We start from the raw sequence: 45019 nt of genomic DNA, 5'->3' as shown, positions 1-45019 counted from the left end.
GGCTTCGGCTCGCTGGTCGGTTTCTCCGTGGTGGGCTTGGGCTCGCTCGTGGGCTTGTTCGGGGTCGGGGTGGTCTCCGCCGGGGTGGTGGGATCCTCGCTGGCGATGGGGCCGGGCTTGATCTCCGGCTTGCGGGACAGCGTCACCGTGTCAATGACCGCGCCTGTTGCCACATCGCGAGTGGTCACCGTGAGCTCCTCCGGGGTCACATCGACGGTGGTGTAATCCGGAGTGCCATCCTGGGCGGTCTTGGCAAAGGTTGCGGGATCGTTGGCGGGGTTCTGCCGGCCCATATCCGCGGGGGCGTTGAGGGAGACAAAGAGCGTCTGCACGTCCTTCGGGTGTACCGTGGGTCCTGCTGCCTTGTCCACGCCGGTGGCGTTCAATAGGTAGGAGCGGCTGTAGTAGCCCGTCCCGCCGCTCAAGATGAGGTCCACACCGGCTTGGCTAGCGATCTTCTGTAGCTCGGGGGTGAGCTTCTGCATCCCGTACAGCACGATCCAGTCCGTGCTGGCGGAAAGGCGCTGCGCCTCACTGGTGATGAAGCTCTCCAGGTCCGCACCGGACACAGCGGTAGCCACGTTGATGAAGCCGACGTTGTTGTGCGTGAACGAGGTGGTCAGCTTCTGGTCACCGGGGAACGAGAAGTGCCAGCTGGTGTCGGCCGCTGTGGCGGTGTCGTCTGTGTGGTAGCCGACTGCCGTGGGAATCAAGTCGGTGCGCATGGTGTCCGTGAACGTGTCGCGCTCTTCGTTGGACTTCTTGTTGGACATCGCGTTGCCGGTAACTACCAGGAGCTCAGGGTGAGTCGCGGCAGCGGCGGCGACCGTGTCGGCCCACGTCGCGTCGTCGACAAGCACATCGGGAGCGCCCGTCGCAGCGAAGGACCAGGAGCTGGACGCAGTGCCCGCCGTGAACGTCATCTCGGGGGACCAAGTGAGGTCAGTGCCCAGCCGGAACGTGTACTGCTGGCCCGGGTTCAAGCCCGTGACCACGGCTTTCTTATGGTAAAAAACGCCGAAACGAGTGGAGAGGGTAGATGACCCGAGGCGCTTGGAGGAAAAATCTTTCTTGGAATCCCCGTTGAAGTCAACGCCCGTGGGGAGTAGATGGGTCTCATCCCACGTGATAGTGGCCGAGGATTCGTCGGTGCCCGGGCCGACGACGACGTTGTAGAAGCCGTTGCCGTTGTCGCCCGCGGAGGCAAAGCTCGGGGCAACCACGAGCGAGGCGGCCATAGCCACAGCTGTGAGAAGGGCGGTTTTACGCATGATGTCTGGTCCTTACTTGATGGTAAAACGCGGAGTGTGAAGTTCTAAGAAACGTTCACTGGTTTCTAAGTAAAACTTAGAATAGCTTATTTTTTCCTGAGTGTCCAGTAAGCCTTGCAGTCTCCTAAAATTTCTAGCTTGAACGCTATAGGTGCAGGTAAACGTGTCAGTGGGGGTAGGGAAAACGCCGCAAACGGGGGTGGTGGGGCGCTTGGTGCACGTGCCAGGGCGTAGAGGGTGTAAAGCGAGTGGGCTCCAGGCGATAAGATGGCTACCGTGACTGATAACCGGGAAAATCGCGAGCTCCCCAGCAAGTGGGAGCCGAAAGAGCATGAAGCAAAACTGTACGAATCGTGGGTAGACAGGGGATACTTCACGCCCGACGCCCACTCGGCCAAGCCTGCCTTCTCCGTGGTGCTACCGCCACCGAACGTTACCGGTCAGCTCCACATGGGGCACGCACTAGACCACACGCTCATCGATTCCATCGTGCGCCGCAAGCGTATGCAGGGCTACGAGGTGCTGTGGCTGCCAGGCATGGACCACGCGGGCATCGCCACCCAAACCAAGGTGGAAGCCAAACTCCAGGAGGAGGAAGGCAAACGCCGCTGGGATTACGAGCGCGACGAGTTCGTGGACAAGGTCTGGGAATGGAAAGAAGAATACGGCGGACGCATCCTCAAGCAGATGCGCGCCATCGGTGATTCCGTCGACTGGACCCGCGAGCGCTTCACCATGGACGAGGGCCTCTCCCGCGCCGTGCAGACCATCTTTAAGAAGATGTACGACGAGGGCATGATCTACCAGGATTACCGCCTGGTCAACTGGTCGCCCGTGCTGGAGACCGCCGTCTCCGATATCGAGGTTGTGTACAAGGATGTCGAGGGCGAGCTCGTCAGCTTCCGCTACGGCTCCATGAACGACGATGAGCCGCACATCGTGGTGGCCACCACCCGTATCGAGACGATGCTCGGCGACGTGGCCGTGGCCGTCCACCCCGACGACGAGCGCTACACCGATCTCGTGGGGCAGGAGTTCCCGCACCCGTTCCGCGACGACCTTACTATTAAGGTCATCGCCGACGACTACGTAGACATGGAGTTCGGAACCGGCGCGGTGAAGATCACCCCGGCCCACGATCCCAACGACTACGCCATGGGGCAGCGCCACAACCTGGACATGCCCATCATCCTCGATTCCACCGCCCACATCTGCAACACGGGCACCCGGTTCGACGGCATGACCCGCGAGGAAGCCCGCCACGAGATCTGCGAGGCGCTGCGCGAGCAGGGCCGCATTGTGAAGGAAATCCGCCCCTACGTGCACTCCGTGGGCCACTCCGAGCGCTCCGGCGAGCCCATCGAGCCCCGCCTGTCCCTCCAGTGGTTTGTCAAGGTGGACAAGCTGGCCAAGATGGCCGGCGACGCCATCCGCGAGGGCAAGACCAAGATCCATCCGCAGGCGCTCGAGCCCCGGTACTTCGAATGGGTGGACAACATGCACGATTGGACGATCTCCCGGCAGCTGTGGTGGGGCCACCGCATCCCGATCTGGTACGGCCCCGAGCCCGCCGACGGTTCAGAGCGCGACGTGGTGTGCTGCGGCCCCGACGACGTCCCGCCGGAGGGCTACACGCAGGACCCCGACGTGCTGGACACGTGGTTTAGCTCCGCGCTGTTCCCGTTCTCCACGATGGGCTGGCCGGATTCTGCCGACGACCTGAAGAAGTTCTACCCCACGAGCGTCCTCGTCACCGCCTACGACATCCTCTTCTTCTGGGTGGCCCGCATGATGATGTTTGGCACCTACGCCGGCGAAATGACCCCCGGCCTTGGCGAGGTTCCGTTCACGGACCTGTTCCTCCACGGGCTTGTCCGCGACGAACGCGGCCGCAAGATGAGCAAGTCCCTGGGCAACGGCATCAACCCCATGGATTGGGTGGAGGAGTACGGCGCGGATGCGCTGCGCTTCGCCCTCGCCCGCGGTGCCAACCCCGGCGTCGACCTCCCGCTCGGTACCGACGCCGGCTCCTCGGCCCGCAACTTTGTTACCAAGCTGTTCAACGCCGCCCGCTTCGCGCTGTCCCGCGGTGCTGAGGTCTCCGGCCCGTCGCCCGCGGCCGTGGGCGACGCCGACCGGTGGATCCTCGACCGTCTCAACGAGGTCACCCGCGACGTCAATGAGCTTCTCGACGATTACCAGTTCGCCAAAGCTAATGAGGAAATGTTCCACTTCGTGTGGGACGAGCTGTGCGACTGGTACCTCGAGCTGTCAAAAACCAACTTCCAGCCCTCCGTCATGGGGCACGTGCTGGACCAGGTCCTCCGCCTCCTCCACCCGACGATGCCGTTCGTCACCGAAACCCTATGGACCGCGCTCACCGGTGAGGAGACCATCACCTTCGCGCAGTGGCCCGAGGCCACCGACGAACCGAAGGATGGGGTTGCCGCTCGCCGCATCGCCGACGTGCATAAGCTCGTCACCGAGGTCCGCCGCTTCCGCTCCGACCAGGGTGTCAAGCCCTCCCAAAAGGTGCCGGCACGTATCGATTTTGCGGCAGCCGACCTCGCCGGCCTAGAAGAGGCCGTGCGCGACCTCGTGCGGCTGACACCCCCGGAGGGCGATTTCACCCCCACAGCCTCCATCGAGATTCGCCTGGCAGAGAAGACCGTGCTCGTGGAGGTGGATACGTCCGGCACCATCGACGTGGCCGCGGAGATCAAGCGCTGCCAGAAAGACATTGCCAAGCAGGAGAAAGAGCTGGACACCACCGGCAAGAAGCTCGGCAACGAGGCGTTCTTGTCCAAGGCCCCCGAGGCCGTTGTGGACAAGATCAAGAAGCGCCGCGAGGTGGCCCAGGCCGAAAAGGAGCGCCTGGAGGCCCGCCTCGCCCAATTGGAGAACATGCGATGAGCCTTGAGTTCAACGATTCCGGCCTCACCCTCAACCTTTCAGAGAAGAAGGAGCACGAGGAGAAACGGCCGGTAACCAAGGAAGACCTGGCGCGCCTGGCGGAGGTAGACGCCGAGCACAACGAGCGGTGGAGCGAGATCCACATCGATCCCTCGCTTTCCCGGATCGCCAAGCTCATGGATCTGCTCGGCCACCCCGAGCAGGCCAGCCCGATGATCCACGTCGCCGGCACCAACGGCAAGACCTCCACGGTGCGGATGATCGAGTCGTTGCTGCGTGCCTTCTCGCGCCGCACCGGCCGCACGACGAGCCCGCACCTGCAGCTTGTCACCGAGCGCATCGGCATCGACGGCGAACCCATCCATCCGGCCGATTACGTGCGCATCTGGGAAGAGATCAAGCCCTACGTGGAGATGGTCGACGCCGAGGCCGAGTACCCGATGAGCAAGTTCGAGGTGCTCACCGCCATGGCTTTCGCCGCCTTTGCCGACGCCCCCGTGGACGTGGGAGTGGTGGAAGTGGGCATGGGCGGCCGCTGGGATGCCACCAACGTTGTCCACGCCGATGTCAGCGTCATCTGCCCGGTGGGTCTCGATCACCAGGGAATGCTCGGCGATACCATCGCCGAGATCGCCGGGGAGAAGGCAGGCATTATCAAGCCCAAGTGGGATCCCACCGATCTGCTGCGCCCGGGGCCGGTCACCGTTATTGGCAAGCAAGACCCGGACGCCATGCGGGTAATCCTGGAAAAGGCCGTGGAGGAGGACAACTCCGTGGCCCGGCTGGGGCAAGAGTTCGGCGTCACAGAATCCACCGTCGCCGTCGGTGGCCAGCAGCTCACCATCCAGGGGCTCGGTGGCACGTACGAGGACATCTTCCTGCCGCTGTCCGGTGCCCACCAGGCGGAAAACGCCGCCGTGGCGCTGGCAGCCGTCGAGGTGTTCTTTGGCGCGGGAACCGGCCACCAGCTCGACCTCGAGACGGTCAAGCGCGGTTTCGCGCAGGTGCAGTCTCCCGGTCGCCTCGAGCGCGTCCGCGCCACGCCGACCACTTTCATCGATGCCGCCCACAACCCGCACGGCGCGAAGGCGCTGGCAAAGGCCATCGACCGAGATTTCACCTTCCGCCGCCTCATCGGCGTGATGGCGTGCCTGGGCGATAAGGACGTGGACGGGGTGCTGCGCGAACTCGAGCCCGTCTTGGACGAGGTCGTGTGCACCGTGAACACGTCGCCGCGCTGCCTGCCCGCCGAGGAACTGGCGGAAAAGGCCCGCGCGATCTTCGGCGAGGAACGCGTTCACCTGGCAGAGACGCTGCCGGGAGCGGTGGAGCTCGCCGTCGAGCTTGCCGAGGATCCCACCGAGGGTGATACGGTTTCCGGCGGAGGCATCCTCATCACCGGTTCGGTTGTCACCGCGGGTGAGGCCAGGACCTTGTTTGGAAAGGACCCAGCATGACCGACAAGCAAGAATACGGCCCCCTGGGGCCAGGCCACGAGCCCGCGAAGGATCCCATCAAGGGCCTGCGCGGCGTGATGAGCGGCGTGCTCATCGCCGAGGCGATCACCCTGGGGCTCGTCCTTACCGTGATCTCCAAGTTTGGTGACCTGTGGACCCCGGCCAACATCTGGTTTGTCTCTATCGTCACCGTTGCCCACGTGGTGGCCGCCTTCCTGCAGCGCTTCAGCTGGGCGATCTGGATGAACATCGCACTTCAGGTGGTGGCCCTGGGAGGATTCTTCATCCACTGGTCGATGGGGGCCGCGGTCATCATCTTCATCCTCGTGTGGGTGTTCGTGTTCTACCTGCGCAACGTCATCATAGAGAGGCAGAAGCGTGGACTTCTCACCACGCAGCACACATAAATGAAGTTTATTTACGGTTTTGCAACACTGTGTTTCCTGCTCACCGCCGTCACCTACTACATGGGTGGCCGGTGGGGATGGGGTACCGCCATCCTCATTTTGGGAATCGGCACGGCCATCCTCACCTATGTGGAGTTCAAGAAGCCGCCGCGCGTGGAGTTCACCGCCTCGGTGGCTAATTCCATCCCGGATGACACGAAGGTGGAGGTCGCCCGCCTCAAGCGCGACGGCGACACCGTCTCCGCCACCAGGTGCCTGCGCGAGGCCGTCCCCGGTCTCAGTCTTCCGGATGCCAAGGATGCTGTGGAGAGGTTCTTTTAGTCCCAGCAGCCGTGCCGTCTTTGACGCTATCTAGTAGAGTTGTGCACCATGACTGAACGTACACTCATTCTGATCAAGCCTGACGGCGTCAAGAACGGCCACGTCGGCGAAATTATCTCCCGCATCGAGCGCAAGGGACTCAAGCTCGTCGCCCTCGACCTGCGGGTTGCTGACAAGGCAACTGCCGAGAAGCACTACGCCGAGCACGAGGGTAAGCCCTTCTACGGCGAGCTCGTTGATTTCATCACCTCCGCACCGCTCATCGCCGGTGTCATCGAGGGTGAGCGCGCCATCGAGGCATGGCGTCAGCTCGCCGGCGGCACCGACCCGGTGTCCAAGGCTACCCCCGGCTCCATCCGTGGCGATTTCGCCCTCACCGTTGGCGAGAACGTTGTCCACGGCTCGGATTCCCCCGAGTCCGCCGAGCGCGAAATCAAGATCTGGTTCCCGAACCTCTAATCGCGGCGGCCAAACCGCTGGCAGTAAGCTCCACGTTCCATTCGTGGGGCTTATTTTTATACCCGATGGAGTAGATAGCGATGGTCCCCTTATCCCGCATCCGCTTGCACAGCTCCACGGCCTCGTCCTTACTTATGCCCAGTTTTTTGGCGAGCGTTTTGACCTTCATCCGCCAGCCGCCGGTGGCACCGCCGTCCCTGAGAACGTACATTGCCCTTTGCTCCACGTCACTCGTGGCAGGTGGCAAGGCCTTGATTGGCTGTTTCAATACACGCTTCATGCGGTTGAGGCGCCTCTTGTGCAGCCGCCTGGCATCGGCGATCATTCCCAGGCTGAGCGTCACGGACCACAGCCCGAACAGGCCGTATTCAGCCACCGCCTGGGGGATATCAAAATGCGGGGTGAACGCGTCGCCGGTGGCATCAAAAAACATCGCGGTGACTAGCGCGATGATGGTTCCGCTCGCGCTCTTGTACACGGCATCCTCTTCGTGGTCGTATACTGCGAAAACCCCTCGCGTTCCCTGGTCGCGGAAGGTCACCACAAAAGCCAGTACCGTGAGCACCGCGAAGATCGCAGCCCACGCGAGGTTCTCGTAGTTGAGCGCGACGCGGGTGGCGGCAAACGATACGCCCGCGGCCACGTAGGGAAGCGGTCGAAACTGGGGCAGTCCGGGTGTCGGTTCCACCGGTAGTTGAGGCATGACAAAAGGCTACATTATTGCCGGTGGGCTCCTCGCTGTGCAACAATAGGTGCATGGTGCGTTCGCCCGGAAGAATTCTGGATCGCTGAACCGCCCGATAAGACTTTCACATACCCCGAGAGGCGGCGGCACGACATGTCAGCGCCCGGGGACAAACAAATAAAAGGAGAACCCGTGGCACGTACCACCGGTGAATTAACGCCCGTGAACCCAGATGATCTGGGGGAGAAGGTTCGAGTTTACGATCTGGCTCGGATGCTTAACACCGATTCCAAGACTGTCCTGGCAGGACTCGACGAAATCGGTGTGACTGGTAAGAAGGCCCAGAGCTCGATCCTCAAGGCCGAGGCCGAGCAGCTTCTTTCGCACCTGTTCCCCCAGGAGAAGTCCGCCAAACTAAAGAAGTCGACTAAGAAATCGGCCAAGAAGACGGCGAAGCAAACCAAGAAGGCTGCAAAGAAGGCCACCAAGCTGGAGAAGGCGAAGAAGAAGGGTGCGAGCGACGAGGAAAAGCTTCGCTACCGGGTGACCAAGAACGTCGAAAACGAAATCCACCAGATTGAAGACAAGGTGGAAAAGCAGCTGGAGGAGCGGCTCGAAAGCACCTCAGAGCCGGAGGCAACCGACGAGCCCGTTGAAGAGGTTGTCATCACCCCGGCGCCGGAGCAGCCGGAGGAGAACCCCGCGCTGACACCGACGTTTGTCGCCCCCACGTTCATCGCCCCCCAGCCCATCATCGAGGAGCCAGACGCCGAGGACGACGGTGCCGACGAGCCCGAGGAAGAAGAGGCTCCCCGCCCCGAGCAGTCCACCCGCAAACGTCGCCGCGGGCGCCGTGGCACAGGTCGCGGCCGCAAGGAAGAACCGGTGCGCGAGGAACCCGTCGAGCAGATCACCGAGCCGAAGGCCATCAAGGGGTCGACCCGCCTCGAAGCGCAGCGTCGCCGCCGTCACGAGCGTCGCGCGGAGGATCGCAACAACAGGCACATCGTCACCGAGGCGGAGTTCTTGGCGCGCCGGGAATCGGTGGAGCGCACCATGGTCGTCCGCGAGCGTGAGCGCACGGACCACGGCGGCCTGATCACCCAGATCGGCGTGCTCGAGGACGACATGCTGGTGGAGCACTTTGTCACGTCGAATACCGCGGCTTCGCAGGTGGGGAACATTTACCTGGGCCGTGTCCAAAACGTGCTGGATTCCATGGAGGCTGCGTTCATCGATATCGGAACCGGCCGCAATGGCGTTTTGTACTCCGCCGATATTGATTGGCGGCAGATGGGGCTCGGCGGCCGGAAGCGCCGCATCGATCAGGCGTTGAAGTCCGGCGACCAGGTTCTCGTCCAGGTGTCCAAGGACATCGTGGGCCACAAGGGTGCCCGCCTCACCATGCAGATTTCGCTGGCCGGCCGCTACCTGGTGTACGTGCCGCGTGGCCACAACGCCGGTATCTCGCGCAAGCTGCCGGAGCCGGAGCGCAAGCGCCTCAAGTCCATCCTCAACGACGTCATCCCCAACGAGGGTGGTGCCATCGTGCGCACCGCCGCCGAGGGCGTGTCCGAGAAGGAGATTGCCGCCGACGTTGAGCGCCTGCACACGCTGTGGGAGGACATCGCGCGCCGCACGGAGGAGGAAAAGGCCTCCAAGGGTGCAAAGCCTGTCACCATGTACGAGGAGCCGGACGTTCTCATCCGGGTTGTCCGCGACCTGTTCAACGAGGATTTCTCCACGCTCGTTGTGGAAGGCGATCGTGCGTACTCCACGGTGTCCGATTACGTGGATAAGGTCGCCCCCGACCTTGCCGACCGCGTGGTCAAGTACAACGCCGAGGATAACGATGGCGAGGACGTGTTCGCCCACTACCGAATCGACGAGCAGCTGCAGAAGGCGCTCGGCCGGAAGGTGTGGCTGCCCTCGGGCGGCACCCTTATCATCGACCGCACGGAGGCGATGACCGTCATCGACGTGAACACCGGCAAGTTCACAGGTTCTGGCGGCAACCTTGAGGAGACAGTGACCAAGAACAACCTGGAGGCGGCCGAGGAGATCGTGCGCCAGATGCGCCTGCGCGATCTGGGCGGCATGATCGTGGTGGACTTCATCGACATGGTGTTGCCCGAAAACCGCGACCTTGTCCTGCGTCGCCTGAAGGAGGCGCTGGGTCGCGACCGCACTCGCCACCAGGTGTCCGAGGTGACCTCGCTGGGCCTCGTCCAGATGACGCGCAAGAAGCTCGGCACCGGCCTGTTGGAGACGTTCGCCACCACGTGCGAGGCGTGCGAGGGTCGCGGGATCATCCTCCACGAGGATCCCGTGGAGCAGCCGGAGAAGCGCCCGGTGTACGGCCGCAACAAGAAGCGCCGTTCCAAGCCGGAGCACGACCCGCGCCAGCACCCGGCCGCACTCGCCATGCACCATGACGAGGAAGCCGATCAGACCGAGGACTCCCACGAGGTAGAGGAGCAGTACGACGATCACGAGGTTCACGAGGATCGCTCGCATGGTCGTCGCCGTCGCCGCAGCTCCAAGCGGAATGGCGATGACAAGCCGTTGCGGAAGGACCGCGCTCAGGAAAACGTCGACAAGCCCGCAGAGGAACCAGAGGAGGGCCGTAAGCCTGCGGAGGACACCCTCACCTACGAGGAGGCGAAGAAGCGGTTCGACGAGTCGCCGCGCCGTCGCCGTCGCACGCGTGGCAACTCCGTGAGTGACCACGAGCCGAAGCCGGAGGACTTTGACAAGCCCGCTCGCGACGCTCACGACGCTCGCGACGTGAACGATGCCCCGGAGCCGGAACAACCGACGCAGCAGCCCGAGCCGAAGGAAGCGCCGAAGAAGTCGATTGGCAGGCGCCGTCGCGCGGTGCGCCGGGCCACCACCAAGACGGCGGCGGAACCGAAGAAGCGGACGCGGAAGCCCGCGGCACAGTCGCCGGAGGCGAAGGCTGAGGAAGCAAAGCCGGCACCGCAGAAGAAGTCGAGGCGTCGCCGCGTGGCGCGTCGACAAGCGAAATCCTAAGGGATTTGGTAAAACGGCGACTGTCGGGGTAGTCTTTGACAGTCGCTGTTTTAGGCGCGCGGTTTGGTGCGCGACTAGCAGGAAAGTAACTGTAAGCATTTCGCGGGTGCCGTAGTGTGCCCGCCACGAGTTTTAAGAAATGGGGTAACCCTCAGATGTACGCGATCGTCAAGACCGGCGGGAAGCAGTACAAGGTTGCCGAAGGCGACCTCGTCAAGGTCGAGAAGATCGAGGGTGAGCCGGGGACGTCCGTGGCTCTCACCCCCGTTCTGCTCGTTGACGGTGCTAACGTCACTACCAAGGCCGATGACCTCGCAAAGGTGAAGGTTGACGCCGAGATCGTCGAGCACGTTAAGGGCCCGAAGATCAAGATTTTGAAGTACAAGAACAAGACTGGCTACAAGAAGCGTCAGGGCCACCGCCAGAAGCTTACCGTGGTCAAGATCAACGGGATTAAGTAAAAGGAGGCGAATCCCACATGGCACACAAGAAGGGCGCATCTAGCTCTAGCAACGGTCGCGACTCACAGGCACAACGCCTTGGTGTGAAGCGTTTCGGCGGTCAGCAGGTGAAGGCAGGAGAGATCCTCGTTCGCCAGCGTGGCACCAAGTTCCACCCCGGTGAGAACGTCGGACGCGGCGGTGACGACACCCTGTTCGCTCTCGCAGCGGGCGCGGTCGAGTTCACCACCAAGCGTAACCGCAAGCTCGTGAACATCGTCCCCGCAGAGGCCGAGGTTCAGACCGCGTAACCTACGCGTTTGAGACTTTTTCCCCCGTACACACTGTTTTGTGTGCGGGGGTTTTCTCATGCCTGTTTTTGGGTTGCCGAGGTCCTGTGCCTGCGTACATTCGCCGTCACGGTGCCGGAGGGTAGCCGCTGCGAGGTGTGACGGGGCCGGAGAGGATAGGGTCCGAAACTTTCGGACCCGATCAGTGTTTGAGTTTCGCGTTTCTCCAGGTGATCAAATTTGCGGCAAAAAATTGGGTCCGAAAGTTTCGGACCCGAGTTCTGGGGACCTGGCAAATGCTAAGAGTGTTGGGAGTTGCTGGTCTCAAACGCGGTGTAGTCTCGCCTGGCCTGGCGTGGTTTGCCAAAAGTGGGCACTGAACAAAGTAGCAGATGTGACCACCTGGAGTTTTGGAAGGGGGCGATGTGGTTCAGTGGACAGTTTTCGCAAAAGCCCCGGAAAATCGGCGTGTCCGCGGCGTGCCCGCAGCGGCCCACGGCCCGCGGCCCCAGCCCCAAGTAGCAGTCATCGGTACCCTGGTAGGTATGAAATTCACAATGCTGCCCCATGTATGGAAAGAAACTATCGATCAGCTGACCGAGCGCGGACACGAGTACGTGCCCTACGAGGGGCACGTACCGGAGGGAACCGAATTCATCGTGTTCAACGGCACGGCGGCGGACTTCCCGGAGGAGCTGCCGGAATCTGTCGGCTTCGTGCACACCCACTTCGCCGGCGTGGACAGTCTGGTCAAGGCCGGGTACCTCACGCCGGGGAAGCTGCGCTGGTCCAACGCGCAGGGCCTGTACGCGGACACAGTGGCGGAATCCACGCTTGGGCTGCTGCTCGGGGTGACGCAGATGCTGAAGACGGCGATCACCACGGCCTCGTGGGATGCCGCCGAGGAGATGCACGAGAATAAGGTGTGGCTTTTTAACTCGAAGGTGGCAGTCGTCGGCGCGGGTGGAATTGGCTCGGCCATCGTGCCGCTGCTCAAGTCGTTCGGAGCGACGGTGCAGGCCGTCACGCACTCGGGGCGGGAGATCGAGGGTGCGGACGAGTCGCTGGCAATGGGTGAATTCAACTGGGGTGAGCCAGACATCATTATTACGGTGACGCCGCTGACCAAGGAGACGCACCACATGGTCAACGCGGAGACGCTAAAGAAAATGAAGGACACCGCCATCGTCATCAACGTGGGCCGTGGGCCGCTTGTGGATACCGATGCTCTGACGGAGGCGCTCACAAGCGGCACGATCGCCGCCGCCGGGCTGGACGTGCTCGAGCCGGAGCCTCTTCCCGCCGATCATCCATTGTGGAAGCTCAACAATTGCCTTATTACGCCGCACGTGGCCAACACCAACCCGGTGATCCGGCACCGCACGGGGCTAGCCGCGGCGGCGAGCGCCGAGGCGTTTGAAAAGGGTGAGAGGATGCCCACCGAGGTCGATCCTCAGCGGGGTTACTAATTCGCCTGTGCGTCCAGGCTGGCCGAGAGCGTTTTCGCCTCGGCTTCCCCGATTTCTGAGTAGCGTGTGCCCCACGTGATGAGGAAGTCTCCGGAGGGGGCTGGCCGCCAGTAGCCGCCGCGCCGTTCCTCGTCACTGGCGGGGATGTAGCGCTCGTAGTACTCGCCACCCCGGCGGAGTAAGTTCTGCTTGCCGTCAGTGTAAAACCTCATACTGCAACCCTAATGATATTTGGTGGTTGGTGCTGTAAACTATCCTCCTCATGCGATTAAAGGAGAGTTCGTGGCTAATCGTTTCATAGATCGTGTCGTCTTGCACCTCACCGCCGGCAACGGTGGCAACGGGTGCTCTTCTGTGCACCGCGAAAAGTTCAAGCCACTCGGCGGGCCCGATGGTGGCAACGGCGGGCACGGTGGCGATATCATCCTGCGCGCCTCCACCCAGGTTCATACCCTCCTGGATCTGCACTTCCGCCCGCACCTCACGGCGTCGCGTGGCGCTAACGGTGCTGGTGATCACCGCAACGGTGCGCGCGGGGAGGATCTCATCCTCGAGGTTCCCGCCGGCACCGTTGTCTCCACCACCGACGGGGAGGTGCTCGCCGATCTCACCGATCCGGGCATGTCGCTCATCGCCGCGGCCGGCGGTCACGGTGGGTTGGGCAACGCCGCGCTGGCGTCCCGGGCCCGCAAGGCCCCAGGGTTTGCTTTGAACGGCGAGCCGGGGGAGTCCCTCGATGTGGTGGTTGAGCTCAAGTCGCTTGCCGACGTCGGTTTGCTCGGCTTCCCGTCGGCCGGTAAGTCCTCGCTGGTGTCAGTGCTTTCGGCGGCGAAACCGAAGATCGCCGATTACCCCTTCACCACGCTGCAGCCGAACCTCGGCGTGGTCAACGTGGGCCACGATGCGTTCACCATCGCCGACGTGCCGGGCCTCATCCCTGGCGCCTCCGAGGGCAAGGGCCTGGGGCTCGACTTCCTGCGCCACATCGAGCGCTGCGCCGTCCTCGTTCACGTGGTGGACGTGGCGACTCTGGAGCCGGGGCGCGACCCGGTGAGCGACATCGAGGCGCTGGAGAAGGAGCTAGCCGCCTACCGCGAGATCCTGCCCGCCGATTCCGACCTGCTGGAGCGCCCCCGCTTCATCGTCTTGAACAAGACCGACGTTCCGGAGGCCCACGACCTGGCCGAGTTCGTCATCGACGAGCTGAAGGAAAAGTTCGGCTGGCCGATCTTCATCATCTCCACCGTCGCGCGCAAGGGGTTGGATCCCCTGCGGTATGCCCTGATGGAGGCCGTCAATAAACGTCGACAAGCGGAACCCAAGCGCAAGCGCGTGGATACCGTACTGGTCAAGCCCCAGCGCAACGAAACCCACGTGGAGCGCGACGGCGAGGGCTGGCTCGTCACCGGCGACAAGGTGGAACGCTGGGTGCTGCAGACCGACTTCGAAAACGATGAGGCCGTGGGCTACCTGGGCGACAGGTTTGCCAAGGCCGGCGTGGAGGAACTGCTGTACAAGGCGGGAGCCAACGCCGGCGACCCGGTCACCATCGGCGGCATCACCTTCGAGTGGGACCCGCTCACCGCCGCCGGCATCGACCCGGTCCTCACCGGCCGCGGCACGGATATCCGCCTCGAGCAGACCGGACGCGCCTCCGCCGCCGAGCGCAAGCGCGCCTCCCAGGTGCGCCGCGGCCTCATCGAGGCGGAGGATTACGGCCAGGAGGCCGATACGGAGCGCTGGGAGGGATAGATGGATCTCCGGCAGCAGATTTCCGATGCCCGCAAGATCGTGGTCAAGGTGGGGTCGAGCTCCATCTCCACCACCGAGCACCGCGTGGACACCAAGGCGATCGACCGGATCGTCGATGCCATCGCCGCCCGGGCCGAGGTCAGCGACGTTGTCCTCGTCACCTCCGGTGCTATTGCCGTGGGCCGGGCGCCGCTGGGGCTCACCACCACTCCCACCGACCTCGCTACCCGGCAGGCCGCCGCGTCCGTGGGGCAGGTCGAGCTCGCCTACGCGTGGGGGCAGAGCTTCGCCCGCCACGGCATCACCGTGGGCCAGGTGCTCCTCACCGCAGCCGATGCCGGGCAGCGCGACCGCGCCCGCAACATCCAGTCCACCATCTCCCGCCTGCACAAGCTGGGCTGTGTCCCCGTCATCAACGAAAACGATACGGTGGCAACAACCGAGGTCCGCTTCGGCGATAACGATCGGCTCGCCGCCATCGTCGCAAACCTCGTGGCCGCCGACGCGCTCGTCCTGCTCTCCGATGTGGACGGCCTGTACACCGCGAACCCCTCGACGCCGGGGGCGACGTTTATCGCCCAAGTAAGCGGTCAGGCTGATCTTGACGGCGTGGTCGCAGGCGGCGGGGGAGAAGTGGGCACCGGCGGCATGGCCACCAAGGTGTCCGCAGCCGAGCTCGCCACCCGCGTGGGTATCCCCGTGCTGCTCGCCGCCGCGACGCGAGTGAGCGACGCGTTGAGCGACGCCTCCGTGGGGACGGTCTTCGCGCCGCGCCGAGGGCTCAACGCGTGGAAATCATGGGCCCTGTACGCCGCCGAGGTCGCCGGGAACATCGTCGTGGATGCCGGCGCCATGGCGGCACTCGCGGAGCCGGGAACCTCGCTGCTCGCCGTTGGCATCACCGCCATTGACGGCGATTTCCACGCCGGCGACATCGTCGAGGTACACGGCCCCTCCGGGGAGATCCTCGGCCGCGGCGAGGTCAACTACTCCTCCGGGGCGCTGCAGCGGATGCGCGGCAAGCACTCTGACGAGCTTCCCGATAAGCGTCCCGTTGTGCACGCAGACTACTTTTCTCACCTGGAATGAGGCACTCCATGACCGTTGTCACAGAACTAGCCACCAAGGCGCGCGCAGCCTCGCGCACCATCCGCACCCTGCCACGCACCAAGAAAGACGAGGTGCTGCGGGCGGCTGCCGTCGCCCTGCGCAACCACAGCGAGGAGATCCTCGCCGCCAACGAGGTTGACCTCGTGGTGGACGATGACCGGCTGCTCCTCACCCCCGAACGCATCGAGGGGATCGCTGGCGGCCTGGAGCAGGTGGCGAGCCTGCCGGATCCCGTGGGCGAGGTCATTGAGGGCCACACCATGTACAACGGCATCCACATGACCAAGCGCCGGGTGCCCATCGGGGTAATCGGCATGGTGTACGAGGCCCGCCCCAACGTCACCGTCGACGCGTTCGGCATCGCTTTCAAGGCGGGCAACGCCGTCCTGCTGCGCGGCTCGAAGACAGCGCGGAACACCAACGAAGCGCTCGTGGCGCTGCTGCGGTCGGTGCTCGCCGCCCACGGGCTGCCGGAAGATGCCGTCAGCCTCCTGCCCAGCGATGACCACAGCTCCGTCACGGAGCTCGTTACCGCGCGGGGGCTTGTTGATCTCGTCATCCCGCGCGGCGGTGCGGGGCTCATCAACGCCGTGGTGACGCAAGCGACGGTGCCCACCATTGAGACGGGCACGGGCAACTGCCACGTGTACGTGGATGCCACCGCCGATCCGGCCAAGGCTCGCGACATCGTGCTCAACGGCAAGACGCGCCGGGTCTCCGTGTGTAACGCAACCGAGACGCTGCTTGTCAGCGCCTTTTACGCGCACACCGAGGAGCTGCTGCGCGCCCTCGTAGACGCGGGCGTCACGCTCCACGGCGACGGCCTGCCCGTCGAGTCCGTTCCGGCGACGGAAAAGGATTGGGCCGAGGAGTACCTCTCCATGGATCTCGCCGTGAAGATCGTCCGTGGCGTGGACGAGGCCATCGAGCACATCGCCCGGTACAGTTCCGGGCACACCGATGCCATCGTCGCCCAGGATGCGGACACCATCGATACCTTCGTCGACGGTGTGGATTCCGCCGTCGTCATGGTCAACGCGTCCACCGCGTTCACCGACGGGGAACAGTTTGGAATGGGGGCGGAGATCGGGATTTCCACCCAGAAGCTGCACGCCCGTGGCCCGATGGCGCTGCCGGAGCTGACAACCACCACGTGGACCCTGCGCGGAAACGGCCAAACACGGGACTAGCTCGCCGGTTTGAAGAGCCACTCGCGGCGGCGGGTGAAGCTGTTTCGCAACCCCATCTTGGCGGCAAGCCCCGCAAGCGGCCCCCGCGGCAGGGTAGTAGTTTTCTTGCCGCTGGCGAAAAACCACGTGTCAATACCCAGCCCGTCCATGATCACCTGCACTATCCCCATGGTTTTTAAAGCGTGGTGCCGGTGGCACAGGAGGTGCAGGTCATCCGGTGAAGTGGGGCCACCTCCTAGGTAATCCTGCACGTGGTCGAGCTCGCAGCGATCGGCGGGGACATCGCAACCCGGGAACCGGCAGGTGCCGTCCCGGCCTTTGACAAAATCACGGATGAGTTTCGAGGGCTTGTAACAAGAGGACACCTTCTTTGCTGCCTCGTTCATATCCCGCACCCTGCTGACCCGCTCGGTGAAGTAGTCGGACAATTCGGGGGTGAGATCGCCGAGATGATCCGCGTATTCCACCTTCCCATCCGCACCGTATGTGTTCAGCGTGATTTTCATCTTCACGTTGGTGAGGATGATCCTCTGCAATGCTTCGATGGGGCTGACCTTCCACTGCCGGGCCACCTCGAGGATGCGAGCTTCCACTTCGGCACCCACGGCCTCGTTGAAGGAGGCCACCATGATGGACTCGTCTATATCGCAACTGTGCCAAAAATTGAGGGTGTCCTTGTGAGTGCGTTCCCACTTCTTAAATTTCACTCCGTAGAGTTTGGTCAGCAGCTTACGCACTTTCTTGCGGATCTCACCGGGGGTGGGAATGTACTGGTCTTTACGCGTAGGCTGCAGCACCTGGACCACGCCGTGGTCAAAGGCGCTGAGATCATCCGATAGCTGGAGGCGGACCTCACACAGTGTATCGGCGATGACTTGGAGGCGACGCGCGTCCAAAAGGTTCTTTTCCTCGATCCACGCCTTCAACTCCGGCAGGTGGTTGAGCGTGGCGTAGGCGCACAGTTTTCCGGCTAGTGCCTTGGCTGTTGTGGCGCACTGGCTGGCTAACTCCTCCGCCGTGGCAGTGAGGTTGACCACGTCACCCACAAACGGGGACCAAAACTCGCGGTCGCTTTTATTTTCGAATAAGTAGCGCGCGCCAACCAGGTTGGTTGGCTTTTCAACGGTATAATACGCGCCGTTAGTTGCAGGAATGTCCACGGAAAGACTCCTTTCTCCCGGCCAATTTCTTGTTCGATAGAACCGTACAAAATGGTGGTTACGCGGCTACCCCTATTCGGGGGAGTGGCTGGTAGGTGCAGCCGAAACAGCGCCAATGCGAGTCGCGATGGAGTGTGTGGCACAATACTCAACGAGACTTCCCTACTTAAGAATCTTCAGAACAGGATGACGTCAACATGAAGAAGCTTCTTCGAGGCGTGGTCGCCGCGGCAGTCGCCGTCGCAGCCACGCTCGTAGCACCCGTGGCAGCCAACGCGCAGGAACCCTGCCCCGCAATCGCCGTCGTCGCGGCACGCGGCAGTGGCGAAAACGGTGGCGGGAACTGGGCCCCCCAAAACTACGGTGGCCCCTACTGGTCCAACGGTCGCGAGGGCCCCACGCTGGCGGCGATGTTTCACTACTTTGAGTCCCGGTACAACTGGGACACCGGCCGTTCCCTCATGAACTCCGTCAAGGTGCTGGGACTGGACGAGCACAAGTACCCGGCGGCGGCCCCCGAGCGCAACATCACGCCTCCCACGGACTTCGATTCCGCCGTCAACCTGCTCCGTGAGATGGTGCTCCCGCAGGCCGCCCTCTTCCGTGATTCGTTTGTTAACGGCACCCACGGCGTGCTGTCCACCATTAACGAATACGAGGGCGCAACCGGGTGCCACCCGCAGTACGTCCTCGCCGGCTACTCGCAGGGTGCCGTGGTCATGTCGGGCGTGGAGCGCACCCTGGACAGGCAGGGCCGGTTGGCAGGCGTGATCAACCTGGGCAACCCGTACAACACCGAAGGAGTCCCGGGGCGTATCGGCACCGGCCTTAGCGGCAAGGGTGTCCTCGGGTGGACGCCGATGCGCGCGGGCGCGCTTTCCGGGGTACCCCGGATTGAGTACTGCGTTGCCGACGATCCCTTCTGCGACCTCAACGTGCGTAAGTACATCAACCAACAGCCTGTCGACGGCTCCGCCCACGGTTCCTACTTCCGCTGGAATTCCTCCCGCGCCCAGGACCGCGACCTTGCTGCCCGCATCTTTGCCTCGTGGGTAGACGCACGACGCTAACCAAGGCAGTAGCCTGAAAGCTATGGCGAACCGCATCGGAATCATGGGTGGGACGTTCGATCCCATCCACAACGGCCACCTCGTTGCTGGAAGCGAGGTGGCTTATCGTTTTGGTCTGGACATCGTCCTCTACGTGCCCACGGGTGAGCCGTGGCAGAAGGCCGGGCGGCAGGTGAGCGACAAGGAGGATCGCTACCTCATGACGGTCATCGCGACAGCCTCCAACCCCCGTTTCACCGTGTCCCGCGTGGACATCGACAGGGGTGGGCCCACCTACACCATCGACACGCTCAAAGATCTGCGCGAGCAATTCCCGGACGCGGAGCTCTACTTCATTACCGGCGCGGACTCCCTCAAGAACATTCGCACGTGGCGCGATTACGAGCAGATGTTTGAGCTCGCCCACTTCGTGGGGGTCGACCGGCCGGGCTACGAGGTGGAACAATCCGACTTTCCGGAAGGAAAAGTGGAGTTCATCGAGATCCCCGCCATGGCGATTTCCTCTACTGATTGCCGCGCCCGAGCGCGCCGGGGCCAGCCCGTGTGGTACCTCGTTCCCGACGGCGTGGTTCAGTACATTGAGAAGCGGAAATTGTACCGCCCGGAGGGGCCCAGGGAGATCCTGGCTCCTACTTCGTGACCGGGTGCTAGTACGATGTGCTCCATGAATGAAAGCTCAGTAAAGATGGCGACCGTCGCGGCCCGCGCCGCCGACGAGAAGCTCGCCACGAACATTGCTGTCCTCGATGTAACCCAACCCCTCACCATTACCGACCTGTTCGTCATCGCCTCGGCGGAGACCGAGCGCCAGGTGCAGGCCATCGTGGACGAGATCGAGTTCAAGATGAAGGAGGCCGGCTACAAGCCCGCCAAGCGCGAGGGCGTGCGCGAGTCGCGTTGGTCGCTCCTGGATTACACGGACATCGTAGTTCACGTCATGCGAGAGGAGGAGCGCGAGTTCTACGGGCTCGATCGCCTCTACGGTGATTGCCCGATCGTCAACATCGAGGGCATCGAGCCCTACGTCCGTCCCGTGAAGTGGGACGAGGACGTTGACGTGCGTGCGGTGAATTCCCTCGATGAGATCCCGTTGGCGGCACCGGAGCCTGATCGAGACGAACTGTGAGGCTCATCCTGCTCCGCCACGGGGAGACGGAGTGGAACCGTGAAAACCGGGTCCAGGGCCATCTCAATTCGCCCCTCACCGATAAGGGGCTAGCCGGCGCACACGCCGCTGCCGAGAGACTCGCGGAGCTGCCGATAGCCAAGGTGTACTCGTCCGACCTGGGGCGGGCGTGGACCACCGCTGAGATCGTTGCAGCTAAACTCGGCCTGCCCATCATCAAGGATACCCGGCTGCGGGAGACCAACCTCGGTGAGTGGCAGGGCAAGATCTACCGGGATCTCCCGGAGGAGGAACGCCTCGCCGAACACACCGACCCCGGCTGGGCGCCACGGGGTGGGGAGTCACGCCTCCAGGTGGCAGTGCGGATGACCGATTTTGCGCAGGACATGGCGGCCGAAAAGGGCACGGTGCTTGCCGTCACCCACGGCAACGCCAGTAGAGTCTTGGTAACAAGTTGCCTGGGGATCGAGGAGAGCCTGCTCAATGTCATGACCAACACGTCGTGGGCCACACTCGATTCCACCGGCTGGTGGTCACTCGTGGAATGGAATATGCACCCATGACAGTTCGCGTCGTCACAGACTCGTCCTCCAACCTGCCGCATTGGGTGGCGGAGGAGCTCCACATCGAGGTGGTCGACCTCCATGCCATGGGGGACACCACCGCGGGGTTGAGCGCCCTGGAGCTGGCCGCCACATACGCGCGGCAGCTTGAGCGCGGTGGCGACGCCGGCCTGATCGCGTTGCATATTGGCAAAGAGTTCTCTTCTACGTGGTCGAACGCCGTGGCCGCGGCAGCGGTGTTCGATAACGTCCGCGTCATCGATACGGACTCGGTGGGCATGAACCTGGGCGCGGCAGCAATGGCGGCGGCCCGCAGCGCCCAGATGGGGGCCACGCTGGAAGAGTGCTATGACATGGCGGTGGACATCCTCCACCGCAGCGACACGTGGTTTTACGTGCACAAGCTGGACGCGCTGAGGAAGTCGGGGCGGCTGACCACCGGCGCGTACGTCGCCGCAACGCTGGCGGCGCGGCCGATTCTCCACGTGGGGGAGAACGGGCTGGAGGTGGCCGCCAAGGGGCGCACCCCGTCGAAGGCGCTGGGGAGGCTCGTGGATCTCGTGCAGGAGCACGCCGAGGGCGGCCAGGTGTTTGTTGCTGTCCAGCAGTATGAGGCCCGGGAGAACGCGCGAAAGCTCGAGCAGCACCTGCGCAGCGTGCTGCCGGAGGGCTCCAACGTGCTGGTGGTGGATATCGCCCCCGCGCTGGCCGTCCACGTGGGGCCGGGGGCCGTGGGGGTAACCCTTGTGAATACAAATAACCTACCGCAACTTCCGAAATAGCCGAGTTATCCACAGGTTCGCGGTAGCGCCTTGCCCCCGTCTCAATCCGCTGTAGGTTCCACGGTATGAGGAATAGGGGAAACCAACCAAAAATCGCGGATCGCCTGGGAGAGCTGAGCCAGCCGACCGGCGGGGAGACGCACCTACCGGTCGCCTTCCCCCGCGTGACAATCGAGCCGAAGCAGGCGCTTATTGCGGCCGCCGCGCTGGCGGTCGGCGTGGGCTTTTTCGCCTTCCATGGGGGAGGGGACCAGCCCCCGGATTACGCGGCGCTACCCACGGTGGAGACTTCTACGCCCGCCTCCGAGGTGGTCGTGTCCGTGGTGGGTGCGGTGGGCAGGCCGGGGCTCGCCACCCTTGCCCCGGGCTCCCGCGTCGCCGACGCGCTGGCGCAGGCTGAGCCCCTGCCGGAGGCCAACCTGCTCGCCGTCAACCAGGCTCAGAAGCTTGTCGACGGCACCCAGATCACCGTCCCCGTCACCGGAGCGGTGGCCGGTACAAACGTGCCGGCTGACACAGCAGCCGGCACGGGCGGCGTCTCCATCAACTCGGCGACGGCCCAGGAACTCACGCAGCTCGACGGTGTGGGGGAGAAAACGGCGGAGGCGATCGTCGCCTACCGGGAGCAACATGGCGGCTTCCAATCCATCGATGACCTGCAAGAGATCAAAGGCATCGGCCCGGCGAAGTTTGAGGCTCTCAAAGGCCAGGTCACGCTGTGACGGAGCTGCGCCTCGTCCCCGCGGCAGTACTCGTGTGGGTGGCGGTCCTTGCCACCATCGTCACCCGCGGGGTGGGGCTTGCGGCGGGGATCACCGTGGTGAGCCTCAGCGTGCTACTTCTCACCCGCCAGTGGGGGCAGGCGGTGTTCTGCGGGAGCGTGGCGGCGGCCGGCATCGTCGTCGCCTGGCTGCGGATGAAGCGGGCCGAGGTATTGCAGGGGTTCGCGGGCACGCTCGAGCTCACCGTGCGGGGCGTGCGGCGCACGAGCTCGGGGGCGTACCTCTTGGATACCGACGTGTTGCCGGTGGTGAGCAAGGAACAGGTAGATGCTGGCAGCGTCATCGCCGCGGACATCACGGCGCTGCCGAGCGACCGGCCGAGTATCGAGGGCGTGCTCGGCATCGCCCACGGGGTGGATATCCTCGTCCCCGGCGGCCGGGCGCAGGCCATCCGCGCGAGCTTCGCCGCCGCGGTGGGGCACGTTGCCGGCCCGGATACCCGCGGCCTCATCCCCGGGATGGTGCTGGGCGATACGAGCCTGCAAAGCCCCGACGAACAGGCGACGTACATCGCCACGGGGCTCAGCCACCTAAGCGCCATCAGCGGCTCCAACATCGCCATCGTCACCACCGTCGCGGTGCTGCTTCTGAGCTGGGCCGGGATCTGGGTGCGCACCCTCGGGGCCGGCTCGGTGCTCGTGGGCTACGTCCTCCTCGTCGGTCCGGAGCCGTCCGTGTTGCGCGCCGCTGTCACCGGCACCGTGGGGCTGACGGCTGTTGTTGCTTCTCGACGCTCCGAGCCTGTCCACGCCTTATGCATCGCCGTCATCGGCCTCGTGCTGTGGGATTCCAACCTCGCGGTGAACTACGGCTTCGCCCTGTCGGTGGCGGCCACCGCCGGCATCGTCGCCGTCAGCCCGCTCATCTACCGGGCCCTCACCTTCCTGCCGCCGCTTGTTGCCCGGGCCCTGTCCGTTGCGATCGCCGCCGACGTGGTGACAATGCCCATCATCGCCCTCATGGCGGGCAGAATCTCCCTGGTGAGTGTGGTGGCTAACTTGCTTGCCGACGCCGCCGTCGCCCCCGTCACCGTGCTCGGACTGTGCGGCGCCGTGACGATGCTCCTGCCCGGCGGGCTCGAGCACATCTTCATCCACCTGGCCGAACCCGGTGCTTGGTGGATCCACACGGTGGCCACGTGGGCCAACACCCTGCCACACTCCACCGTCGGGATCTCCGCGGCGTGGGCGGTGGTCCTCGCCGGGTGGATCACCTACCTCGTGCTCGCCGGCCGACCGCGCCTGGTCGCCTGCCTGCTGGCCGCGTTTGTGGTGTGGGGCGCGGTGCCACTTCGCGGTGGCGAGGTGGCCCACCTCCGCGCCGTCGAGGTCGATGGCTACGACGGGAAAGACCACGTCGATGCGGAGATGATCGTCGACAAGCAAGAGGGGAAACCGCACGTAAGGGCCACGGTGACGAGGTGGGGGCAGCCCGTGGTGTACCCCAACCGGGACGGGCCGGTCACCGTGTACGAGGACGGCACCCAGCGCGCGCAGAGCGGGGCGTTCTAGGTAGGCTAGTGGGGTGGCTATGCATGTGATTGTGGGGGAGGACGAGTTCCTCGTCGAGCGCGTCCGGGACGTCATCATCCAGCGGACCGAGGGCAACCCCACCGTAGAAAACCACCACTGCGCGGAGCTTACCGGGCCCATGGTGTACGGCCTTGTCACGCCCACCCTCATGCAGGAGGCGCGCGTCATCGTGTTCACCCACGGGGAGCTGGCCAAGAAGGAGGTCATGGAGGCGTTCATCGAGGTGTCCAAAGACCCCGTCCCGGAGATCACCATCATCCTCCTGCACACCGGCGGTGGCAAACAGAAAAAGCTCCTCAACCAGCTGAAGAAGACCACCACCGTCAACGAGGTGAAACCCGTCAAACCCCGCGACCGGATGCGCTGGGTAATGGACGAGTTCCGCAGCCACAACGCCCGCGTCACCCCCGACGTGGCCCAGGCTGTCCTCGAGGGCGTGGGCAGCGATCTCAGGGAGCTCGCCGCCGCCATCGCGCAGCTCGTGGCCGACAACCGCGGCGAGGTCACCGTCGACGCCGTGCGCACCATGTACCAGGGCGTGGCCGAGGTCTCCGGCTTTGAGATCGCCGACCTTGTGGTCAGCGGCCAGACCGCCAAGGCGGTGGCATCGACGCGCCGGGCGTTGCAGCTCGGCGAACCGCCCGTGCGGCTGACCAGCGCCATCGCCTCCAACATCACGGCGATCGCCTGCCTGTACTCCATGCGCGGCTCCAGCGTCCAGGTGCCGGGAATGCCCCCGTGGAAGGCCGACAAGCTGGCGAAGATCGCCCGCCGCTGGTCCGAGGAGTCGATCTCCCGCGCCGTTGTCATCATCGCGCAGCTGGAGGAAGCCACCAAGGGCTGGGGCGACCCCGAATACTCCGTGGAGTACGCCGTGCGGACCCTCTCGGAGTTGGCCCGGCGGTAGTGCGCCCTCCCGTCAGCTTTGTTTGCTGCAATAAAGAAGATTCATGGAAAGTTCATTTCTGTGCTGAACACTGTTCATTCTTAGGGGGTATACTAGTTATTACTAGACACCCCACACACAAGGAGGACGACTGTGAAAAAATTTGTGCCGTATATCGTTACCGGCATTCTCACAATCGGAATGTTGACTGTGCCACCATCTTCTGCTCAGACGGCGCTTCCGGAAAGTCTAGATTCGCGAGATGGAACTGATTATGCCATCGGTATCGTTGACACAAATCCAGCTCTGCGTACTCGTGCCGTGGGAGATGAAACGACGGTGGACTCCGGGGCCGGGAAAAAGCTTGTCTACACTATCGAAAGTGCACAAAGCCCCCATGAGAAAACTTTCGACTTCGGACTGCCAGAAAACGCGAGAATTGTTGAAGAGGATGGATTCTTCTACGTCGCCTTTGATGGCGTGAAGAAAATTCGTTTTTCAGTGCCATGGGCAAAAGATGCTAACGGCAACGAGCTGCCCACGTGGTTTACCACAGACGGTAAACGACTCACACAGCACGTCGAGTTCGACAGTGAATCCGCCTTCCCAATTACAGCGGACCCACGCATGAACTGGGGGATCATATCTGGGCATGTGTATTTTGATAAGGAAGAAACACGAAGGATGGCTGCCTCTGGGTCAATCGCGGCAGCGATCACACCATTTTGGTTGGCTGTCCCGCAACCTTTCGGCTTACGAATCGCATATTGGTGGGGAGCTAATTCTGTAGCGGTGACTTCATGGGCTACAACGGCACATCACATGGGCAAGTGTCTGGCCTTGAAAATTGGCGTGACTGGTGGCGGCCTGCCACCATCTATTGGCGTGGAGCCGGAGCACTACACAGAGGGATGTAACTAGTGGGAAAGGTAGATTGTTGGGTGTGGCTACTTTTCTGGTCATTCGCCATTCTTTCCAGTGGCTTTGACGTACTGGCTGCCCCGGAGACCCCGCTTACGAAATGGATTGTTGTATGGGGATGTTTTCTTCTCTATAGCTGCACTTTGTTTGTATGGTTACCGCGGCGGAGAAATACAGCAGCATTGTTTCGGGGAACGTTTTGGCAATTCGTCATAGCGCTGCTTGCAATCAGCGCGCTGTACCGCAGTTGGTGGGAGATACTTGCAGGATGCATCACACTTACGTTGCTCTATGCGCTATTCATTGCCCCCCGTGGCCCATTCCAAGAGGCATCGAAGGCCTCCCATAACCAGACCGATTGAACCTAAGCACTTCCCCGGCATATGAAAACACCCTCCGGGTTGCGTGGTTACACGTGCCGGAGGGTGTCTTCTTGATGGGCGTTACGCCATCTTGTTAAAAGCCTTCGCCATGCGGGACTTCCTGTTAGCTGCGTTGTTGCGGTGCAGAACACCCTTGGTCACAGCCTTGTCCAGCGTGCGGGAAGCGACGCGGAGCTGCTCCTCAGCCTTCTCCTTGTCACCAGCTGCGACAAGCTCACGGAACTTGCGGATCTCGGTCTTCACACCGGAGCGGATGCCCAGGTTGCGGACGCGACGCTTCTCGTTGGTCTTAACGCGCTTCTTCTGCTGCTTAATGTTTGCCATTGAAGGATTCCTCTTTCTTTCGTGTTCTCCTACGCAGACCCAAGGTCCTGCCTGCGATCGTCAGAGCCGAAGCACAAGAATACACCGTGAACGCCCCGGAAAGCAAAAGGCCTACGACCACCCGTACTTGGCGCGCAGGCGGTGGGAGACGCGCTCGAAGCGGGCCCGGTTAATAAACGCGCCCTTGCGGGTGATGGTGTTCTCCGGCACGCGCACCATTCTGTCGAGCCGCACCCAGGCGGGTTTGCCCGATTCGTCCCACGGCCCGGAGCCGATCTCCAGCCACCGGGGGTCGCCGTCGTGGGACGGGTCACCGCTGATCACCAGGCCGAGGAGGTCACCCGCCTCGTGGCCGACGACGATGACGGTGCGCTCCTGCACATCGTGGTCGGTGCGGACGGTGATCCATACGATCTCCCCGGGTTCTGCCTGCCCGTCCATGTCCGGGGCGTACACCACGCCGCGGGCCAGGTCCTTGGTGGGGACAACCAGTTGATCGAAGTACTGCGGTGAGGAGGGACGCGAGGAGTCGTCGTCAAGCCCGAGCCGTGCGGTGAGGCGAGACATCGTCCGGGACAGGTCGGAATCGTCCTGGGGACGGAACGCGGAAACTAGCCGTTGAAGCCACTGCACACTGTTAACTGTAGTTGGCCGGAAAATGAAAGAGAAGGTACAGTTAGCACACTGAAGAGTATCGAGTGATAGTAAGGGGATTTCCGTGGCGCGAAATTTCGCAGAGGACACATTTTCTAACCCGGAAAACATCCGCAACTTCTGCATTATTGCGCACATTGACCACGGCAAATCCACCTTGGCGGACCGCATCCTGCAGCTCACCGGCGTGGTGGAGCAGCGCGACATGCGCGACCAGTACCTGGACAACATGGACATCGAGCGCGAGCGTGGCATCACCATCAAGGCGCAGAACGTGCGCCTGCCGTGGGTGCCCAAGAGCGGCAAGTTCGCGGGCCAAGAAATAGTCATGCACCTCATCGATACGCCCGGTCACGTTGACTTCTCCTACGAGGTCTCCCGTGCCCTCGAGGCCTGCGAGGGCGCTATTTTGCTTGTCGACGCTGCCCAGGGCATCGAGGCTCAAACGCTCGCCAACCTCTACATGGCGATGGAGAACGACCTGGAGATCATCCCCGTCCTCAACAAGATTGATCTCCCCGCCGCCGACCCAGACAAGTACGCCGAGGAGATCGCCTCCATCATCGGCGGCGAGCCGGAGGATGTGCTGCGTGTCTCCGGCAAAACCGGCGAGGGCGTGGAAGAACTCCTCGACCGCGTGTGCGAGCTCGTGCCCGCGCCGACGAGCGAATACGGCGCGGACGCGCCCGCCCGAGCGCTCATCTTCGACTCCGTGTATGACACCTACCGCGGCGTGGTCACCTACGTGCGCGTCATGGACGGACGGCTCGAGCCACGTCAAACCGTGCGCATGATGTCCACCGGCGCCACTCACGAGCTGCTGGAAATCGGCATCGTCTCGCCCACGCCCAAACCCTGCAAGGGGCTCGGCCCCGGCGAGGTGGGCTACCTCATCACCGGTGTGAAGGATGTCCGCCAATCCAAGGTGGGCGACACCGTGACGTGGGCGCAGAAGGGCGCCGAGGAACCGCTCAAGGGCTACGAGGAACCGAAGCCCATGGTGTACTCCGGGCTGTTCCCCATCTCCCAGGCTGAGTACCCCGAGCTTCGCGACGCGCTGGAGAAGCTACAGCTCAACGACGCGGCGCTGACCTACGAGCCGGAAACGTCCGTCGCCCTGGGCTTCGGTTTCCGCTGTGGCTTCCTGGGGCTGCTGCACATGGAAATTACCCGCACGCGCCTCGAGCGCGAGGCTGGGCTCGAGCTCATCTCCACCGCCCCGAGCGTCAACTACCGCGTGGTTGCCGAGGACGGCAGCGAGAGAATCGTCCACAACCCGTCGGACTGGCCGGAGGGCAAAAACCGTGAGGTGTGGGAGCCTATCGTGGACTCCACCATCATTGTCCCCAGCGAGTTCGTGGGGCCCGTCATGGAGCTCTGCCAATCCAAGCGCGGGCAGATGAAGTCCATGAACTACCTTTCCGAGGACCGGGTCGAGCTGGACTACACCATGCCGCTCGGCGAGATCATCTTCGACTTCTTCGATTCCCTCAAGTCACGCACCCGCGGCTACGCCTCACTCAACTACGAGGAGGCCGGCGAGCAGCAGGCCGACCTGGTCAAGGTGGACATCCTCCTGCAGGGCAAGCCCGTGGACGCGTTCAGTGCCATCGTCCACCGCGACAACGCGCAGTGGTACGGCAACAAGATGACGGTAAAGCTGCGCAAGCTCATCCCACGCCAGCAGTTCGAGGTGCCCGTGCAGGCGGCCATCGGTTCCAAGATCATCGCCCGCGAGAACATCCGGGCGCTGCGCAAGGACGTGCTGAGCAAGTGCTACGGTGGCGACGTCTCCCGTAAGCGCAAGCTGCTGGAAAAGCAGAAAGCCGGCAAGAAGCGCATGAAGTCCATTGGCTCGGTCTCCGTCCCCCAAGAGGCGTTTGTTGCGGCGCTATCCACCGACGATGACGATAAGTAAGCTGGTGGCGCTCCTAGTGAGCACGGGCTTATTGTGTGCTGGCTGCGCCTCGGGTGGCAGCGACTACCCGCCTACGGAACCCCTGGTAACGCAAAAGGTGGCCCCCACTACGGAGACCACCACGCCGGGGATCGGGCTGCCCGCTCCCGTCAAATAGTTTTTACTGCTCAGGCTGCCCGGGAGTTGCCTCCGGAGCCTGCTGCTGCTCGGGCGCGCGGTCCGCGCCGCGGTTGCCGATGCGCTCGTCGGCGGCGTCGCGGGCCCTGCGGATCTGCTCAGCCTTGTCGGCGCCGAGCTTCTCGGTAGCGAATTTCTCCAGCTTGTCTAGCCCCGCGTCGGAGGCCTTCTCAATGAGATCGTCCTTGTTAAACATCTCCATACCTTTCCAGGTAATTAATTCCAGAATTTCTCTGTAGCGTACCACCCGCCGTTGCCGTCCGGGGCGAAGCCGATCCCCACCTCGCGCGCGTTCGGGCGCATCATGTTGGCGTAATGCCCGGGCGAATTCTTCCACCCCTCAGCGGCGCTGCCGGGATCGTTGGCGGAGGTCCAGTAAATGTTCTCCGACTCGCCGGGGCGCATCTGCGCGTGCTGGAAGGTGCGGGCCCTGGCCATCCACTCGGAATGCGCGCGGGCATCGGCCGCCAGGCCTTCATTCCATGTCACCGGCGCTAGCCCGTGGCTCGTGCGCTCGGCGTTGAGCTTGTCAAAGATGGACCGCTCGGCGGCACCGAGCTGCTCCGGCGCAAGTGCCGGGGCCGGGGGCTGGCCAATGTTGATGAGCTGCGCCGAGCCGTTGGTCGCGGTGGTGAGTAGCTCGGACGAGCCGGGGATCTGCAGAGCAAGATCGACGATCGGCTGGGGGACGGTGAACGTGGCTGCACTGGCGGACGGCGCGAAAGCGAGTGTGGCCACCAGGGGTGCTGCGCTGGCGAGTGTGGTGAGACGGTGTTTCATGGGGCTCCTTCGAGGCTGACATGGACGTTATGGTGCCAGCCTAGTGGAGCTAGGAGCTCGCCGCAGCGTTGATTTCATCCTCTGTGAGGGGAGTGACGGTCACCTCCGCCGGCTTGGTGGCCTTCTCGGTGGAGCCACGGAACACGACAAACCACTTGCCCTCGTTGTTGTGCTTGTAATAGGCGATGGCGCCGGATTTCAGCGTCGGCTCAAAAACGATATCCTCGCTCTTGGTCTCCTCGATCCAGTCGCGGTACGCGGTGGGGGCCCACAACGAGTCGGACCTGGAGGCGATCTCCACCTGGGAGGCGGTGAGGTCGCTCGGGCGGATGAGCTTTCGTTCTTTAGCCTGCCGCTCGGCGGAGTCATGTGCAGCCTTGTACTGGTCGTTGTCCCACGTTAGCTCGGTGAGTCCGCAGTCGGCGCGTTTCTTGTTGATGAGCAGGAAAAGTTGCTGTTCGTTTTGCGTTTGGAACGAGCCTTCGGACGACAGTAACGAGGACAAGTATTCGCTCGTCGGCTCCGGGCGGCCCTCCCACTTTTCTGCCAGCGCGATGAGCGCTGCGATGCCACTGGATAGGGAGACAATGGCGCCAGCGATCTTGGCGGCCTGTGTAGGGTCAAAGTCGGAGTTGAGCTGGATTTGTGGAAAGTGAATCTGGGGAAGCGGTGGTAGCTGAATGCCGGGGGCTGCGTTGGCGGGCGTCGCTGTGAGCGACAGGGCACAGGCGGTGGCGGTGGCAAGCGCTGCTGCTTTGGTGGAATGCCGGTGGTTCACAGTCGGGCCTTTCTTCCGGTTAATGATTCTGGTTCATCATTGTAAAGCCTGAGGTCTCAACGGTGGGGAATGTGGTATAAAATACCTAACTTACAAACCGAGTAGTTCGTAAAACATAGACCAATCAGTTCAGAAATGCAGGTTGAAGCACATGGTAATTACAGGGTTGGTGCTTGGCACCGCATTAGGAATAGTGATGCAGCGGGGGCGCTTCTGTGTGACGGGGATGCTCCGTGATATCTCCCTTGCCCACACGTGGCGCCCGTTTACGGCCCTCCTCATCGTCATTGCCATCCACGCGGTGGGTATCGCGGGGCTCACCGCTGCGGGGAGTATCCAGCCGGAATACGATCTTTTCCCGCCGTACGCCGTCATCGTCGGCGGGTTCCTATTTGGCATCGGCATCGTGCTGGCAGGTGGCTGCGCTTCAGGTACGTGGTACCGCTCGGGGGAGGGCCTTGTAGGCAGTTGGTTTGCGCTGCTGTTTTACGGGCTATCTGCCGCCGCGATGAAAACGGGAGCGTTGGCCGGACTCAACTCGTGGCTGCGGAGCAAGACCGTGGGGCTTACCACCATCCATGGCTCACTGGGAATCTCCGTGTGGTGGCTCGCGATTCCTTTTACGGCCCTCGCTGCGGGCCTCGCCGCGTACTTCCTGCGTAGCGAGTCCACCCCGGTGTCGCTGCAATCGGGGTGGAAGAAGCCCCTGCATTTGTACACAGCGGGCGTTCTCGTTGGGCTTCTCGGCGTCATTGCCTGGCCCCTGTCAGCGGCCACGGGCAGGAACGACGGGTTGGGAATCACGAGCCCCACGGCGAACCTCACCAACTTCCTCGTCACCGGGGAGTCCGCGCGCATTGACTGGGGTGTCATGCTCGTCCTGGGGATCCTCGTTGGTTCCTTCATCGCTGCGAAGGTCACCGGCGAGTTCCGGGTGCGCGTTCCGGACGCTACGCAGGCGGTGAAGTCCATCGCCGGTGGCACCCTCATGGGTGTGGGCGCTGCGTGGGCCGGCGGTTGCACTGTGGGCAACGGCATGGTTCAAACCGGCCTGTTCACTTACCAGGGGTGGGTGGCGCTGGCCGCCATCGCCGCTGGTGTGTTCGTCGCCGCCAAGATCTGGCTCAAGCCCAGCCTGCAGCCCGAGCTGTCCCTCAATGCGCCGGTTTTGGCTGCCTCGGCAGTCACCGTTCCCTCTGGTTTGAGGGAGGTTGCTCCCACCGTTTTCGCACTGGACACCCTCGGTTCTGTGTGCCCGTTCCCGCTTATCGACGCTAAGGAGGCGATGAATGAGCTCGACTCAGGCGAGAGCTTGCGCATCGACTTTGACTGCACGCAGGCCACCGAATCGATCCCCCGCTGGGCTGCCGACGAGGGATTCGAGGTCACCGATTTCCACGAAGTTGGCGACGCCGGCTGGCAGATCACCGTGCGGAAATAGGCTTACTTATCCTCTTCCTCGTACCCGTCGGCCCACGTGTCGGTGGTGAAGTCATAATCGACGGGGTCGCCGGCCTCGTTGGTGCGCTGGTACCAGTCGGTGACCGAGGACTCGGCCGAATCGAAGTCGGCACCGGCGCCGCGTCCGTCGCGGGCGGATTGGACGGACAGCTCGAAATCGTCGCCGTGTTCCTCCACGCCCCGGCGCACAGCGTTGGCCACGGCGATCTTGGCGTAATCGGAGCGGATGGCGGCCGGGTCGGTGCGCAGGTCCATGAAGAAGGCGACCATCATGGCGAGCAGGATCACCGAGAACGGCAGCGCCATGAGGATGATGAGCGACTGCAGGCCACTGAGCGCCTCCTCGCCGCCGGCGAGGAGCATGACCACGGCGATGCCCATCATGCACAGCCCCCAGAACACGACGATCGGCTTGGGTGGGGCGGGGTTGCCCTTGGAACTCATCGTTCCCATCACCACGGAGGCGCTATCGGCCGAGGTGACAAAGAAGATGGCGAGAACCACCATGAGGATAAACGGGGTGATCGAGCTCAGGGGGAGTTCACCGAAGAGGGCGAAGAGGACCTGCTCGCCGGTGTGGGAGCCGTCGAAAAGCGGGTTGCCCTCGCGGCGGAAACTGATGGCGGAACCACCGAAGATGGTGAACGCGAAGATGAGGATCGCCGTGGGCACGAGCGTTGCCACCACCGTGAACTGCCTAATGGTGCGGCCCCGGGAGATGCGGGCCACAAACATGCCCACGAACGGCGTCCACGCGATCCACCACGCCCAGTAGAACGCCGTCCAGGAGGCCTGGAACGCGAGTTTGTCCTCGCCCCAGGAGAGCGATTTGCCCAGCATTGGCAGCAGCTGATCAATGTAGGTGAGTGCGCCGGAGGGCAGAAGGTTGAGGAGGAACAGCGTGGGCCCGGTAAGGAACGCGAAGACGATGAGCCCCAGCGTGAGGGTGATGTTGGCGTTGGACAAGTAGCGGACACCGCGGGACACTCCGGAGACGGCCGACACGATGAAGCACACCGTGAGCACGCCGATGACGGCAATGAGAACGCTGTTGGTGATCTCGCTGGCGCCGGAGATAATCTTGTAGCCCTCACCGATCTGCAGCGCAGAGACGCCAAGTGAGGCCGCGGTGCCGAACAGCGTGGCCCAGATGGCGAAGATGTCCACGATCTTGCCCATGACGCTGCCTGCCGGCGACTGCCCGAACAGTGTGTGGAACACCGAGGAGATGAGCGACACCCTGCCGCGCCTGAAACAGGAGTACGCCATGGCGGCGCCAACGAACGCGTACAGGGCCCAGGGGGCGAGGCCCCAGTGGAAGTGGGACTGCGCCATCGCCATGTGGAGAGCGGCGGGGGTTTCCGCGGCGACAGTCTCGGGAGGCGGGGAGATGTAGTGCGACAGCGGCTCGGAGGGGCCGAAGAAGAAGATCCCCACGCCGATGCCCGCCCCAAACATCATCGCCACCCAGGAGAACATGGAAAATTCCGGTTCTTCGTCGTCCCGGCCGAGTTTGATGCGGCCGTAGCGGGAGCAGGCGAGGTACGCCATGAGCACCATGCCGATGCCGCACACGGCGTTGAGGAGCCAGCTGACGTTGCGCATCGCCCACGAGAAGGCGGTAGAGGACACGTCGGCCACGCCCTCGGGGCTGACAATGCCCCATACGATGAAGGCGACGATGAGCACACCAGTGACGCCTGCAACTGTCTTGTCCACTCCGAATACGTTGCGCTGATCGTCGACGCTGATGCCGGGAACGAGCGCCGGGTGGAGCCCATGCGGGTACTGGGAGAAGTTTTTGCGGCGGGGATTGGGGGAGGTGGGCATGAGAGGAGCTCACTTAATAAGAGGAAACGGTTTCTGCCCACTGTAGCAACGTGAAAAAAAGGGACGCACATTTGTGATGTGCGTCCCAGGGTGGAGGAGGTTACTCCTCGGAGGTGCCGGACTCGCCGCCGAGGCGGGCGTCGATGCGCAGGATGCCGGAGCCGTCGGTGCCGACGAGCTCGAGCTGATCGACGATCTCGGAGACGGTGGCCTCCTCCTCGATCTGCTCGTCGAGGAAGAAGTTGATCAGGGATCGGGAATCGAGGTCGTTGACCTCGTCGGCTACGTTAGCGAGGTTGCGGATCATGTCCGAGACCTTCTTCTCGTGCTCGTAGGCGGCCTTGAAGGCGTCGAGCGCGGAGTTGATGGTCAAAGAGGGGACCTCGATGGTGTGGAGGGCAACCTTCTCGCTGCGGTCAAGCAGGTGCTGTGCGAACTTCTGGGCGTGGCCCTGCTCCTCCACGGCGTGGCCGGCGAACCAATCGCGAAGGCCCGGAAGGGAGAGGGTATCCATCTCGTAGGACAGCTGCTGGTAGATGAGAGCGGCCTGCCATTCGGCGTTGACCTGTTCGTTGATTACGTCAAGAAGCTGTGCGTTAATAGCCATACTTCACCTTGTACCTTTCACTTTTGTCAGTGGGGGCACGGAAAATTCGTGCCGTGAACCACCCCGGTATTTTACATGCATTAATTCATATATATAAAATACTAAGGGTGTACTAAGCAAGTTTATCCTAAGGTGGAGGCGTTGGGAAGATGGTCGGTGATGTCTGGGTAGCTATCCTGAGCGCCCCGGTGGGACACAGCAAAAGCCGCGACGCGCGTGGCCATCCGAGCCGCATCAACGAGGCTGTCGTCGGCTAGGAGGCGCGCAGCCACGGTGCCCACGTAGGCGTCGCCCGCCCCCGTCGTGTCGACCGCATCGACGGCGGCGGCGGGAATGTGGACGGCACCGGAGCCGTCGTCGACAAGCGAGCCACGGGACCCGAGCGTGACGATGACGGACGAGAAACCGACGGCGCGCAGGTCCGCAGCCGGATCGTCGGTGGGCGTCGCGTTGAACAGGGAGAGAACCTCGTGGGCCTCATGTTCATTGACAATGAGCGGGTCTGCACGCAGGAGATCCTCGGTAGGAAGCTGAATGACCGGCGCCAAGTTGATGAGCACCCGGCCCGTGGCGTGGGCGAGAGCCGCAGAGATCCCGGCGGCGGGGATCTCGCCCTGCACAAGAACTATGTCGCTCTCCGCGATGGTGGTGGCGTGCTTTTCCACGAGCTCGGCGTTCATGGCGTTGTTCGCGCCGGGGACCACAACGATGGTGTTCTCCCCCGAGTCGGACACCGTGATGACGGCGAGGCCGGTGTGGCAATTGGTGAACTCGAGATCAGCAAGCGAGACGCCGGAAGACTTGAGGTTCTTCAAGGCGCTCTCCGCGTAGGCATCGTTGCCTACCGCGCCGATCATCCGCACGTTGGCGCCGAGAAGGGTCGCCGCCACCGCCTGGTTAGCCCCCTTGCCGCCGGCGGAAATATCCCCGCCGGACCCGAGGACAGTCTCCCCGGGGCGGGGGTGGCGGTCGGCAGTGACCGTCAGATCAGCGTTGATTGAGCCGATAACAGTAAGTCGCGGATTCATAGGGAACACCCTACATGCCGCGAAGCGGGCTACTCTACCCAGTCGTAGGTGCGCTCGACGGCCCGGTTCCAGTCGTGGTAGAGGGCCTCCACCTTCTCCTTGTCCATCTCAGGCTTCCACACCTTATCTATGTCCACCTGGGCCTTGAGCTGCTCGAGTGAATCCCAGAACCCGATGGCCAGTCCTGCTGCGTAGGCGGCGCCCAGGGCGGTGGTTTCCGTCACTTTCGGGCGAACCACCTCGGTGCCAAGGATGTCGGCCTGGAACTGCATGAGTAGCTCGTTTTTCACCATGCCGCCGTCGACCTTGAGGCGGGGGATCTCCACGCCGGAATCGGCGACCATCGCGTCGAGCACCTCGCGGGTTTGGTAGGCGGTCGCCTCGAGCACGGCGCGGGCGAAGTGGTTGCGGTTGGAAAAGCGAGTCAGCCCCACGATGGCGCCACGGGCATCGTCGCGCCACCGGGGCGCAAACAGGCCGGAGAACGCGGGCACGATGTACACGCCGCCGTTGTCCTCCACCTCGCGGGCCATGGATTCAATAGCAGCGGCGTTGGGGGTTATGGCGAGCTGGTCGCGTAGCCACTGCACGAGCGAGCCGCCGATGGCCACCGAACCCTCGAGTGCGTAGACCGGTTTTTGGTTCTCGATCTGGTAGCACACGGTGGTGATAAGGCCATTATCGGACCAAGTCGGGGTCTTGCCGGTGTTCTGAAGCATGAACAGGCCGGTGCCGTATGTGTTCTTGGTGTCGCCGGCCTGGAAGCAGGCCTGGCCGAAGGTGGCGGCCTGCTGGTCGCCGAGGACGCCGCGGATGGGGACGTCGGCAAGCGGGCCCACGTCGCGGGTGCGACCGAAATCGCCCACCGAGGGGCGGATCTCCGGCAGCATGGACATGGGGATGCCCATCGCCTCGCACAGCTCCTCGTCCCACTGCAGCTTCTCCAGGTCCATGAGGAGGGTGCGGGAGGCGTTAGTCACGTCGGTGACGTGCTCGGGGTTGCCCTCCGCGCCGCCGGTGAGGTTCCAGATCAGCCAGGAATCGACGGTGCCGAAGAGGAGCTCACCCTTCTCGGCCCGCTCGCGGGCGCCCTCCACGTTGTCCAGGATCCACTTGATCTTGGGGCCGGAGGGGTAGGAGGTGATGCGCAGGCCGGTCTTCTTGCGCCAGCGGTCGATGCCCTCGTCACCGGCGAGCTCCTTGCAGATCTCGGAGGTGCGCGTGTCCTGCCACACGATGGCGTTGTACACCGGCTCCCCGGTGTTCTTGTCCCACACGATGGTGGTTTCGCGCTGGTTGGTGATGCCCAGCGCCTCGACGTCGGAGGTGTCGGCGTCGATGTCGGTGAGCGCACGGCCCATGGCGCGGCGGGCGTTTTGCCACAGCTTCATCGGGTTGTGCTCAACCCAGCCCGCTTCGGGCATGATCTGGTCGTGCTCGTACTGGCCGGTGGAACAGACGTTACCGTCGTGGTCGAAGAGGATGCAGCGGGTGGAGGTGGTGCCGGCGTCGAGGGCGGCGATAAATTTCTTACGTTCCATGGGGGAAGCCTTTCTTTAGATAGCGAGGGATAGGAGACCAACCGCCACGGCGGCTAGCAGCGGGCCGACGATCGGTACCCAGGCGTAGCTCCATGATGCGGATTCTTTGTTCTTTAAGGGTAGGACAAACGCATACATGAGTCGCGGGCCGAGGTCGCGGACGGGGTTGATGGCGTAGCCGGTGGGGGTGCCCACCGACAGGCCGATGGCGATGATGATGAAGGCGACACCGAAGTAACTAAGTGGGCCGAGTTCGCCGCCGGAGGGGCCGAAGGCGATGAAAGCGAGCAGGGCGAACGTGCCGATGAACTCGGTCACGCAGTTCCACAGGTTGTTGGGGTGTGCGGGGCGGGTGAAAAAGATGCCGCCGGGGATGGCTTCATCGTGGTGATCGAACAGTTGCTTGTAGGCGAGGTAGGCGGCGCCGGCGCCGACCATGGCGCCGAGCATCTGGCCGGCGAGGTAGCCGGGCACGAGCGACCAGGAGAGGTTGCCGGCGATGGCGGCCCAGATGGTGACCGCGGGGTTGAGGTGGCCCCCGGTGGGGTCGGCGATGGAGGCACCGAGGAAGACGGCGAGGCCCCACCCGAAGGCGATCATGAGCCAGCCGGTGCCCTTGGCGCCGGAGGTGCGGAGGTTGACGGCGGCGCACACGCCGTTGCCAAAGAGGAGGAGCATAGCGGTTCCGAAGAACTCCCACCCGAAGGCGGAGAGGGGAGTGAGGTCCATAGTGGCCTTTCTATGTGTGGGTTTATGACCAATTAGTTGTGTTTATGTGGTTTTTTGCTCTGATAAGGCGAATGCCCCGCTCGGGGGCGGGGCAATCGGGTGTTGTGGGTTACTGTTCGTCCTGCGACTCGTCGAGGTGGGTGCGCGGGTCGGAGACCTTCTCCAGGCGGGCGTTCGCGGCCGCGTCGGTGAGCTCCTTCTCGGCTGCCAGCTGCGCCTTCATGCGTGAGGTGAAGGACTCAATCTCGGCCTTCTTGGTGGCCTCGTCCCACCCGAGCAGCGGGGCGATGATGTCGGCCACGGCCGCGGCGGATTCGATGCCACGGTGGTCGTACTCCATCGTGATGCGCGTGCGGCGGGCGAGCACGTCCTCGAGGTGCTGTGCGCCCTCGTGGGTGACACCGTAGCGGACCTCTGCCTCGAGGTAGGCCGGCGCGCCGGGGATGGGCGTGAGGCCCTCGGGGTCGGAGGCGACGACATCGTCAACAAGCGAGCCGTAGCGGTGGATGAGGTGGTCTGCAACGTCCTCCGTTACCCCAAGACGCTTGGCGACGGCGGGTAGGGAGTTCTTCAGGGCCTGGAATCCGTCCGCCCCAAGGATGGGCGTGTGGTCGGTGACGGATTCCGGAACGCGAACGCGAATGTCCTCGGCTGCCTTGTCCACGGCGTCCTTTCCGATGACGCGGTAGGTGGTGTACTTGCCGCCGGCCACGGAGACCAGCCCCGGGGCGACGCGGGCGACCGCGTGGTTGCGGGACAGGTTCGTGGTGGTGTCGGACTTGCCGGCGAGCAGCGGGCGCAGGCCGGAGTACACGCCGACGATGTCCTCGTGGGTGATCTGGCGGGTGACGCGGGAGTTGAGCTCGTCGAGGATGTAGTTGATGTCTGCGGCGGTCGGTGCCGGATCGGCACGGTCCATGTCCCAGTCGGTGTCGGTGGTGCCGACGATCCAGTAGTTGCCCCACGGGATGACGAAGAGCACGGACTTCTCGGTGACGAAGCAGATGGCGGCGTCGCCCTCGAAGCGGTCCTTGGGGATGACGATGTGGACGCCCTTGGAGGCGTGAACCGTGAACTTGGCGTCCACGCCGGCGAGCTCCTGGAGCTCGTTGGTCCACACGCCGGTGGCGTTGATGAAGGCATCGGCGTGGATGGTGGTCTCCTCGCCGGAGTCGGTGTCCTGGACGTGGACGCCGGTGATCCGGTCGCCGTCCTTTTCAAAGCCGGTGACCTGGGTGGAGTTACGCACCGTGGCGCCGTAGTGGGCGGCCGTACGCAGGACGGTCATGGTGTGGCGGGCGTCGTCGACAAGCGTGTCGAAGTACCGGACGCCACCGACGAGCGCATCCTTCTTCAGCCCCGGTGCCAGGCGCAGGGCACCTTTGCGGGAGAGGTGCTTTTGGAACGGCACCGTCTTGGCACCACCCATGAGGTCGTAGAGGGCGAAGCCACAGAACATCATGACGCGCTCCCACACGGGGTGGGTGAGCGGGAACAGGAAGCGCAGCGGGGTGACGAGGTGCGGGGCCAGGGTGGACATGGACAGCTCGCGCTCGTGGAGGGACTCCGCGACGAGCGCGAAGTCGAACATCGCCAGGTAGCGCAGGCCACCGTGGAACATCTTGGAGCTCCTGGAGCTCGTGCCGGCGGCGAAATCGCGGGCCTCAATGACGGCGACGTTGAGACCGCGGGTGGCGGCGTCGAGGGCCGCGCCGGCGCCGACGGAGCCGCCGCCGATGATGACGAGGTCGAAGTGTTCGCTACCGAGCTTGTCCCAGGACTCCTTGTGTCCCTCGGGCGATAGCGTGGCGGTCGGGTGGAAAGCCATTTTTAGTCTCCCTTTCGTGTGGTTTTGTTGGTGGCTTGAACGATACATCAAAGTCTACCTACGTAGTCGTAACCTACGAAAGGGTAGGGCCCCTATCTGGGGGGTCGCGCGAACGCGGAATGCGATAAGCTAAGAGCACCGGCTCGAATAATCCGCGTGAATGGAGAAGCACATGGACTCTCACTTCATAATCCACCAGGTGGATCCCCAGGTGCGCCGGGCAGCTGTGGCACAACGCAGGGAGGAAGAGATCCTGTCCGCGCTCGAGCACCAATTTGAGGTGAACCAGGAACGCGTGCTCACGGACCAGATCGCCACATACTGGTTCCCGTTCGACAGTTAAATAGGCGCAACCCCGGTAGCCTGGTGGGTGAAAGGGATGATGACTATGGAAACGCTCAACCGGGCCCAAGGCGTTCTGTACGGGCAGTTCATCGGAGATTCGCTAGGAAGCCTCGTGGAATTCCGCGCCCCAGAGGAAATCGCGGCAGACTACCCGCAGGGGGTGCGCGAACTCACGCCAGGAGGCCCCTTCGGCCTCCTCTCCGGCCAGCCCACCGACGATTCGGAGATGGCACTCGCGCTCGCGCGCTCCATCATCTCCTACGGATACTTTGACCAAGACGATATTCGTTCGGCCTACGAGCGGTGGATGCGCTCGGAGCCGTTCACCGTGGGCACCACCATCAGGGCGGCGCTCACCGGGGGCTTTTTCAACGCGGAATCCCAGGCCAACGGGGCACTCATGCGGATCTCACCGCTGGCTGTCTACGGCGCGGGGCGCCCGCCGGAGGCCGAGGAATCCATCGCCGAGGCCGCCATCGAGGACGCGCGGATGACACACGTCAACCCGTTGTGCACCGCGATCAACGCCACCTACGCCGTCGCCCTCGCCCGCATCGTGCGCGATGGCCTTAGCCAACCGCAGGCTGTGGAGGCCGTGGTAAGTGCCGCGCGCGACTACGGCAACGCCGAGGTGCAGGAGCTCGTCGCCCGCTCGACGGAGGAGCCGCCCGCGGAGTACATGCTGCAAATGGGGTGGGTGAAGATCGCCTTTGGCAACGCCGTGTACGAACTAGCAACCGGCGCAAATTTTGAAGAATCGCTTGTGCGCACGGTGGGCCGGGGTGGCGATACCGACACCAACGCCGCGATCTGCGGCGCCCTCATCGGGGCCATGTACGGCGCGGAGGAAATCCCCCAGCGGTGGCGCGAAACCATCGATGCGTGCAAGGCGTACCCGGGCACGCCACGGCCCCGCCCGGAAGAGTACTGGCCTGCCGACGCAGCATCGCTTGCCCGTGGCTTGTTAGGGTGCTAGCTACAGCACTGCTTGTGGTTGGTGTCCGACCATTTTTTGGGCAAGGCGGACGGCCCCGCCTTGGGCGCAGGGTGTCATGTTGAGTCTCGGTCTGCCGCCGTAGGGTGGGACGTAGTAGTCGAGGCCTGTGATTTTTTCTATTCGCCCGTAGCGGGGCTTCTTCGGATCGTCATCGTTTCGCCCGTTGTGGAACCCACACAGCAGGGAAAAGTTCGCAAGAATGGTGGGCCCACCGTCTTTGAACGGTTGAATGTGGTGGACCTGGCAGTTATCCGCCCCACATGTGCACCCCTCCACCGCGCACACAGGGGTTTTCAACCGTTGCAGCTTGCGCTGGAAAGGATCCGCAAACCGGGCCGTATCAGTCCGGAACCGGTACACTCCCAACTCCTTGCCGGTTAGTGGCTCCAGAAGGACAGCCCACCCGTACTCGGTGAGTTTCATCTGGGAGAACTCCTGGGCGGTCACCGTGGTGCCGTCTGTCAGCGACAGCATGTAGTTACCCCGCTCATCCATGGTGGTGCCCATGATGGTGGTGTCCGCGGGAAGAATGATCGCAGGCTCCACCGCCGGCAACTGACCACTGCCACTAGAGGCCGCGGCGGTAAGGAACTCGTCGGCCTCGTCGGAGTCTTGTGCCTTTGCTATGTGGCGGGCTTTGTCCACCGCCAGCCGGGCGGTGTGCGCGTCGGCGACCACCGACACCCGCATTTTGGTGGTGCCGGGTATTGGCCGGCAGGAAAGAGAATTGGTGGGGTTATTCGCCCGCATCGTGTTAAACCGTGCCAACACACCAATGGCTTCGGTGCGGATCTCCCGACAATTCGCCCGGCACTTAGTCAAAGCCACACGGACCTGCCAGGCGTGGGACTTATCGTGCAGTTTGCGGACCTGGGATTCAATCTCCCGTAGGGTGGCGATGGTGTGGTGGTTGGTGATGGCGGTGGCTCTGGCTTGGGCTTGCTGGTGGGAGGCGTGGGTGTGCCCGTAGTACACGGTGGCCAGGTCGTGGAAAGTGCGGGCTTCCACGTCGTCGAGGCCGTCGGCGCGCATGATGTCGCCGGTTGTCATACCGGCGTACTCCCCCACAAGCTCCATTGAGTGCGAGGAGACGATCGACTTCATCTCACGCAACGTCATGCCCCACAAACTAGCGTGCGTGGGGCATGCCCGCACGGCGAAAAAAACTTGCCACCCGATGGAACCAACACCACCAGGAAAAACACCCCAAAACCAACCCCAAACACGGTCAACCACCAGGGTCAACCAGGGGGAGCTAGATGGTGAGGCGCGATTCCAAGAGCGTGCGAGTGTAGTCGTGCTGGGGGTGGGAATACACCTCGTCGGCGGTGCCTCGTTCCACGATGGAACCGCCCCGGAACACCGCCACATCGGTGCAGATCTCGTGGACAACACCTAGGTCGTGGGAGACGAACACCATGGTGAGGCCGTACTCCCGGGACAAGCGCTGGAGGAGGTTCAGGATCTGGGCCCTCACGGAGACATCGAGTGCGGAGACCGCTTCGTCGGCAAGCAAGACCTCCGGGCGCACCGAGAGGGCCCGGGCGATGGAGATGCGCTGGCGCTGGCCACCGGAGAACTCGTGCGGGTAGCGGGCCGCCGCGGAGGGCTTGAGCCCCACCTCCGTGAGGACCTCGGCCACACGTTCGGCGGATACGTTGCCGGGCTCCGCGATGGACCGCCCCACCGTCATGCGGGGATCGAGCGAGCCGCGCGGGTCCTGGAACACCATCTGCACGTGGCGGCCCACCGTGCGCGGGTTCACCGGCGTGCCGTGGAGCGTGACGCTTCCCGAGGTCGGCGCGGTCAGCCCCGCGAGGATCCTCAGCAGCGTGGACTTTCCCGAACCTGATTCGCCCACGATACCCAGCTGCATGCCCCTGGTAATGGTGAGCGATACGCTATCGAGCGCGGTGTTCTCCACCGCCGGGTGGAACAGCTTTTTCGACGTGAACACCTTGGACACGCGGTCCGCCACAATGACCGGCTCGGCGGCGGGCGGTGCGGGCTGCTCGATCACGTTCTTTTTTACCCCCGGCTCGTAGTGAGCCGCGGTGGCGACGGTGTAAAAATCGCCGTTGTGGTCCCGGGCGGCAAGGTCGGTGGCCGCGATGAGCCCCACGGTGTACGGGTGCTGGGGGTTCGTGATGAGCGCCTTAGTGGTGCCCTGTTCCACCAGCTCCCCGTCCTTCATCACCACGAGCCGATCGCACACGTGCGAGACGAGTCCGATGTCGTGCGAGATGAACAGCACCGCGGTGCCACGCTGCTCAGTGAGCCTGGAGATGAGGGCGATGATTTGCTTCTGCACGGTGACGTCAAGGGCCGTGGTGGGCTCGTCACAGATGAGCAGGTCGGGGTTGTTTGCCACGGCCATGGCGATGAGCGCCCGCTGGCGCTGGCCGCCGGACAGCTCGTGGGGGAACGCGGTGTAGGCGCGCTCCGGCAGGGCACACTCGGCGAACAGTTCCCTGGTGCGCCGCTGCGCCTCCGCCTTGTCGGCCGTGCCGTGGAGCAGCATCACCTCGTCCACCTGCGTGCCCACGCGCTTGAGCGGGTTAAGGGCCGTCAGCGGCTCCTGGAACACGATGGAGATGCGATCGCCGCGCAGGGGGGCGATGTCTTTCTCGTCGGTGCCGATGAGCTCCTGGCCGCCGAACGTGGCGGAGCCGGTGGCGTGGAGGTTATCGGCGAGCAGCCCCATGAGCGAATAGGAGGTGAGCGTCTTCCCCGAGCCGGATTCGCCGATGATGCCGAGCTTTTCGCCGGGGGCGAGGTCGAAGGAGACGCCGCGGACAAGGTCGCGCCCGGAGGCGGTGGTGATGGTGAGGTTTTCTACGTGTACCAGGCTCATCGGTGAGCTCCTGTGGTTGGGTCGAGGATGTCGCGGAGGGAATCGCCAAGCAGGTTGAAGCCCAAGACGGTGAGGGCGATGGCGAGCCCGGGCCACACAATGAGCAGTGGCTGGGTGGACAGGAACGATTGGGCTGACTGCAGCATGCGCCCCCACGAGGGGTCGGGCGGGGGAGTGCCGAGGCCGAGGAAGCTTAATGCCGCCTCGGCGAGAATCGCCAGCGCAAAGACGATGGATGCCTGGACGATCACCAGCCCCGCGATGTTCGGCAGCACGTGCCGGACGGCCTTGGACAATCCGCCCTGGCCGGCGAGCGTAGCGGCCTCCATAAAGGGGGCAGTGACCACGCGCAGCGTCCCCGCTCGGGATACACGGATGAACGCCGGTATGGAGGCGATGCCGATGGCGACCATGGCCGAACCTGTGCTGGCGCCCACCATGGCGCCGGCGATGATCGCCATGAGGAGGGCCGGGAACGCGAGCACGATGTCCGCGCCGCGGACGATGAGCTGCTCGATGATCCCGCCCCGGTTCATGCCGGCGACGATTCCCAGCGGGACCCCCACGAGCATGCCGATGGCGACGGCGACGAGCCCTACAAAGAGCGTGATCTGGCTGCCCGCCATGATCCGCGAGAGAATGTCCCGGCCGTACCGGTCGGTGCCCATGAGGTGCTGCCACGAAGGGCCCTCGAGCGCGGAGTGCGGGAACGCCTGGATCGGGTCGTACGGTGTCCACGCGAGCGAGATAAGCGCCGTGAGCACGACGATGACAACGAGCCCGGCGCCGAGATAGAGTTGGAACTTTTTCATGCGCGAACCCTCCTCACGCGGGGATCGATGATGGCGTAGCTCAGGTCCACGAGGGTGTTGATGGCCAGCGTGAACACGACGAGGACGAGGACCGCCGCCTGCACGGCGGGGAGGTCACGGTTGGATACGGAGTCAAGCAGGAACGCGCCGAGACCGGGGATGGAGAACACCCGCTCGATGACAACGGCGCCGACCACGAGCCCTGCGAGCTGGACACCGGTGACGGTGATGACGGGTAGGGCGGCGTTGCGGAGGCCGTCGGAAAGCAATGCCTGCCAGCGAGTCTGGCCTTTCGCGCGGGCGGTGCGGAGGAAGTCGTCGTGAAGAATATCGAGGACTGAGTTGCGCACGTAC

General features: G+C 63.5%; 44 protein-coding genes (1 of these 44 running past the window's edge). 25 read left to right on the top strand and 19 right to left on the bottom strand.

Annotation, left to right across the window (positions count from 1 at the left end; genetic code table 11):
* Window positions 1-1271: fibronectin type III domain-containing protein (locus tag HMPREF1219_RS05560; protein WP_016457914.1), on the bottom strand; the 1271-nt coding region annotated here is incomplete at its 3' end.
* A 267-nt stretch (window positions 1272-1538) separates the two neighbouring features.
* On the opposite strand from HMPREF1219_RS05560, the gene HMPREF1219_RS05555 reads away from it, so the two are divergent.
* Genes HMPREF1219_RS05555 through ndk form a run of 5 tightly spaced genes read left to right on the top strand, consistent with a single transcriptional unit; the run spans window position 1539 to window position 6828 of the window.
* The gene (locus tag HMPREF1219_RS05555) at window positions 1539-4184 is read left to right on the top strand and encodes a valine--tRNA ligase (RefSeq protein ID WP_016457913.1); all 2646 of its coding nucleotides are present in this window, start codon (window positions 1539-1541) and stop codon (window positions 4182-4184) included.
* Window positions 4181-5641, top strand: coding sequence for a bifunctional tetrahydrofolate synthase/dihydrofolate synthase (gene folC, locus HMPREF1219_RS05550; RefSeq protein ID WP_016457912.1), 1461 nt, complete (start codon window positions 4181-4183; stop codon window positions 5639-5641). The genes HMPREF1219_RS05555 and folC overlap by 4 nt, the downstream gene beginning before the upstream one ends.
* On the top strand, window positions 5638-6048 hold the full coding sequence (locus HMPREF1219_RS05545; RefSeq protein ID WP_016457911.1) for a DUF4233 domain-containing protein: 411 nt from the start codon (window positions 5638-5640) through the stop codon (window positions 6046-6048). Before folC ends, HMPREF1219_RS05545 begins: the two co-directional genes overlap by 4 nt.
* Window positions 6049-6369 carry a hypothetical protein gene (locus HMPREF1219_RS05540; RefSeq protein ID WP_016457910.1) on the top strand — a complete coding sequence of 107 codons (321 nt, stop codon included), beginning with the start codon at window positions 6049-6051 and terminating at the stop codon, window positions 6367-6369.
* 48 nt (window positions 6370-6417) lie between these two features.
* Complete coding sequence (ndk, locus tag HMPREF1219_RS05535) at window positions 6418-6828, top strand: nucleoside-diphosphate kinase (protein ID WP_016457909.1); 411 nt, start codon at window positions 6418-6420, stop codon at window positions 6826-6828.
* On the opposite strand, the gene HMPREF1219_RS05530 is transcribed toward ndk, so the two are convergent.
* Window positions 6803-7531 carry a hypothetical protein gene (locus HMPREF1219_RS05530; RefSeq protein WP_016457908.1) on the bottom strand — a complete coding sequence of 243 codons (729 nt, stop codon included), beginning with the start codon at window positions 7529-7531 and terminating at the stop codon, window positions 6803-6805. The two genes, ndk and HMPREF1219_RS05530, sit on opposite strands and share 26 nt — an antisense overlap.
* Before the next feature lie 135 nt (window positions 7532-7666).
* On the opposite strand from HMPREF1219_RS05530, the gene HMPREF1219_RS05525 reads away from it, so the two are divergent.
* The 4 genes from HMPREF1219_RS05525 to HMPREF1219_RS05510 all read left to right on the top strand — a co-directional run bounded on the left by HMPREF1219_RS05525 (window position 7667) and on the right by HMPREF1219_RS05510 (window position 12745).
* On the top strand, window positions 7667-10546 hold the full coding sequence (locus tag HMPREF1219_RS05525; RefSeq protein ID WP_211212607.1) for a translation initiation factor IF-2 N-terminal domain-containing protein: 2880 nt from the start codon (window positions 7667-7669) through the stop codon (window positions 10544-10546).
* A gap of 155 nt (window positions 10547-10701) precedes the next feature.
* Window positions 10702-11007, top strand: coding sequence for a 50S ribosomal protein L21 (gene rplU / locus HMPREF1219_RS05520; RefSeq protein ID WP_005389206.1), 306 nt, complete (start codon window positions 10702-10704; stop codon window positions 11005-11007).
* Between the two features lie 17 nt (window positions 11008-11024).
* Window positions 11025-11297, top strand: a complete 273-nt coding sequence (gene rpmA / locus HMPREF1219_RS05515; protein WP_016457906.1) for a 50S ribosomal protein L27 — start codon at window positions 11025-11027, stop codon at window positions 11295-11297.
* A gap of 524 nt (window positions 11298-11821) precedes the next feature.
* Window positions 11822-12745, top strand: a complete 924-nt coding sequence (locus tag HMPREF1219_RS05510) for a D-isomer specific 2-hydroxyacid dehydrogenase family protein (protein WP_040426950.1) — start codon at window positions 11822-11824, stop codon at window positions 12743-12745.
* Here HMPREF1219_RS05510 and HMPREF1219_RS05505 read toward each other — a convergent pair.
* Window positions 12742-12957: a hypothetical protein gene (locus tag HMPREF1219_RS05505; protein WP_016457904.1), complete on the bottom strand. Its 216-nt coding sequence runs from the start codon at window positions 12955-12957 to the stop codon at window positions 12742-12744. The two genes, HMPREF1219_RS05510 and HMPREF1219_RS05505, sit on opposite strands and share 4 nt — an antisense overlap.
* A gap of 70 nt (window positions 12958-13027) precedes the next feature.
* Between HMPREF1219_RS05505 and obgE the strand changes: the two genes are divergently transcribed.
* From obgE to HMPREF1219_RS05490, 3 genes are read left to right on the top strand one after another with little or no spacing between them, the layout of a single operon-like run.
* A complete protein-coding gene (gene obgE, locus HMPREF1219_RS05500) occupies window positions 13028-14497 on the top strand; it encodes a GTPase ObgE (RefSeq protein WP_016457903.1) in 1470 nt (489 codons plus the stop codon).
* On the top strand, window positions 14498-15586 hold the full coding sequence (proB, locus tag HMPREF1219_RS05495; protein ID WP_016457902.1) for a glutamate 5-kinase: 1089 nt from the start codon (window positions 14498-14500) through the stop codon (window positions 15584-15586).
* Window positions 15583-16797 carry a glutamate-5-semialdehyde dehydrogenase gene (locus HMPREF1219_RS05490; protein ID WP_040426948.1) on the top strand — a complete coding sequence of 405 codons (1215 nt, stop codon included), beginning with the start codon at window positions 15583-15585 and terminating at the stop codon, window positions 16795-16797. Before proB ends, HMPREF1219_RS05490 begins: the two co-directional genes overlap by 4 nt.
* Here HMPREF1219_RS05490 and HMPREF1219_RS05485 read toward each other — a convergent pair.
* A complete protein-coding gene (locus tag HMPREF1219_RS05485; RefSeq protein ID WP_245554400.1) occupies window positions 16794-17834 on the bottom strand; it encodes an HNH endonuclease signature motif containing protein in 1041 nt (346 codons plus the stop codon). The two genes, HMPREF1219_RS05490 and HMPREF1219_RS05485, sit on opposite strands and share 4 nt — an antisense overlap.
* Before the next feature lie 320 nt (window positions 17835-18154).
* Here HMPREF1219_RS05485 and HMPREF1219_RS05480 point away from each other — a divergent pair, with 320 nt between their 5' ends.
* The 9 genes from HMPREF1219_RS05480 (at window position 18155) to HMPREF1219_RS05440 (ending at window position 25619) form a co-directional block, all read left to right on the top strand.
* The gene (locus HMPREF1219_RS05480) at window positions 18155-19027 is read left to right on the top strand and encodes a cutinase family protein (RefSeq protein WP_016457899.1); all 873 of its coding nucleotides are present in this window, start codon (window positions 18155-18157) and stop codon (window positions 19025-19027) included.
* Between the two features lie 22 nt (window positions 19028-19049).
* Window positions 19050-19667: a nicotinate-nucleotide adenylyltransferase gene (nadD, locus tag HMPREF1219_RS05475; protein ID WP_016457898.1), complete on the top strand. Its 618-nt coding sequence runs from the start codon at window positions 19050-19052 to the stop codon at window positions 19665-19667.
* A gap of 24 nt (window positions 19668-19691) precedes the next feature.
* Window positions 19692-20153 (top strand): ribosome silencing factor, encoded by a 462-nt coding sequence (gene rsfS / locus HMPREF1219_RS05470; RefSeq protein WP_016457897.1) that lies wholly within the window; start codon window positions 19692-19694, stop codon window positions 20151-20153.
* Window positions 20150-20716: a histidine phosphatase family protein gene (locus HMPREF1219_RS05465; RefSeq protein ID WP_016457896.1), complete on the top strand. Its 567-nt coding sequence runs from the start codon at window positions 20150-20152 to the stop codon at window positions 20714-20716. Before rsfS ends, HMPREF1219_RS05465 begins: the two co-directional genes overlap by 4 nt.
* A complete protein-coding gene (locus tag HMPREF1219_RS05460) occupies window positions 20713-21498 on the top strand; it encodes a DegV family protein (protein WP_016457895.1) in 786 nt (261 codons plus the stop codon). The genes HMPREF1219_RS05465 and HMPREF1219_RS05460 overlap by 4 nt, the downstream gene beginning before the upstream one ends.
* 65 nt (window positions 21499-21563) lie before the next feature.
* Window positions 21564-22220 carry a ComEA family DNA-binding protein gene (locus HMPREF1219_RS05455; protein WP_016457894.1) on the top strand — a complete coding sequence of 219 codons (657 nt, stop codon included), beginning with the start codon at window positions 21564-21566 and terminating at the stop codon, window positions 22218-22220.
* Window positions 22217-23791, top strand: coding sequence for a ComEC/Rec2 family competence protein (locus HMPREF1219_RS05450; RefSeq protein ID WP_016457893.1), 1575 nt, complete (start codon window positions 22217-22219; stop codon window positions 23789-23791). Before HMPREF1219_RS05455 ends, HMPREF1219_RS05450 begins: the two co-directional genes overlap by 4 nt.
* Window positions 23792-23810: 19 nt before the next feature.
* Window positions 23811-24719 carry a DNA polymerase III subunit delta gene (gene holA / locus HMPREF1219_RS05445; RefSeq protein ID WP_016457892.1) on the top strand — a complete coding sequence of 303 codons (909 nt, stop codon included), beginning with the start codon at window positions 23811-23813 and terminating at the stop codon, window positions 24717-24719.
* A 132-nt stretch (window positions 24720-24851) separates the two neighbouring features.
* Window positions 24852-25619, top strand: a complete 768-nt coding sequence (locus tag HMPREF1219_RS05440; RefSeq protein ID WP_016457891.1) for a hypothetical protein — start codon at window positions 24852-24854, stop codon at window positions 25617-25619.
* Between the two features lie 443 nt (window positions 25620-26062).
* On the opposite strand, the gene rpsT is transcribed toward HMPREF1219_RS05440, so the two are convergent.
* Both rpsT and HMPREF1219_RS05430 read right to left on the bottom strand, forming a co-directional pair.
* Entirely contained in the window at window positions 26063-26326 is a 264-nt protein-coding gene (gene rpsT, locus HMPREF1219_RS05435; protein ID WP_016457890.1) for a 30S ribosomal protein S20, read from the bottom strand.
* 111 nt (window positions 26327-26437) lie between these two features.
* Window positions 26438-26959: a type II toxin-antitoxin system PemK/MazF family toxin gene (locus HMPREF1219_RS05430; RefSeq protein ID WP_016457889.1), complete on the bottom strand. Its 522-nt coding sequence runs from the start codon at window positions 26957-26959 to the stop codon at window positions 26438-26440.
* An 85-nt stretch (window positions 26960-27044) separates the two neighbouring features.
* Here HMPREF1219_RS05430 and lepA point away from each other — a divergent pair, with 85 nt between their 5' ends.
* Window positions 27045-28898: a translation elongation factor 4 gene (lepA, locus tag HMPREF1219_RS05425; protein ID WP_016457888.1), complete on the top strand. Its 1854-nt coding sequence runs from the start codon at window positions 27045-27047 to the stop codon at window positions 28896-28898.
* Window positions 28899-29058: 160 nt separating this feature from the next.
* On the opposite strand, the gene HMPREF1219_RS05420 is transcribed toward lepA, so the two are convergent.
* From HMPREF1219_RS05420 to HMPREF1219_RS05410, 3 genes are read right to left on the bottom strand one after another with little or no spacing between them, the layout of a single operon-like run.
* Window positions 29059-29271: an Rv0909 family putative TA system antitoxin gene (locus HMPREF1219_RS05420; protein WP_245554398.1), complete on the bottom strand. Its 213-nt coding sequence runs from the start codon at window positions 29269-29271 to the stop codon at window positions 29059-29061.
* A gap of 20 nt (window positions 29272-29291) precedes the next feature.
* The gene (locus HMPREF1219_RS05415; protein ID WP_016457886.1) at window positions 29292-29855 is read right to left on the bottom strand and encodes a CAP domain-containing protein; all 564 of its coding nucleotides are present in this window, start codon (window positions 29853-29855) and stop codon (window positions 29292-29294) included.
* 49 nt (window positions 29856-29904) lie between these two features.
* Window positions 29905-30633, bottom strand: coding sequence for a CAP domain-containing protein (locus HMPREF1219_RS05410; RefSeq protein ID WP_016457885.1), 729 nt, complete (start codon window positions 30631-30633; stop codon window positions 29905-29907).
* Window positions 30634-30784: 151 nt separating this feature from the next.
* Here HMPREF1219_RS05410 and HMPREF1219_RS05405 point away from each other — a divergent pair, with 151 nt between their 5' ends.
* Window positions 30785-32074, top strand: a complete 1290-nt coding sequence (locus HMPREF1219_RS05405) for a YeeE/YedE thiosulfate transporter family protein (RefSeq protein WP_016457884.1) — start codon at window positions 30785-30787, stop codon at window positions 32072-32074.
* 2 nt (window positions 32075-32076) lie between these two features.
* Here HMPREF1219_RS05405 and HMPREF1219_RS05400 read toward each other — a convergent pair whose 3' ends face one another.
* The 6 genes from HMPREF1219_RS05400 to HMPREF1219_RS05375 all read right to left on the bottom strand — a co-directional run bounded on the left by HMPREF1219_RS05400 (window position 32077) and on the right by HMPREF1219_RS05375 (window position 39657).
* Window positions 32077-33924 carry a BCCT family transporter gene (locus HMPREF1219_RS05400; RefSeq protein ID WP_016457883.1) on the bottom strand — a complete coding sequence of 616 codons (1848 nt, stop codon included), beginning with the start codon at window positions 33922-33924 and terminating at the stop codon, window positions 32077-32079.
* Window positions 33925-34024: 100 nt separating this feature from the next.
* A complete protein-coding gene (locus tag HMPREF1219_RS05395) occupies window positions 34025-34531 on the bottom strand; it encodes a ferritin (protein ID WP_016457882.1) in 507 nt (168 codons plus the stop codon).
* 122 nt (window positions 34532-34653) lie between these two features.
* Window positions 34654-35559: a ribokinase gene (locus tag HMPREF1219_RS05390; RefSeq protein ID WP_016457881.1), complete on the bottom strand. Its 906-nt coding sequence runs from the start codon at window positions 35557-35559 to the stop codon at window positions 34654-34656.
* A gap of 29 nt (window positions 35560-35588) precedes the next feature.
* Window positions 35589-37100: a glycerol kinase GlpK gene (gene glpK / locus HMPREF1219_RS05385; RefSeq protein WP_016457880.1), complete on the bottom strand. Its 1512-nt coding sequence runs from the start codon at window positions 37098-37100 to the stop codon at window positions 35589-35591.
* Between the two features lie 15 nt (window positions 37101-37115).
* Window positions 37116-37829 carry an MIP/aquaporin family protein gene (locus HMPREF1219_RS05380; RefSeq protein WP_016457879.1) on the bottom strand — a complete coding sequence of 238 codons (714 nt, stop codon included), beginning with the start codon at window positions 37827-37829 and terminating at the stop codon, window positions 37116-37118.
* Between the two features lie 109 nt (window positions 37830-37938).
* The gene (locus HMPREF1219_RS05375; protein WP_016457878.1) at window positions 37939-39657 is read right to left on the bottom strand and encodes a glycerol-3-phosphate dehydrogenase/oxidase; all 1719 of its coding nucleotides are present in this window, start codon (window positions 39655-39657) and stop codon (window positions 37939-37941) included.
* A 160-nt stretch (window positions 39658-39817) separates the two neighbouring features.
* Between HMPREF1219_RS05375 and HMPREF1219_RS05370 the strand changes: the two genes are divergently transcribed.
* The gene (locus HMPREF1219_RS05370) at window positions 39818-40000 is read left to right on the top strand and encodes a hypothetical protein (protein ID WP_040426941.1); all 183 of its coding nucleotides are present in this window, start codon (window positions 39818-39820) and stop codon (window positions 39998-40000) included.
* A gap of 45 nt (window positions 40001-40045) precedes the next feature.
* A complete protein-coding gene (locus HMPREF1219_RS05365) occupies window positions 40046-40978 on the top strand; it encodes an ADP-ribosylglycohydrolase family protein (RefSeq protein WP_016457876.1) in 933 nt (310 codons plus the stop codon).
* Here the strand turns inward: HMPREF1219_RS05365 and HMPREF1219_RS05360 are convergent, their stop codons facing one another.
* From HMPREF1219_RS05360 to HMPREF1219_RS05345, 4 genes are all read right to left on the bottom strand, one after another.
* A complete protein-coding gene (locus HMPREF1219_RS05360; RefSeq protein ID WP_016457875.1) occupies window positions 40979-42118 on the bottom strand; it encodes an HNH endonuclease signature motif containing protein in 1140 nt (379 codons plus the stop codon).
* A 136-nt stretch (window positions 42119-42254) separates the two neighbouring features.
* A complete protein-coding gene (locus HMPREF1219_RS05355; protein ID WP_016457874.1) occupies window positions 42255-43853 on the bottom strand; it encodes a dipeptide ABC transporter ATP-binding protein in 1599 nt (532 codons plus the stop codon).
* Window positions 43850-44665: an ABC transporter permease gene (locus HMPREF1219_RS05350; RefSeq protein ID WP_016457873.1), complete on the bottom strand. Its 816-nt coding sequence runs from the start codon at window positions 44663-44665 to the stop codon at window positions 43850-43852. Before HMPREF1219_RS05350 ends, HMPREF1219_RS05355 begins: the two co-directional genes overlap by 4 nt.
* Window positions 44662-45019: the final stretch of an ABC transporter permease gene (locus HMPREF1219_RS05345; RefSeq protein ID WP_016457872.1), read on the bottom strand. The gene runs 593 nt beyond the window's last position; only the last 358 of its 951 coding nucleotides appear in the window; the start codon falls outside the window, past its right edge — the gene reads right to left on this strand; it ends in the stop codon at window positions 44662-44664. The genes HMPREF1219_RS05350 and HMPREF1219_RS05345 overlap by 4 nt, the downstream gene beginning before the upstream one ends.

Source organism: Corynebacterium pyruviciproducens ATCC BAA-1742 (assembly GCF_000411375.1).
GTDB classification, from domain to species: domain Bacteria; phylum Actinomycetota; class Actinomycetes; order Mycobacteriales; family Mycobacteriaceae; genus Corynebacterium; species Corynebacterium pyruviciproducens.
Note: the sequence above shows the minus strand (reverse complement) of the source record. Positions and strands in the feature narration are given on the sequence as shown.

Excerpts from the sequence above, each read along its gene's own strand:
- HMPREF1219_RS05555 (WP_016457913.1), top strand. The coding sequence starts at position 1,539 with ATGGCTACCGTGACTGATAACCGGGAAAATCGCGAGCTCCCCAGCAAG.
- folC (WP_016457912.1), top strand. The coding sequence starts at position 4,181 with ATGAGCCTTGAGTTCAACGATTCCGGCCTCACCCTCAACCTTTCAGAG.
- HMPREF1219_RS05545 (WP_016457911.1), top strand. The coding sequence starts at position 5,638 with ATGACCGACAAGCAAGAATACGGCCCCCTGGGGCCAGGCCACGAGCCC.
- HMPREF1219_RS05540 (WP_016457910.1), top strand. The coding sequence starts at position 6,049 with ATGAAGTTTATTTACGGTTTTGCAACACTGTGTTTCCTGCTCACCGCC.
- ndk (WP_016457909.1), top strand. The coding sequence starts at position 6,418 with ATGACTGAACGTACACTCATTCTGATCAAGCCTGACGGCGTCAAGAAC.
- HMPREF1219_RS05530 (WP_016457908.1), bottom strand. The coding sequence starts at position 7,531 with ATGCCTCAACTACCGGTGGAACCGACACCCGGACTGCCCCAGTTTCGA.
- HMPREF1219_RS05525 (WP_211212607.1), top strand. The coding sequence starts at position 7,667 with ATGTCAGCGCCCGGGGACAAACAAATAAAAGGAGAACCCGTGGCACGT.
- rplU (WP_005389206.1), top strand. The coding sequence starts at position 10,702 with ATGTACGCGATCGTCAAGACCGGCGGGAAGCAGTACAAGGTTGCCGAA.
- rpmA (WP_016457906.1), top strand. The coding sequence starts at position 11,025 with ATGGCACACAAGAAGGGCGCATCTAGCTCTAGCAACGGTCGCGACTCA.
- HMPREF1219_RS05510 (WP_040426950.1), top strand. The coding sequence starts at position 11,822 with ATGAAATTCACAATGCTGCCCCATGTATGGAAAGAAACTATCGATCAG.
- HMPREF1219_RS05505 (WP_016457904.1), bottom strand. The coding sequence starts at position 12,957 with ATGAGGTTTTACACTGACGGCAAGCAGAACTTACTCCGCCGGGGTGGC.
- proB (WP_016457902.1), top strand. The coding sequence starts at position 14,498 with ATGGATCTCCGGCAGCAGATTTCCGATGCCCGCAAGATCGTGGTCAAG.
- HMPREF1219_RS05490 (WP_040426948.1), top strand. The coding sequence starts at position 15,583 with ATGAGGCACTCCATGACCGTTGTCACAGAACTAGCCACCAAGGCGCGC.
- HMPREF1219_RS05480 (WP_016457899.1), top strand. The coding sequence starts at position 18,155 with ATGAAGAAGCTTCTTCGAGGCGTGGTCGCCGCGGCAGTCGCCGTCGCA.
- nadD (WP_016457898.1), top strand. The coding sequence starts at position 19,050 with ATGGCGAACCGCATCGGAATCATGGGTGGGACGTTCGATCCCATCCAC.
- rsfS (WP_016457897.1), top strand. The coding sequence starts at position 19,692 with ATGAATGAAAGCTCAGTAAAGATGGCGACCGTCGCGGCCCGCGCCGCC.
- HMPREF1219_RS05460 (WP_016457895.1), top strand. The coding sequence starts at position 20,713 with ATGACAGTTCGCGTCGTCACAGACTCGTCCTCCAACCTGCCGCATTGG.
- HMPREF1219_RS05455 (WP_016457894.1), top strand. The coding sequence starts at position 21,564 with ATGAGGAATAGGGGAAACCAACCAAAAATCGCGGATCGCCTGGGAGAG.
- holA (WP_016457892.1), top strand. The coding sequence starts at position 23,811 with ATGCATGTGATTGTGGGGGAGGACGAGTTCCTCGTCGAGCGCGTCCGG.
- rpsT (WP_016457890.1), bottom strand. The coding sequence starts at position 26,326 with ATGGCAAACATTAAGCAGCAGAAGAAGCGCGTTAAGACCAACGAGAAG.
- HMPREF1219_RS05420 (WP_245554398.1), bottom strand. The coding sequence starts at position 29,271 with ATGTTTAACAAGGACGATCTCATTGAGAAGGCCTCCGACGCGGGGCTA.
- HMPREF1219_RS05415 (WP_016457886.1), bottom strand. The coding sequence starts at position 29,855 with ATGAAACACCGTCTCACCACACTCGCCAGCGCAGCACCCCTGGTGGCC.
- HMPREF1219_RS05405 (WP_016457884.1), top strand. The coding sequence starts at position 30,785 with ATGGTAATTACAGGGTTGGTGCTTGGCACCGCATTAGGAATAGTGATG.
- HMPREF1219_RS05400 (WP_016457883.1), bottom strand. The coding sequence starts at position 33,924 with ATGCCCACCTCCCCCAATCCCCGCCGCAAAAACTTCTCCCAGTACCCG.
- HMPREF1219_RS05395 (WP_016457882.1), bottom strand. The coding sequence starts at position 34,531 with ATGGCTATTAACGCACAGCTTCTTGACGTAATCAACGAACAGGTCAAC.
- HMPREF1219_RS05390 (WP_016457881.1), bottom strand. The coding sequence starts at position 35,559 with ATGAATCCGCGACTTACTGTTATCGGCTCAATCAACGCTGATCTGACG.
- glpK (WP_016457880.1), bottom strand. The coding sequence starts at position 37,100 with ATGGAACGTAAGAAATTTATCGCCGCCCTCGACGCCGGCACCACCTCC.
- HMPREF1219_RS05380 (WP_016457879.1), bottom strand. The coding sequence starts at position 37,829 with ATGGACCTCACTCCCCTCTCCGCCTTCGGGTGGGAGTTCTTCGGAACC.
- HMPREF1219_RS05375 (WP_016457878.1), bottom strand. The coding sequence starts at position 39,657 with ATGGCTTTCCACCCGACCGCCACGCTATCGCCCGAGGGACACAAGGAG.
- HMPREF1219_RS05370 (WP_040426941.1), top strand. The coding sequence starts at position 39,818 with ATGGAGAAGCACATGGACTCTCACTTCATAATCCACCAGGTGGATCCC.
- HMPREF1219_RS05365 (WP_016457876.1), top strand. The coding sequence starts at position 40,046 with ATGGAAACGCTCAACCGGGCCCAAGGCGTTCTGTACGGGCAGTTCATC.
- HMPREF1219_RS05360 (WP_016457875.1), bottom strand. The coding sequence starts at position 42,118 with ATGACGTTGCGTGAGATGAAGTCGATCGTCTCCTCGCACTCAATGGAG.
- HMPREF1219_RS05355 (WP_016457874.1), bottom strand. The coding sequence starts at position 43,853 with ATGAGCCTGGTACACGTAGAAAACCTCACCATCACCACCGCCTCCGGG.
- HMPREF1219_RS05350 (WP_016457873.1), bottom strand. The coding sequence starts at position 44,665 with ATGAAAAAGTTCCAACTCTATCTCGGCGCCGGGCTCGTTGTCATCGTC.